Source organism: Paenibacillus sp. FSL K6-0108, assembly GCF_045040695.1.
Classification (GTDB): Bacteria; Bacillota; Bacilli; order Paenibacillales; family Paenibacillaceae; genus Paenibacillus; species Paenibacillus pabuli_B.
This window is the reverse complement of record NZ_CP150288.1, coordinates 519042-576712: the sequence shown is the minus strand read 5'-3', so window position 1 is coordinate 576712 and position 57671 is coordinate 519042. Positions and strand designations below refer to the sequence as shown.

The window sequence follows — 57671 nt, the reverse complement described above, 5'->3', positions numbered from 1 at the left end:
TTGTACCCGAGACACATGTTCCGCTTCTATGGGCACTGATCGCGCTGTTGGTGGGCTGGTTTATATTCTCGTATCCCCTCATTCGCAGTACTCGCTTTGAACGAGTTAACGAGGAAATTTTCGCCACGCGTTCACGGAGCTTCGCGTTCATTCTGCTTGGATTGCTGGCAATACGCCTAATCCTGCATGAAGTCATTCAGCGTTATGTGAGCATTCCTCAAACGGGTGGCTTGTTCTTCCTGCTGGCCTTTGGCATGATCGTACGCTGGCGGGTATATATGTACAAACACTACAAGGAAGTTGTCGCCGCCGAAGCCTAGCAACATGGCCACATGCTAACAACCAAAAAGACACGTTCTGTGCACTTCATCGTGCGGAACGTGTCTTTTCCTGTTCTGGCATATGTTCTAGCGATTTGTATTTATTCAGGGTCCGCAACCTTTACGAGCTGTTTGCCCAGGTTATCTCCAGAGAAGAGGCCCATAAATGCTTCCGGTGTCCGGTCAAAACCTTCCACAATGTTCTCTTCATACTGAATATGGCCTTCCTTGATCCATTTCGCCAGTTTAGCTCGGCCTTCCTTGAAGGATTTGGCATAGTCACCCACCAGGAAGCCTTTCATCAACGCCGTATTGGTCAACAGTAACGTCTGCGGACGCATGCCGATATCCGGTTTCTCCAGATTATAGGACGAAATCTGTCCACAGAGCGGAATACGTGCATTTCGATTAATATGGCGCAGTACTGCATCAGAGATTTCACCACCAACGTTATCGAAATAAACGTCTACCCCGGAAGGACAGGCCCGTTCAATGGCAGAAGACATATCCTCTTCATGCTTATAGTTCAATACCACGTCGAATCCTAGTTTTTCTTTCAGATAAGCGCATTTATCGTCAGAACCTGCAATCCCAATTACACGCGCACCTACAATCTTGGCGATCTGCCCCGCAATCATGCCTACCGCTCCGGCTGCTCCCGATACAACCACCGTTTCGCCATCCTTCGGTTTGCCGATATCCTCCATGCCAAAATAAGCAGTCAGACCCGTCATGCCAAGTGCACCCAGGTATGCCGTAATTGGAGCCTCTTCTGTATCAATCAGGGAAATGTCTCCCGTATTTACGGCTGCATACTGCTGCCAACCCCACGTTCCGGATACCAGATCGCCTTTGCGCAGATTGGGTTCCGAGGATTCCACCACCTGCCCAATCGTTCCGCCCTTGATCACTTCATTCAATGCATAGGGGGGAGCATAGGATTTCGTATCTTTCATGCGACCCCGCATGTACGGGTCTACAGACAGATATAGCGTACGTACCAGAACTTGTCCTGCATCCGGTTCAGGAATCGGTGCATCAATGAATTTAAAGTCTTCTCTGGATGGGGCACCTTCTGGACGTGACGCAAGTACGATCTGTTTATTTTCAGACACCAAAATGACCTCCTTCTTGCCAGTGGACCAGAGTTAAACCTCTGTCAGCTGATATCATTCACCACCGGCTCTATGTGTATCGTCTCTAAATAGTTTAAACCGAAACAGGCGGATCACAAACGTGGGCCGCCTTGAAATATGCAAATATCATCCCGTTTGGAGACATTGGGAGTCATTATTGAGCAGTCAGAATGACCGGACCATCGGCTGTAATGGCAATCGTATGCTCATATTGAGCAGACAGGCTTCCATCCTGAGTACGTGCCGTCCAGCCATCCGAATCCAGCTTGCTGCGGTACGTACCAATGTTCAGCATCGGTTCAATCGTAATAACCATGCCTTCCTTGAGACGTGGACCACGGTGCGGCGGGCCATAGTGAGGCACCTGGGGTTCCTCATGCATCTTCTCGCCGATTCCGTGACCGATAAATTCACGAACAACCGATAGACCTTCACCTTCTGCATACGTCTGAATTGCATGGGAGATATCACCGATCCGGTTGCCGATGACAGCCAGTTCAATTCCTTTATAGAGAGATGTTTTAGTGACGTCCAATAGATGCTGTGCTTCTGGAGTCACCTGACCCACCGCATACGACCACGCGGAGTCGGCCAGCCAGCCATTCAGGTTCACAACCATATCAATCGTAACGATGTCACCATCCTGCAGTACATATTTTCCCGGAAATCCATGACAGATCACATCATTAACCGACGCACATGTCGCATATTGGTACCCGTTGTATCCCTTTTGTTCCGGTGTAGCGCCATTTTTCTTCATAAAAGCTTCTGCAAACTGATCTATTTCCTGTGTCGTGATTCCTGGACGAATCATTCCTGCGATTTCTCTATGGCATGCGGCAAGAATTTCTCCAGCCTTTTTCATATTTTCTATTTGTTCTTTGGTCTTCAACGTAATCATTACAACTACTCCTGTCCGTTAAAATCTCATCCTGTCTTCTATTGTAACGCGAAATGCTCAAAATAAAAAATTCCGCAATTTCCTCAACATCCTATTATACGCCTAGCTCCTGTCCAATGAATACACTTCCTCTCAAAAAATCCGAAACCCGCTTCAACAGAGCCCCGTATATGCTTAAAACGGCTTGAAGTCGAAAGGAGGGAAACCTCATGCTCAGGAAAATGTTAGGCAAACTTTTGGATTCCAAATCCTCTTCGCACCGCAAACGATATAGCAGCTCTTCAGGCAAACGCAGCTACCGACGATATTCATCCTCGGATGCAAAACACCGGGATAGCCGCCACGGCTCCGGTTATTATAAAAGCAGAAAATACAGCTCCAGCTAAGCCAAGCTGCTAATTCACAAACAGAAATGTTATTATCGGCTAGACTGCGTTAAATCAGATATATGTATTGAAAGGGGTGTTCTGCCGGCCGTCTTCACGGTCAGCAAAACACCCCTTATTTTTTCTTTATTATGTATCAATTTGTTGATGTTGATGCCTTAATGCCTTAATGCCTCAATGTAACACGTTCTCTTGTCCAAAGAAAATGAGTAATACACTTTAAATTTATCAACCAAAATCCGGTAAGTCCCTTGCCATGATGGTTCTTGAGCCGGCATGGATTCAGCCATGACAGCCACTTTCATCTCAATTTTACGAACCAGTTCAATCTTATAAAGCTTAGTCTCTTCCTGTGTAAAATGAATACTTCCAATTTGAGCGAGCCCTTGTCTTGCTGAAGGAGTCCACTGGATTAACATCTATAGTGTTCCTTTTTCAATTGCATCAATTATATCATCTGTAGAGCAGACCCTACCTACAGAAATATCCTTTTTGGCTTGTAAAATTAAAGATTTGAGCTCCATGTCGCTTTCTATTTCTTCCTGTACCACGTTTTCCAGTGGCTTGATTAAATAATGCTTCCCTTCGATATCTACAATGGTATCTTTCTTGCTATGAAACCATGTTTTGAATAATTCCGCATTATCGCCTTCCAGTTTTTTTAACATAAGAGGAATCGCCTCCTTTAACGTATAATTCATATCCATTATATCATTCAACCCTCTGTTTTGATACGTTATGCACTTCTTATAATAAAGGAAAAAGACCCCTGTAGATATATACCAAGAGGTCATGGATATCAAATATATGTCACCTATAGAGCCTTATTTCATCCCAAATTCATCAGCACACGCTCAATATCCGCCTGTAATTCCAGCGCCCCGCCTGCATAACCTGGACGAAGTCCAAGCAGTCGTTCCAGCATATCGCGAACTTCTGGCGTGAGCTTGAGCTCCTCCTGCCAACTGGCCGGTTTGCGGCCCTTCTCCGGCTCGTAAGCGGAATACAGCATGAACAAAAGAAAATGACCAAGATCCTGCAAATCCTGGTCAGGTGCAGCCAGTTCATCTTCAGGCTCGGGCCATTCACGCATCCGGCGTTTTAGCTCAGGCAACAACGGCTCCCCCATGCGCCGTGCCAGGCCAAAATCAATCAAATGCACCTGCCCGTTACGTAAAATGACGTTCGGAATACGCACATCCCCATGAATATATCCCTGCTCATGGACATGTATTATAGGAGCCAGCAATTGCCTTACCAACTCCAGACATTCTTGTTCCGTATATTTGCTGTCTTGCTCGAATATGCACTGTTCCAGTGTCTCCCCAAGGATATACTCGGTGACAATGTAACTACGCCCCCGGTATGTGAACACATCCAGCAGCTCAGGGATGGCCGGGTGATCCATCCGATTCATCACATCCGCCTCCCTGTCCAGCAACCGTACAGCGAGTTTGCCCTTGCTGGGTTTGGATTCTTTTAACGCGACATCCTTACCAGTCTGTTCATCGGTACACAGGTATGTCAGTCCATAGCTTCCCATACCAAGCAAATCATATATCGTATAACGCCCGGCGATCTTTGTACCTTTCCGCCGGGGACGATCCGTCCATAGGCCGAGCAGTCTTTGCCAGCTCCGTCGCAGCTCCACAGGTCCTCCCACGCCAGCGATCTGATCTCTCCCTGTTCCCCATTTATGCAGAGCAGATCAGCAGCCAGTCTTGTTGTTGTATGGGCTCATTATATCAAGCTGCCTGTGTAAAATCACGACGAGCCTGGATCAGGGCCTTAGGCTTCTTTGTGCTTTTTGGGCAGCAGCCCAAACAGCATTCGGAGCGATGTTCCTTTCGATTTGCGTTTTCTGCCCTGAAAGCTGCGCAGATTGGTGACCAGTTCACGATCCCGCTCCTCTTCCAGCTTCTCATTCATCCACAGGCGCTGCTTCTCCATCTGTTCCTGGAGAGCAAGATGGGTATCCGCCAGATGCTGCAGTGTTAACTCCAATTCGTCCACCCGATGCTGCAGCAGTTGAACCTGATCATCCTGCTGTCCAACAGCACCGTATGTCACTTCACTCACCAGTTGTCCCAAACCCTCATAAGATCTTAGGGCTCCAGTCGGTTCAGGGCCCTCCGGAAATATAACGGGCATCACTGTTGCTGCACATTCGGTCTCCGAAGCATCCTCCATTACCATCGCAGGCACATCTGGAGCCAGTACGGTCACCACAGCATCTGCAAGCGGCAGGTTATGTTCCCTAAGTTCTGTCATCAGACGTTCGATGCACTCAACATCGTCCGACTTGAACAATCTGGATTTGTTGGCGGCACGCTCGAATCGATATCCCTGTTCCTCAAGTGCTGCCGCATATTTACGAAGAGTACTGGCACCAATGCCCAGGCTCTTGGCCGTTTCCGTCGTTGCTCCTGCTTCTTCAATCATTATTATTCCCTCCCGGAATGAAGTCTTTTTGATACAAGGTAGTGGCTTCAGCGTTCCCTTCTGGAACTGTCATCGGATCGGGTCAACCTGTCTCATGGATCAAGTACGCATGTTTCATTTGCTTGTCCGTATGTATTCGTCAGTCTCTTTGCAGATCCCTTTGGCGCTTTTCTTCTGTTTCTGCGGATTCATAAGAACTTTTGTCAGTTGCCTCATTCGTAAAAATAACCCTTCATCCGACAATGAGTGTGAATGCTGTCATGTCGAAATTCGTTGATGCAAACGCCGTCACTTTTTATGAAGATGAATTACTGATGTCAATTTTGTTAACTCCATCACTCCAATACGCTCCCGCGACAGAGGGATTCATTGCTGCGCAGCTTTTCCATGTGTTATCTTATGTAACGTGGAAGCAGTTGTTGGCATAAAATAAAGGACTATACTTAACATAAGTCTCGTTATGAACGGATAAATCAAATGTAAATGGGGGCTGAACGGCAGTGTTAGGCAAATCAGGTAAAGTAGCGGTGATCGGGGCGGGGCTGGTCGGTTCAAGTTGTGCGTATTCCATGATTAATCAATCGATATGCAGAGAAATTATGATGGTTGACCGGACGTATGACCGTGCGGTTGCGCAGGCACTGGATTTTTCCCATTGCATGGACTTCACACATAATCGCACGAAGGTGTACGCTGGTACTTATGCAGATTGCGGCAGCATGGACGTCATTGTCCTGACAGCCGGAGCGAATCCAAAGCCAGGGCAGACACGCCTGGATATTCTGGAGGAAGCAGAGTCCATTGCCAAAGATATCGTTGTTCCTATCATGAATAGCGGATTTCGGGGGATTTTTGTCATCGCGGCCAATCCGGTTGACATAGTAACTTATATGGTATGGAAGCTGTCTGGTCTTCCTCGTGCACGAGTCATCGGTACAGGTACCTCTATTGATTCCTCCCGGCTCAAAACACTGTTGTCTGAGGTCTTCTCCATCGATCCACGCAGCGTGCACGGATATGCTCTCGGGGAGCACGGAGAATCCCAGTTTGTGGCATGGTCGCATGTTACCATCGGAGGCAAACCGATTATGCACATTATGGAGCAGCACAAAGAACGTTTCAAACATCTGGACCTGGAAGATATTGCTCGTAAAACGAAAGATGCCGGTTGGGAAATTTTCACTCGTAAAGGTTCCACCCAATTCGGAATCGGTAACGCACTCGCACATATTACCCGTTCCATTCTCAACGATGAACACAAGATTATTGCCGTGTCCGCGGTCCTTGATGGAGAGTATGGACAGAGCAACGTCTGTGCTGGCGTCCCGGCCATTATTGGCGGAAACGGTATTCAGGAGATTATTGAATTGAATCTGGATGCATCTGAACGCGAGAAATTCGAGCGCTCCTGTGAAGTTTTGTCAGGCAGCATTAATCGTCTCACCCTCGTTTGACGATCGGTTTATTCGAAGAGTTCGTGACCGAGTATCATGCAACACAAATACACTCATGACCTCCTCTTAAGGATCGTCATGAGTGTATTTGAGTTTGTCGTTTATGAGACCAGACAACCGCTTAGCTTGGTGCAAGCTGCTGTTCATCCGCTGGCCCCCATTGCTGCAATACCCGCTTTAATTCACTCAGCATGACTGGTTTGCTGATGAAGTCACGCATGCCAATCTCCAAACAAGCTTCCTTGTCTTCACGTTTGGCATTTCCGGTTACCGCTATGATCGCCGGAATGCGTTCCTGCGGAATTAAGCGGTGTACAAGGTCTGTCGCTTTGAGTCCATCCATAACAGGCATCTGCAGATCCATCAGGACAATATCATAGGCATTTTGTGAAATAGCCTCAATCGCTTCTACCCCATTGGTGCATACATCCGCTTGGTAACCAAGCTTTTCCAGATATTCTGTCAAAATCTTTCGGTTTACCGGATGGTCCTCAGCCACCAAGATTCGCATTGCTACTTTATCACCTTGGCGTGTCCGATCATGGCTGAATTGACGGGCAGATTGCTCTGCCTCTGCAGTCGCATATACACTTGTGGCAGGCACTGCGAAGCGGAAGATTGATCCCTTTCCATCTTCACTTTCCACACTGATACTGCCACCCATAATCTCCACAAGTCGCTTCGAAATGACCAATCCAAGACCTGTCCCGCCATATTTGCGGTTAATCACAGGATGCAGTTGAGAGAACGACTGGAACAGCTGATCCAGCTTATCTTCAGGAATACCAATCCCTGTATCCTTCACCGCAAAGTCCAGCACACTTGCTTCCGGTCTACTGCCGCGAATAATATCCACCGTAACATCAATACTGCCCTGATCCGTAAACTTCAAGGCATTGCTCACCAGATTGACGAGAATTTGCCGAATACGCATCGCATCACCCACCATAAACTCAGGAATGTCGGGATTGAGTCGATATCGGATTTTCAACTGCTTCTCTTCCGCTTTAGAAGAGAATAGCTCCGCAACCTGTTCCAACATGATGCGCAGCGAGAACGGCTCATAGGCCAAAGCCATTTTCCCGGATTCCAATTTACTGAAATCAAGAATGTCATTGAGGATATTCAACAGGGCATCGCCGCTCTCACGAATGATCTCGGCGTATTCTCGCTGTTCCTCCGATAAATCCGTGCCAATCAGCAATTCAGTCATGCCTACAATGCCATTCATCGGTGTGCGAATTTCATGACTGACCATGGACAAGAATTCCGACTTGGCCTGTGCCGCGAGTTCAGCTGTTTCCTTGGCGCGTACGATTTCGCGATCACCAGTCACATCATTGAATACGATAACGGCGCCGCGAATCTGACCCTCATCAATAATCGGTGTAACCTGGTATTCCACCAGAAAGCTGGTTCCGTCCTTGCGCCAGAACACATCCTCCTTCACAGTACGACGCTGGCCGTCCATAATCGTCATATGAATAGGACATTCATTTTTCGGAAAATAGCTGCCGTCTGCACGCGAATGATGAATGATCGGATGCGAGCTTTTGCCAACAAACTCTTCCGCTTCGTAGCCAAACATGGAAGCAGCAGCCGGATTCATAAATCGGGTGATGCCATCTGCATCCAATCCATAGATGCCCTCTGTAACCGTGTTAAGAATCAGGGCATGCTGTTTGCTAAGCTCCTGAATCTGCTCCGTATAGTCCTTACGCTCTGTAATATCAGACAGAATTCCATACACACCCACAAGTTCCTGATCCACAATGATGGGAACGTTAATAATAGCCACATCGACCTTCCTGCCGCTGGAATTCACGATCCGTGATTCATAGTGTTGAGGTTTACCTTGTTTCACCAACTCAAAATATGCCTGCCCGCCATGCACTTCACTTTTATCCAGATGCAAAAGAAAAGACTGCCCGATCAACTTGCTTCGAGGCACATCCAGCATTTTGACCAGATTGCGGTTCACTGCCGTATATTTGCCTTCGAGATTCAGCGAGTATACTGCTGCCGGATTATGTTCAAACAGAGATTTGTATCGTTGACGACTTTCCCTAAGACGTCTTTCTGCATTTTTATGCTGGGTAATATCCCGGCTGATGCTTACAATCTGAGTATTCTTGCCCTCTTCTCCGGCCACAGGCTTTGCCAGTGTTTCCATCCAAATGTAGTGCCCCTTCTTATGAAGCACCCGCATCTTACAGCCATTCCCACTCGATGACATTTCCAGAAGTTCAGGGTAATCCCCAGGGTAACAATAATCCTTCAGGAACTTTCCTGTCACCTCTTCCGGATGATATCCAAGCAGCGAATAGACGGAAGGGGAAACGTACAACAGCTTGCCGTCCATCGAACTCGTTGTGATTAGATCCTGAGCATGGTCAGCCAGCATCTGATATTTCTCCTGCGTTTCATGCAATTTACGTTCCACTTCTACGATCTCGGTTACATCCCGAGCAATACCGTATATCCCCACAATCTCTTCTTTTTCCGTTATGGGGACATAGGTAATCTCGGCCTGTTTCAGAGAACCGTCTCTATGATAAAACGTGATTGAATTACTGACGGAATGTCCAGCCAGCACCTCACGAATATATTCTTTACGCGATTCCTCGCTCTCGGGAGGGCAAATCCTATTTCGATCCAATTGACGCAGTTCTTCAAATGTATACCCTGAAATCCTCTCAATTGAGGGATTGGCATCAATATAATTTCCATGGATGTCCATCACATATATGGCATCCGGGTGATTAAAAAACAATGATTGGTAAGAACTTCCCTCAGAAATAATGCGCTTCAGGGTTTCCGTTTTATTAATATCCAAGGCTTACCCCTCTTTTCTTAGCCTATATCTTCATCTAACATCCAAAAAATATAACCCTCGGCGAAATGGGCCTACCCTCGAATAACCATGTAAGCCTTCCTAGAAACAGCTTTTTTTATTTTACCAGATTCCAGTTCAAATTTGCTTACCAATCTCTTCACCAAAACCATATATAAACGACAAAAAAATCCCCTTTAAGCGACATAGACCGTCAATAACTGAGGTCTATGTTTGCTCAAAAGGAATTCATCACATAATTAATTGTAATATTTTGTGATTAGATTTCTTTTTTTCTAAAATATAAAACTCCGATTAAAATGAAAAGAATTGCACTACCCCCGACTACTGCCAGCATGGTCCCAAGTGGAACATTGTACGCTCCGAAACCCCCACCTTCGATCGGTGTCATTAGAATCATGGGCTGCGCCCAAGGATAATATGGACCATAGGTGGCCGAATTCACGATCAGAATGTTCGGTACGGTCAACGCAAAGTTCAATGCAAGCGGTGCGGCAAAGCTGCTCCATACCAAGGAAACGAACATTTGGAGAGCCGCGAGCGGCAAACAAGCGAATAGCCCCAGCAACAGCTTACCCGTAAGGAATCCCCAAGGGATGGGATCCGTCATGCCCTGGATCGTACCTGCCAGCAGGATGGACCCCAGCAGCAGCAATTGTGTGCCTGCCAAAAGTAAAATCACGATGGTCAGTTTGCCTGCATATACGCCCGTACGGGTAAGCGGAAGCACCAGCATTTGCTTCCAGCCTCCCCCCGCATGCTCGAAACGACAGACGAAAGACGTAAATACGCCGGTCAGGATGGGCAGCAATAACAAACCGTGTAGAAAGACCATCGTGCCCATAAGCACATTCCATTGACCTGATGGTGTGGATAGCAGCCCGATAAGCAGTGCGATCAACGGACTAAGCAGAATCAGAAGCCATACAGGTGATTTGCCCATTTTGAGTCGCTCAGAGGATAGGATTCGGAGATAAGTCGTTGCAAAACTCATCTTAGGCCACATCCTTCCGGCTAAAGTGCACCATCCCCAGCAGCATGATCAGGAGACCCGAACCTACGCCCAAACCGACAAACACGAATGGTGTTGGGCTGGCCCAAGCCATCTGTGCCCATGCAAGCGGAAAGTACGGTGAGATACTTAGTGCAAACATGCCCATTACTGCGAGGACAATGCCAAGCGTGACGGGAAGAGCCTGATTTTTGTTTACCATTGTAAGCCATAGCTCCAGCGATAACACCGGAAGTGCGCCAGCCAGCGGCAGTAAACCCAGTTTAATTGCATGTATCCAGGGAATCTCACCTGCGTTGAATCCAAGCACCAGTCCCAGACCAATAATTCCCGCTGTTAATAACAAACAGGAGACGATGAGCAGCATACAAGCGAGCAGGAATTTGGCCAGGTACACCGCAGGTCTTGGGATTGGCATCGCCAGCAATTGCTTCCAAGATCCCTGTTCATGTTCAACATTTGCGATCATCGAACTGAGAATCGTCGCCCCCAGCATCAAGGCAAGCGGTACAAAAACAACCACATTATCCAGCAAACTCTCCCACAGATGACCCCCATACTGTTCTTTCAGATAGTCCAAACGAAGCCCGAAATTCAAAGCTTGCATGGCCGTCAGTCCAATGGGGGCCAAGAAAACGAGGAACCAAATACCTTTCCCACGAATTTTGAGCCAGTCGGACGATAACGCACGGCCCGTCATAGCGTTGCCCCCTCACCGATGGCTCGCATGAACAAGTCTTCCAGGGATTGACGGTGCTCTTCCACACGATAGACCGCGTGATCCTGCTCAACCAATCGGCGAACCAGCAATGCAATCGCGCTATTATCCATATACGGGAACGTGAGCGCGGCTCCTTCACGTTGACCGAATTGCCCCTGCTCCCTTGCCAGCTTCATTGCTTCTTCCGGTTCGGATACCGTCAGTCGAATGGAACTGCCCGTCTGGCTATGCAGATTGGCGATTGTATCTTGAAGGACCATCTTCCCCTCACGGATAATGCCAACTCGGCTCGCCATCTGTTCCACTTCACTCAGCAAGTGACTCGACACCAGTACGGTGATGCCATGTTCCAGCGGCATGCGTTTAATGAGCTCCCGAATCTCCTGAATGCCCGCCGGATCAAGTCCGTTTGTCGGTTCGTCCAAAATCAGCAGCTCCGGCTGGCCCAACAGGGCACTTGCAATCCCCAGCCGCTGTTTCATACCAAGCGAGTAACCTTTTACGGAACGCTTGGCATCCCGGGTTAAATCCACGATGGAGAGCACTTCGGCAATCCTCGATTTGGGGACATCCAGTATCCGGCGCAAGGTTTCCAGATTCTCCACCGCGTTCAGATGTCCATAATAAGACGGATATTCCACCAGCGAACCTACACGTCGCAGAATGTCCATGCGATCCTTGCGGATATCTTTGTCGAAAATACGGATGACACCTTTAGTCGGCTTAATTAAGCCAAGGAGCATACGAATGGTTGTTGTTTTACCAGCGCCGTTGGGACCAAGGAAGCCGTAGATATCTCCCTTTTTAATATGCAGATCAAGTTCACGGACCGCCGCACGGTCCCGGTATGTTTTCCATAAGTTAGCGGTTTGAATAATGTTATTACTCACTGTTTAATCACCTCGGATATCATCGTAACCTTCCAAGGTTAAAGCTGAAGTCGGCTGAAGTTTAAGTTTAGTTTAAAAAAGGTTAGGGCCTTGGTTTTCCAACTTCCCCACCACTGTAAAGACACACCTGCAATCCATCACCTGAGCTGTGTACCATCTTCCGCAGTCCCATTTCACGAATCAGCAGATCCACGATGGATAACCCCAGACCTGTTCCCTTGGTATCCGAATCTTCCTGTAGTCCAGGACCCTTATCCCGAATAACAAGAGCCCTCTCCCCTTGGATTTGCTCTGTCGATATACCAATATATTTCCCACTCACGGCATGACGGATGACATTCTGAAACAGGTTATCGAGAACACGACGAAATCCCTGCTCATCGACCTGCCAGAACAACGGCTCTTCCGGGAGATCGATATCAATCTCAAACTGTTCTTTCTCCCATACGGGATACCAGGCCGCTGCCGTTTCCCTGACGATTCGCAGGACGTCCTTCTGTTCCAGCTTCAATGTATATTTTCCGCTGGTGAGCAGATTGTACGATAACATGTTATCAATCAGTCCGCTCAAGTCATCCATCTTGGCTTCCATCCGACGCAATGAAGTATCCGCATCTCTGCTTAGTGGTTCTTTGTGAAGAGAATGCATATGTCCACGAATGACAGTCAGCGGTGTACGCAGATCATGTGACAGTCCCGCAACAAGACGTTTGCGAAGCTGCTCTTCTTCTCGTTCCCGGTGACGGCTGTCTGTCAACTGATGCACCATTTCGTTGAACGATTCCTCCAGCTGCCCAATCTCGTCCGATCTGCGAATGTCCACAGGAAGCGGAATACCTTCCTTGCCCGGAGTAACCATCGCCGTCTGAAGCCGGATGAGCCGCTTGCGAATTCGCGCAAAGAACAGGATCGACATGATGATAAATAACAGGAAGATGATCATCATCAGTCCACCCAAATACAAAAGTTCCATAGGCCAGTTGTTCTGCGGCTTTTGCAAAAGATACCTTGGGACCTCAATCACCATAAAGCCTTGTCCCTTGTCTTCGCGATCTCCCCCTACAAAAGAAACCACCGTTAGCGGATCACGATAGGACGCTTCCTTCATAAATTCCAAGGTAGTGTTGGCATTCCATATCGCAGGAATCTGGGTCTCTGTTCTCTGATGATTCAGCGTCCACTTCAATGTTGTCATCCTTGTTCCATCCACGGTGGATTCCGATACATCAACGTCCTCTCCACCGAGAATAAATGCCGTTTCACCGTTTTGATCCACACGGTACATCGAAGATTTGGGATATTTGCGGTGCAGCTGTTCCATACGCTGATTGATTTTTTCAGAAGTCGCCCCATCCAGCTTCTCCGATTCCCGGGTCCAAAGGTTGGTGATTTTAGTGCTATCTCCGTAAGGTGCAATATTCTCTGTATTTGTATTGTTCACCACCACAACATAGATGATGGATGTAATCGGAAGAACAACCGGGACAAACAAAACCGCTGCCAATATCAAGAGAATATACCGGGACATCAGGGTCCTTCCAAAACGCATTTTCCGTTTGCGTGGAAAGCTACGTTTCACTCCCCTACTCCTATCGGATGGATCACGCATCATCTTTTTTTTGCTCATGGCTTCTTCACACGATACCCGACACCGCGAACGGTTTGTATGATGGTCGGGTTCGCCGGATCACGCTCCAGCTTCTCGCGCAGATGCCGAATATGTACCATTAATGTCTTGTCTCCGTCGAGGTAAGATTCGTTCCAAACGGCTTCGTAGATCTGTTCCTTGGTTCGTATCATACCCATATGCCTAAGCAAGTAGGCAAAGATATGAAATTGTTTGCCCGATAAAATAATTTCTTCCCCCGTCTCCTCATTCACGATCCGGTGGTCCTTCTCGTAGATGGACAAGTGATCCACTTTTACCACGTGATCAGGCGAGATCGCAGTTCCTGCCTTCCGAAGCTGGACTTCAATCCGTGCGGCAAGTTCATCGGGATGGAAAGGCTTGGTTACATAATCGTCGGCAAAATCAAGCCCATGCAGCTTGTCGTCAATGGACGTTCTGGCCGAAAGCATGACAATGGGTACTTCAGGATGTTCCTTTTTGAGTCGCTGTCCTACCGTAAAGCCATCCAGTCCCGGCAGCATGACATCCAGAATAACCAACGAGCAGCTTCCCACAGATTCAGTCGCACCCTCACCACTTCCGAGCCACAGCACCTCATATCCACGCTCCTCCAAGTCGGCCCTGACCCATGTGGCAATTTCGGTATCGTCTTCAATGTATAACAGTTTCGTTTTCATGCGTGTATTCGTTTCCTTTCTGTACCCTTTGGGTTAATTATATATTTGAAACATAATGAAATATCTGGTTTGTATAAAATGGACGAATGATGATCACACAATCATTGATGTCTTTTTATTTTAAATTATACCTTAATCATCCGCTGCGCATAATTCTGCATCGAATGGTGCGACTTGCTCACATCATACATGTGTATACGACGGGAGGAAATTCAACATGCTGCTGGAAGCCATCTATCATCAACCCAAACGGAATTGGGCCTACGCCTACGATAAGGATACCATTCGTCTGCGTCTGCGTGCCAAAAAGAATGATCTCACCGAGGTACACGCCCTGACTGGGGATAAATACGCCTGGAATCGCACCAAAGAGCTGGTTCCTTTAACCAAATATACATCCGATTCCATGTTCGATTATTATGAGGGACAAGTAAAACCTCCGTATCATCGTCTGAAGTACTCCTTCCTGCTGAAAAGTGACACAGAACAGATCTGGATGACCGAAACGGATTTCCAGGCCCATGAACCCAACGATCCTGGTTACATGTTCCAATTTCCATATATCCATCCCGGAGCTGTATTTACACCGCCTGCGTGGGTGAAGGATGCGATTTTCTATCAGATCTTCCCTGAACGATTCGCCAATGGCAACCCGGACCTCGATCCAGAACATGTGGAACCGTGGGGTGGTGAGCCGACCCCGTTTAACTTCTTCGGCGGTGATCTCCAGGGTGTCATCGACCATCTGGATTACCTTGAAGAGTTGGGCATTAACGCCATTTATTTCACACCGATCTTCGAGGCAACGACCAATCATAAATACGATACCGAAGATTATCTGCGAGTAGATCGGCACTTTGGTGATGCAGATACAGTCAAACAGCTTGTCGAACTGTGCCATGCACGCGGAATCCGGGTGCTGCTGGATGCGGTATTCAATCATTCCGGGAAGACGTTTGCACCATTTGTCGATGTACAAAAGAACGGCGAGAAGTCCAAATACAAGGACTGGTTCCATGTGCATGAATTCCCGCTGGATGTGAAGGACGGCATTCCTACGTATGAAACATTCGGGTTCGAAGCCCACATGCCAAAGCTGAACACGGAAAACCCTGAAGTAAAGGCATATCTGCTGGAGGTTGCCGAGTACTGGATTAAAGAAGTAGGGACGGATGGCTGGCGGCTGGATGTTGCGGATGAAGTGGATAATGCATTCTGGCAAGATTTCCGCAGGGTGGTCAAAGCTGCGAACCCGGATGCCTATATCTTGGGTGAGGTATGGAATGAGTCCTCCTCCTGGCTGCAAGGCGATCAGTTCGACGCCTCGATGAATTATCCATTTACGGAAGCCGTGAATAACTTTTTTGTAAAAGATGTCATGCACGCCGAGCAATTCGCGAACTCCATCGGTCGACAGCTGTCCCGCTATCCGCTGCAAGCCAGCGAAGTGGCGTTCAATCTGCTGGACAGCCACGATACACCACGGCTGCTCACCTTATGTGAGGGTGATCAGCGGAAGATGAAACTGGCCGCACTGTTCCAATTCAGTTATATGGGTGCCCCGTGCATCTATTACGGGGACGAGATTGGGCTGGACGGGGATCATGATCCCGGTTGTCGGAAATGTATGGAGTGGGATGAGACGAAGCAGGATCGCGAGCTGTTCTCCTTTTATCAAAAGCTGATTGCACTTCGACATGCCCATCCAGCCCTGCGTGCAGAAGGCAGTATTCGATTCCTGCAGGCCCGTGAAGGCGGAAGCCAGCTTGTGATGGAACGGCAGGATGATGAGGAGCGCATTCTGATCCTGTTCAATCGTTCGGAAGAAACAGCGATCGTCGAGCTGGAGGCGGGTGCCGGGGAATGGACGGAGTTATTTGGCGAGAATTATCGTACAGCCAAGGAAGAGGGAATCCTGGCCGTTGAGCTGCCCGCATACGGGTATGTTGTACTCAGCACAGACGTATAATGATCCCGGATCGTTCGGGACCCACTTCCGAAGACCATACGAGCGTCACAGGGCTGTCTTAATAGCACTTACAAAAGCAAACGATGAGGAGCAATCATATTGATCCACGCAAAAGAGACGAGGTAGAGGTTGAACTGGAGCATATCCGTTCATCCCGCTTTGTCTCTTTTGCGTTTTTCCGTCATTGCTGCCTATTTAGGCAGATTGCAAGCAAGAGATCGAGCGGGTTAACGGATCTAGGGAACCCGAGGTTCCTTGGAAACAAATTAACGAGAAAAAAGGCTGCCCCCGTCATTTTCATGACTTATGGGACACCCCTCCGTTTCCTTGCTATAAAATCCGGTTCATCGTTACCGATTTCGGCGCTACTCTGACTGAGGTTCCGTGTCCGTTGACCCGGATTGCTCCTCCCGCTCCAGCTCAGGCTCTGCACGCTTTGCCTTCGGTTTAGCAAGCTTCTCCATCATTTTCCGTCCTGTCGGTGTTTGGGCAAGTCCGCCTTGGGCCGTTTCACGGTGCCTGCTCGGCATCGCACTACCCACTTCCAGCATGACGTCAATGACTTCGTCAGACGGAATGGCACTTCGTACCCCGGCCAGCGCCATATCCGCCGCAGCGAGCGCGGTAACGGCACCCAGTCCGTTACGGACGATGCACGGAATTTCCACGAGGCCTGCTACAGGATCGCAGATAAGGCCCAGTGTATTTTTTAACGCGAGGCCAACTGCATGGACTACTTGCTCCGGCGTCCCTCCACGCAGCTCCACCATGGCCCCAGCTGCCATACCGATGGCAGAACCCACTTCAGCCTGGCAGCCACCCTCGGCACCAGAGATAAATGAATTGTTGGCAATAACATAACCAATCGCACCCGCACAGAACAGACCGTTCACCAGATGCTCGTCACTCCAGCCGAAACGCTCCTGGGAGCTGATAAACACACCTGGAATGATGCCGCAAGAACCGGCTGTCGGTGTCGCAACGATCCGGCCCATGGAGGCATTCACTTCCGATACACAAAGGGCATACGCCATGGCTAGTGCAGAGGCATCTCCAGAACAAGTCTCGCCTTTGCGAATGTACTCAGCCATTTTTTTGCCGTCCCCGCCAGTCAAGCCGCTGCGTGATGTCGTATCTTCTGTCAACCCTTTGTGTACAGCTTCTTTCATCACCTGATAGTAGTCCGACATCTGACGCACAACATCCGCTTCCGGGGTATTCGTCTCCTGAACCTGCTCTTCGATCATCAGCTCGGCAATGGTTTTGGACTCTGCTGTACAGATGGTATTCAGTTCATGTAGATGTTTAAACCGCATCCGGCTCGACCCCTCTCTTCAAATCAATCACACGAATGTCCAGCATATGATCCAGCGACCGCAGACGTTTCAACGTCTCTGGATTCGGCACACCATCCATCTCCATCGCTGTCAGCGCTTCACCATCTCGGGCTTTCCGATCCACTTGCATGTACCCGATGTTCACCCCGGACGAACTGATTGTGGAGGTTACGGAAGCGAGCACCCCTGCTTTGTCCGAATGTCGCAGTACAAGTGTGGGGAACTCTCCGCTGATCTGTACACGGAAATCATTCAATGCATGCACAGATACACTACCACCACCAATGGAAGCACCAATTAGTGAACATTGACGGCCTCCGTGCCACAGCTCAATCTTCACCGTGTTGGGATGAGGGGCAGGCAAGCCGCTTGTGAAAAACTCTACCTCCATACCCGCTTCCTCTGCATATTGTTCTGCATCCGGTATACGTGGATCATCAGTCACATAATCAAGCAAGCCACCGATCAACGCAAGATCCGTACCATGCCCCTGATACGTATCAGCAAACGAGCCGTACAGCGTTAAACGGGCGCGTTCAGGCGTACATCCCAGCCACTGACGGGCAATTCGCCCCAATCTTGCCGCTCCAGCCGTATGTGAACTTGATGGACCTGTCATGGACGGACCAATAATTGAAAAAACGTCTTTAAAACGCATCGTAAACCCTCCATTTATAATCGTCATTTTCATCCAGACGTACACCCATAATGTTCCTTTATTACTGAATGATGACATAAGAAAAGGACAGAAGAAGGCCCTAGGCCCTCTCTCTGTCCTCGATACCTGAGAGTTTCATGATCAGAAGCGCGGCGAATCGATGCATTCCTGTATTCACAGGTGATGTCACCCTGCACACCGTGCGGCTTGACCATATACCCCTTGGGTGGCGCAGTTCGCGCACTCTCCAGAGTTGCGTCCAACGATGGTACTTTTACCTGAGAGATTAACCGCTGCGCCGGGTGCGCAGCAGCTTGCTCCTTCGGTGCCCGACAGCTGCCATTGTACTCGACATGCCCAGGTCTCTCCCGCTCGCTATCATTCGCTGTATGGAACCATCCTGATCTTGTACCAGAACGATAATTGAAGTTTTGAATACTTTCTCATTAAGATTAATCGACCGGAAGATCAGTGTCAACAAACTTAACGATTTCGTTGTGAATATTTGCCTAATTCCATTTAATCACAAGGAAAATAAATAAATTGTAAACTTTTATCACATGAAAGTGTTAATGTGTTCCATTAAGAAAGCGCATACATTTTTTTTGTTTTTCTATTAGCTATCTCTGCCTTTTATATGCGCTTAATATGATCTATGTCATTTTCCACCGAATCGTTCGGGTATTTTGGCAACCATTATACTGGAAAGTACCTCATCTCCGCCTGTCACCCACAATCCCAACGCCGCAAACACCATAACGCCAGATACAACCGTATATACCATGCGAAGCGACAACTGCTCTGCCACTACCCCTGCAATCAAAATCGAAATCACTAATTATAACTCATAGAAGATACTCTCATTCTGTAGATATGGTTTGCAAAATTTGCTGCATATAAGAGGCATTCGCTCTCTCATCCATTCGTACCTGGATTCATTCTCCATCTGAAATGCGAAATAGCCAAACGTAAAGATTAGCATGAATCCTTCCATTAACCGAATATCACGCTTCGTCAGTGGTCCTGTATGCTCCGTATAACCCGATAGGAAGACATCCCGTTCCTCCCGATTGAAAATAAGAGCTGCACCTCCGGCATCAAACAGATAGTAGCCATAACCGTATAAACAAAAATCAATCATGGATATGCCCTGATCCGTCACTAGCAGATTGCCGCGGGTAATATCTCCGTGTATTACCCCCCATGTCTCGGCAGTGCGAGGGTACGTTTCCAGTTGCCCGTTAATGTTCTTAAACGTTTCACGGATCAGATCGAAATCTTCAGGAGTAAAGATGCCACGTCGAACGCCTTCCTCCAATTGCTCCAGCATGACAAGATTCTCTTTGATCGAGCCGTAGGCTGGTCGTACTCCTTCTTGTGCCTGCGGTTTGGGGGGTCCCTCAGGTCGTCGTCCATATTGGTGCAATATCTGTAACTGCACGCCCGAATCATGAATCTCTGCTGTTGTCAGACGTTCTCCTTGCTTGATATCTCTGCCCTCAATCCACTCCAGAACGGTACAACAAATCTCTTCCCCGGTCTCGTCCAACAAGACGGAGACCCACTCTTCCGATGTATTGCGTACTGGTGTCTGCACCCGCAATGGACTGGTAGCTCGTAATTCATGAAGTAAATTCATCTCTGCTTCAAGTGCAGGTCGTGTATGCTGGATGCCAGTCATGCTTGCAAAAGCAGCTTTATGTATACGCAACAGGTACTTCTGTCCGGTTGATTCATCAACCACCTGATACGTTAGGTTTTCATTATGTCGGATAAAGGAAACCGAAGGCTTTACTATGGAATAATGCGAGATAATTTCAGTTGCCATAGTGTCATGCGATATCTTATGCGTAGTTATGATCCACATCTCCTTCTCTTGTCCAATGAAAGATGGCAGTGTTTAAGAATATCGTAGCATGATTATTTAAATTATGGCAAACTATCCCACCGTTGGTGATATAAAAAAGCATAACCCCCGAACAACCTCGCCCGGATGTTATGCTTCCTTCTAACTCTTTAAAATTAACCGAAACGTCCCATAATATATTCCTGAGTCAGACGGTTGTCCGGGTTGGTGAAAATATGCTCCGTATCCCCATGCTCAACCATGCTTCCCAGATAAAAATAAGCCGTATAATCCGAGATGCGTGCCGCTTGCTGCATATTATGAGTAACAATCACGATCCGCAGCTCCTTTTTGAGCTCCGAGATCAACTCCTCCACCTTACCCGTTGATACCGGGTCAAGCGCAGATGCCGGCTCATCGAGCAGCAGAATCTGCGGATCAACCGACAGGGCGCGGGCGATACATAGCCGCTGCTGTTGTCCACCCGAAAGAGCCAGGGCAGACTCATTAAGTCTGTCCTTCACTTCGTCCCAGAGCGCAGCGCGACGCAAGCTTTTTTCCACAATTTCATCCAGTGCCTTCTTGCTCTTGATACCGCGGTAGCGGGGGCCAAACGCGATATTATTGTAAATCGACTTGTGGAAAGGATTTGGCTTCTGCCATACCATGCCAATCTTCTGGCGAAGCTTGATTACGTCTGTGCCCGGCTCATTCAGGTCATTGCCGTCCATCCAGATATGTCCCTCCGTGCGGGAACCGGCAATCTCGTCGTTCATCCGGTTAAGCGACCGCAGGAACGTGGATTTACCACAGCCGGATGGTCCAATGAGTGCCGTTACACTGGCTTCGGGAAACGTCAGGCTGATCTGTTTAACGGCCTGAAAATGCCCATAATATATGCTTAACTGTTCCGTACCAAAAGGTATGGCCATGTTGGTTCCTCCTTATTTCGAAGCTGTCATGCGGCGGTAAACCACCCGACCGATCCAGCGTGCACTCAGATTGAACGCCAGTACGAGAATTACAAGCACGGCTGAAGCACCAGCTGCTACTTCTTTGGAATCCGGGCCAATGCCTTCGCTGTTTACTTTCCAGATGTGCACGGCCAGGGTCTCTGCCGGACGCAATGGATTGATCGGCGATCTTGGACTCGTTGGATTCCAGTCCGTGAAGTCCAGCGGTGGACTACTCATACCCGCCGTGAACATCAGGGCTGCTGCTTCACCGAAGATCCGGCCCGATGCCAGGATCGTACCCGTGATTAAGCTTGGCAATGCCACAGGCAGCAGAATGGAGGTGATAATTTTCCATTTGGACAATCCCAGTGCAAGACCTGCTTCCTTCTGCTCTTTCGGAACGGCCCGGAACGCTTGCTCCGTTGTCCGCACCATCAGCGGAAGATTGAATATGGCTAAGGCCATCGCACCCGATAACAGGGAGAACCCGAGGCCAAATGTATTAACAATTAACAAAAGTCCGAACAAACCAATAACGATAGACGGGAACGAGGATAACACCTCAACAACCAGTCGAATAAAACTTGTAATTCGGCCTGGCTTGGCGTACTCGGCCATATAAATACCGCCGCCCCATCCAAGCGGAATAGTAATGATCAAGGTCAGAACAAGCAGGAAGATCGAGTTGAATAATTGCGGGCCAATCCCGCCTCCACCTTTGAGCAGCTGTGGTGCACTGGTCAGGAAGTGCCAGTTAATCTGGCCAATCCCGCGTACCAGAATGAAGCCAAGCAAACCGAGCAAGAGAACAACAATGAACAGGGCGAGAACAACGATAATGGATGTGGCAACTTTATCTACCGTTTTAGCCTTCATTTTCATGCCCGGTTCCTCCTTTCAAGCAGGCGAACCAGAATGACGAAGACAAAGGTCATCACCAGCAGGACAAGCGCCATACTCCACAGTGCATTATTATGAACAGATCCCATGGTAGTGTTACCCATACTCAGGGTGATTACACTCGTTAATGTTGAAGCCGATTCGAGCAGGGATGTCGGTACATGCGGTGCATTACCGATAACCATCTGTACGGCAAGAGCTTCACCAAATGCACGAGCCATACCAAGTACAATCCCTGTCAGCAAAGCTGGAAGAACCGTCGGGATAATGACACGATAGATCGTTTGCCAGCGAGTTGCCCCCAATGCGTAGGACGATTCACGCAGACCTTTGGGCAGCGCAGACAGTGCATCTGCCATAATACTTGTTACGGTAGGCAAAATCATAACAGACAGAACCAAACATCCGGCTGCAATCCCGACGCCGGCTCCGCCAAACATGCTGCGCAATAAAGGAACGATCACACTGAGACCGATAAACCCGTATACAACGGAAGGAATACCGGACAGCAGCTCAATCGCAGGTTGCAATATCTTTTTACCTTTACCTGGTACAATCTCGGTCATGAAGAGTGCTGCACACAAGCTAAGCGGACTTGCAATCAGAGCTGCAAGCAATGTTGTTATGAATGAACCAGTAATGAACGGCAACGCTCCGTAGGCAGCGGGTTCCCCCGTTGGGTTCCACGTTTTTCCGGATAAAAATTCGCGTAAACTTACGCCATTCTGGAAAAAGGTCGACAATCCTTTGGACGCTACAAAATAAACGATGGAAAACATGACAACGATCAGGAAAACGACACAAATCGACGTATAGATCCGTCCCGTCCACTCTTCCCAATAATGCTTCTCTCTTAAGGGCCGGCGCGGTTTCAACTTGTTGTTCATTACCGTTCCCCCTTCGGTCTGTTCCATAACAACCATCCTTCTATAGTAGAATTCATGCAAAATATGGGATTAATCCAGAGCAAACCGCGCAAAGAGGCAGGACCTGGGTCCGCCTCTCTCGCTGTATGCGCAAGTTCAAAGATTATTGAGTCACAGTGCCTGCTGCGTCACGTTTTACTTTCATGCCGGATACCGGGATGTAACCAAGCTCCGTCACGTCGTTTTGTTGAATTTCGTCACTTAGGATGTAGTCGAGGAATGCTTTTGTTGCTGCATCCGGGTCACCTTTGGTGTACATGTGCTCGTAAGCCCATACCGGATAAGTTCCTGCTTCCACGTTCTCAACCGTTGCTTCTACACCTTCGTATTTCAAAACTTGCAGGCTGTCATCCAGGTAGGACAGAGCCAGGTAACCAATTGCGCCCGGCGTTTCAGCTACGAGTTTCTTAACTGTACCGGAGGAATCTTCCTGAATCGAACCTTGAATATCTTCTACTTTTGTTCCCAGTGCAAAGTTCTCAAATGTTGCACGAGTACCGGAGCTGCTAGGACGGTTTACGATAACGATCGCTTGATCCGCTCCGCCAACATCTTTCCAGTTTGTGATTTTACCAGAGAAGATATCGATCAGTTGCTGCTTCGTCAAATCTTGTACACCTGCATCTTTGTTGCTTACTGGTGCGATGGCTACAACTGCTACTTGGTGATCTTTCAGTTCGCTTACTTTTGCTGCGTCATCGATTTTCTCTTCTGCGAATACGTCAGAGTTACCGATTGTAGCTTGTCCGTCAGATACTTGTGTCAAACCAGTACCACTACCGCCGCCTTGCACTTGTACCGTTACGTTCTTATATTCATCAACTGCCATAAATTTTTGTCCAGCTTGCTCTACCAGAGGTTGCAGTGCTGTTGATCCAACAGCCAGAATGTTTCCGCTAAGTTCAGTAGCAGTTTCTCCTGATCCATTGCTTGTGGCACCCTCTGTACCAGCGTCATTTTTCGATCCACATGCTGCGAGTACCAGTACGAACGTTAAGGTCATCAAAATGAACGGCAACTTTTTAAACATGTTTTGTTTTCCTCCCCCAATTTAGTGACGGTGATTTGCTTTTATTTTTGTTCACCATCAACTCTTTATTTATTGTAGTTTCGTTATGTCATCTCAAAATCAATGTTTTGTAAACGCAATGTTAAAAATGTGGGCTGGGGATAAAAAATGGGGAAGCTACTTTTGTGCGCTGGTTGGCCGCTTCGGGAACGGACGTTGTTTCAATCGCTGTTATCCCCGGATATATTTGATTCTATGTTTTAAGAGGAACATATCCGGGGATAAAGGCGAACGCTTCGCTTCTCCACAATCGTTCCGTTCCCTCCGCTAGATTCAGCGCTAAGAGATTCGTTCCCAAAAATGAATCCCCAGCCGGGGAGGGGGCAGGAAAAGGCTACTCCGTGCAAGGCATTCCGGTTACGGATCGTTCTTCTGATCGCTGTTGTCTCCAAATTTCTTATGAATTTATTTTCTAAATGTTAAAATCCGGAGACAAAGGCGACCGCTTCGCTTCTACAGAATCGATTCCGCCCCCTTCCCTCCTTTACTGCGCTGTGTCAGCGCTAAGAGGTTCCCAAGCATTTCAGTCCTCAGCCTGGAAGAAAGCAAAAAAGAGGATGTCCCATAAGTCATGAATATGACGGGGGCATCCTCTTTTAGTGTTATTTTGTTTTAATGAACCTGACACACGCTATTCGCTCCCATTTGCCCAGATCTGAGATCTAACGAATTACAGAGACGTTATTTCGTCGATTCACTTGATTTTTTAGGTTTTGAAGCCCTTTTATGACGAAAAAGCGTTACTGAGGTTCGTTAAATCTTGCAACCGTTGATGATCTGCCTTTTAAGGTGCGGTAGGTTCGTTAGCGCTTGGAGCGAGGCGGAATTCCTTTTGAGACAGCCCCTTGTGCAAATACTTAATGTAGATATTGAATCAATCTGATATATAGAACAAACAAAAAACTGCCTCACAGCCAGTGCATGGCACCAGCTGGTTAGAGAAGTTATGCAGATTTCATAGTGGTTACGGCTTTCTTTTCTGAGGGCTCGCTTGTATTACTCTGTGGTTGATATATAGGTTTCTTTAACAATCCAATCATACAAGCTGTAACGATGGAACCTACTAAAATACAGACAATATACAGTAATGGATTACTTGCCGCAATTGGAATAACAAAGATCCCACCGTGAGGAGCCTGTAACGAAATACCTAGAGCCATGCACATTCCTCCACCAATCGCTGCACCTACAATATTGGATGGAATAACTCGCAATGGATCATTTGCGGCAAACGGAATCGCGGCTTCTGTAATAAATGATGCACCCATAACATAAGCTGCTTTGCCTGCATTACGTTCTTCGATTGAAAATTTATTTTTGAATAATGTTGTGGCTAATGCAATCCCCAGTGGTGGAACCATACCTCCAACCATCAGAGCAGCAGAAGGTTCAAAGATTTGATTGGCGAACATCGCCAGTCCAAATGCAGACGCTGTTTTGTTAATCGGCCCTCCCATATCAGATGCCATCATTCCTGCCAGAAGAGCTCCTAATAAAATAGCATTCGAGCCTGTTAAGCCATTTAACCAACCTTGTAACGACTCATTGATCCAAGCCATCGGACTGTTGATGACAAAGTACATAATCAAGGCGGTTATAAATGAACCTACTAATGGCAAGATCAGCACAGGTGACAGGCTTTGCAGTGAGTCGGGTATGCCTTTGACTAATTTTTTCAGAGCTAGGATCGTATAACCGGCGATAAATCCAGCTAGCATACCTCCCAAAAATCCTGAACCTCCAATAGTTGCCAGCATCCCACCAATCATACCAGGAGCCAAACCTGGACGGTCAGCAATACTATACGCAATATACCCTGCTAATACAGGAACCATCAATGCAAAAGCAGCACTACCCCCTGCTGTACTTAAAAAAGCGGCGAAAGCATTATAGTCTGGGCTAGTTGGATCAGCCGCATGAATACCAAACATAAACGAAAGCGCAATCAATATACCGCCTGCGACAACAAAGGGAATCATAAATGATACACCATTCATAATATGGCTGTATATTTTAGGCTGCTTTAAGCGTGTTTTTTCTTTTGCTTCTTTAAGATTACTATTGCCTTGATTCAAAACGACACCTTTTCCAGCAATCGCATCTTCAATTAACTCTTGTGCATGATGAACTCCATTTTTGACAGATGTTTTGATCACTGGACGATCGCCAAAAACATCCATATCGACTTTGACATCTGCCGCTACAATAATCCCATCAGCTTCAGCAATATCTTCAGGAGTCAATTGATTTCCAACACCTGTTGATCCATTGGTTTGCACTTTAATGTGTACACCGAGTTCCTCGGCCGCATTTTTTAATGCTTCCGCTGCCATAAACGTATGAGCGATTCCTGTAGGACAGCCTGTTACTCCAACCACTTTTTTGCCAGCATACTTTTTGGGACGATGAAGCGCCTGCGCATCTTGCTCTTCTGCCTGTTCAAATAAGCGGACAATCTCTTCTTGATCTCGAGCAAGAATAAGCTTCGCTCTAAATAGTTCATCCATCAAAAAGGTCGAAATTTTGGATAATGTCCGCAAATGCTCTGATGAAGAGTCTTGATCCACTGCAATCATAAAAAATAAATTACATGATTCGATACTATATTCTATACCGCTTAATGATCTGCCCATAATAATGGCAGGTGACTGTACTCCAGTAGACTTGGCATGCGGAATGGCTATTCCGAACCCCACTTCTGTAGGAACCTGTTCTTCACGTGCCCAGATATCCTTTTTAAATTGCTCGATATCGCTTAAATATCCGTTATCGTTTAACTTTTGCGACAATTCATCTATTAATTCGGCTTTGGTTGTAGCGGTGACATCTAATATGATATTTTCTGGTTTTAAGACATTAGAAATCTTCATGATGGATCTCTCCTCTTAAATTTCTCCCAGTTTATAAAGGGATGCTTTACCTGTAGAACCGAACAAATCCATTTTTTTCTTCACCAGTTCTGTTGCCGCTTTGGTCGCTTCGGGCATCAATTGATCTGGTTCATATGCATTCGGATTCGCATCGAGTGTCGCTCTTAATTGGTTGTAGAATGCTCGCTTCATATCGGTTGATAAATTGATCTTCGCTATCCCATGCTTCACTGCTTCTCTAATCTCTTCATCTGGATTATCTGATCCACCATGTAGCACTAACGGAATTTTTACCTTTTCATGAATTTGTTTCAAACGGTCGATCTTGATCGAATGATCTTTGGATTGAGGATAAATACCATGTGAAGTACCTACAGCGACAGCAAGTGTATCGATACCTGTTTGTTCTACAAAAATCGCGGCTTCTTCTGGATTCGTATACAAAATCTCGTCGGCTCCACCTTCTGAACTACCTTCATTACTCCCGATCGTACCAAGTTCCCCTTCTACAGATACATTGACCAGATGAGCCAGTTCAACCGCTTCTTTGGTAGCCGCAATATTTTCCTCAAAAGGTAAGTGCGATGCATCCATCATGACCGAGGTATAGCCGTTACGAATCGAGCGCGTAATATCTTTGATACTGGCTCCATGATCCAGATGAATGACAAAAGGAACTTTAGACTTGGATGCCGCTTCGCGTACATAAGCTACAAATCCGTCAGTAACTAGATCGATTTCATTCGGGTGAATTTGCATAATCGCTGGAGAATTTTGCTCTTCTGCTGCATTGATCACTACTTTCACAAATTCACTATTTGCCACATTAAATGATCCGACTGCAAATTTATTCTCATACGCTACTTTAAGTAAATCTTTCATATTGATTAACATTTTGATTCCTCCTAAATTTTACTTGGAAGACCATACTTCCAAAAATTCATCGTAATTTGTTATATTGAGCAATTTTTCTGTCATATTGGTTTGCTTGAACACATCGTAAATTTCTTCGAAGAATTTGGTGTTATTCACCTTTTGATTTTTCGGCGGAATAAACAGGAAAATAATCTGGGCCATCTGATTGCCCCACAGTATTTTTTGCTTATTGATTGCGACCAGTACTCGTAATTTTTTGTTATCTCCACAATCAAATGGATGGGGCATAGCAACTAAATTACCGATATTTGTACTGGACATTTTTTCTCGTTCCAGAATACTGGTATATAAATGTTGAATATCGCCAAGTTCTGTAAGGGTTTTTAACAAATCGATTGGATTGTCCTCGTCTAAGAAAAAAACATCATCTGGTGATAAATAATATTTGAGTAGTCCACGATTTAACTGAATCGAAATATTCTTCATATCATCGCTGGTAATCATTTCGCTTACCAGAATGATATTTTGTACATTGAACTGTTGTAGCTCCGCAATATCGCTCGTTGCAATAATCGTTTCGATTCCTTCGGGAAGAAGATGTATTTCATGATTAGCTAGTAGACTATCGATTTTAATATTCGGAAAATAAAGATTAATCTTACGCTCCAACAGCTTGCCGACTAATAGATTTTTGCCATAAATAATTGCAATACGTTTTCTATTATCTTGGGAGTTCTCAATAATGCCCATAATGTGTAGCGTCAAGTAACCGATTTCATTTTCAGGTATTTTGATATTTAGGCAAAATTGCAATTCTTTTGCCAACACAACCGCGACATTATAAGCATTGGTGTATTCTGATTTTATTTGAGCAATAAAAGGATTTTCGACAGGGAAATAATACTTTAATGGGTATAATAATTTGGTAATATGCGCTAATAATCGATCAAATAACTCTTCGTTTTTGTGGCTGATAAATCCGTATTGCTCTCCAACTTTTTGGATCACTAATTTGATTTTCTGCTCAATTTCATTACCGTGTTCATGTCCAATTTCTTCATTTTTCTTAGGTAAGATCTGCAATGCGATAAGCAGGTAGCCTAAATACTGATACTCATATTCATCAAAAGGAACATCCATTTCTTGAGCCAGACGGATCAGAATAGATTGGGCTATCTTTAATTCTTCAAAACTTGTATGATCCAGCCTCATATCTTGTTCAGTTATTTTTTGTGCAAGACTTACTCTTTTAAGACTGATTAACACATTCACACAGATCGAGAATAATTCTTGAAAACTTAGCAGTAAATTATACTTGGCAACCTCTTCTTCAATACAAGCGTAGATAAAATGAATAGAAGGTCCATTGAACCAATCGCCAAAATAGTATTGCAGCGCCTCGTCCATCGGCATGTGTTTGAGACAATCGGTAGTGACTAGTTTTTTGAGCAAAATCCGTTTCTCGACTTCGCTTCCTTTAAGCCGGATGCCTTGGAAAATAATCGCTTCAATCTCGATGTTCTGCTTTTCTGCTTGAATCGTTTGTAATAATTTTTGCACGTCTTTACGGATTGTTTGAGTCGAAAAATAAAGCGTTCTAGCAAGGTCTTCATACGTAATAAAATCAGTCTGCGATAACAGTGCTTTGATAATATGAAATGCTCTTTCTTCGTCATCATCTTCATTTTTATGCAGGCTGGATAAATCCCCGACTAACTTGTATCCTTTGCGAGTATTGCCAATGATCATTGCTTTATCTAAATAATTTTCATTCATTTCTTTGATGTCATTGCGAATCGTTCTAGTCGTTACATCAAATAGATTAGCTAATTCGCTTCCACTCACAAAATCATGCTCAGATTGTTTTAAATGCTCTAATAGCTTAATGTAACGTTTTCTCATTTGGCTTCCTCCTTACACTCATAGTAATGCAAGCGCTTTATATCCACCAAGCCTATACTCTTTCCTAATAGTTAGGAAGTGATCGTGTATTTGTTTATGATACCCTCTTTGTAAATTTCTAAATTAGCATTCTATTAAGGAATCTTTTGGGAAGGAAAACAGAACACAAAAAAACCAACCTTCTAAAAAGGTTGGTTTTTTAAAAACAATTTTACTAACCCAGAATCCATAGCCATAACGCTAATCCGGCCAAGGTAATTAAGAGTGTGGGAATGGTTAAGATGATGCCTGCCTTGAAATAATATCCCCATGTAATCTTCACACCTTTACGGGACAGCACATGCAGCCACAGTAATGTGGCAAGTGAGCCGATTGGCGTCATTTTGGGACCCAGATCTGAACCAATAACATTGGCATAGATCAGCGCCTCACGCACAATGCCTTCGGTGTGTGCACCCTGAATGGCTAGTGCGTTAATTAACACGGTGGGCAAATTGTTCATTACAGATGATAGAACCGCTGCGATCATGCCCATCCCGACGGACGCAGCCAACAGACCGTGATCTGCGATGGCATCAAGCCAGCGGCTTAAGTAATCGGTTAAGCCGGCATTACGCAGTCCATACACAACGATGTACATGCCCACCGAGAACACGACAATGGACCATGGGGCTTCCTTGATCACGCGTTTCAGGTCCACAGCTTCGCTCTTTCTTGCCAATATAGCGAACAAAAAAGCTACGGCACCAACGATAACCGATACTGGAATCGGCAGAAACTCACTCGAAGCATAGGCTACGAGCAGCAGCACCAGCATGAACCAGGCGATGCGAAACATCCGCGGATCACGAATGGCTTCCTTTGGATCACGCGCTGCTGAGATATCATAGCGAAGTGGGATACTTTTGCGATAAAACAAGAACAACATCGCTGTACTCGCTACAATAGAGAAGAGATTCGGCACAACCATCCGCACCGCATACTCCACAAATGTAACACCAAAATAATCCGCAGATACGATATTCACCAGATTGCTGACGACCAGCGGCAACGATGTTGTATCCGCGATAAATCCACTAGCCATAACAAAAGCAAGCACCATGCGCTCATCGAACTTCAAAGCACGTACCATTGCGAGCACAATCGGGGTAAGAATGAGCGCTGCACCATCATTGGCGAAGAGCGCCGACACCGCCGCCCCGAGCAAAATGGAATAGATAAACAGCCTGCGTCCATTTCCTCCTGCCAACCTTGCCATATGAAGAGCGGCCCATTCGAAGAAACCTGTCTCATCAAGTATTAATGAAATCATAATAATGCCGACAAAAGCGAGCGTTGCATTCCATACGATGGACGCTACATCAGAGGCATCGCTCAGACTGACGACACCACACATCAACGCCAGCAAAGCTCCGCCCATGGCGGACCAACCAATACCTAATCCACGTGGTTGCCAGATAACCAATGTGATGGTCAGTACAAAAATCAGAATTGCTACATATGTCATAAAGCCTCCTGCGCCGATATATTCATCATGTTTTGGAGCATGATATGAAAATGGCCTGCCAGATATGATTACACCGCAATGGTTGCCGATAAACCAGACGATATAGTTATACATGGCAGCAGGAGAAATGTCTATCTTTATTTGGGCCTAATACTTAGGACTTGTTCCCAGCCTTCGGTGTATCCTCTCCCATCTTGAACATACCCAGCAATCCCTGCAATTGCTCCGCCATACTGTTTAGATGTGCTGAGGACGAAGCGATTTCCTCCACAGATGCCAGCTGCTCCTGAGAAGATGCCGAGACGGATTCCGTATTTGCTGCAGATTCTTGGGTTACGATGGAAATATCGTTCATGACACTGGCAACGTGTGAAGCACCACTCTCCAGCTGTTTCGTCGTTTCGGACAATTCATCCAGCGTATGAGCAGCATCCTCTACAGCCTCCCGAATCTGTGCAAAGGATTGTCCGGACGTATTCACAGCCTGAATCCCTTCTCCAACCCGAGTCTGAGCCGCATTCATAGCGTTCAGGGCAGCATCCATCTCCTGACGGATATTATGAACGAGTTCACCAATCTGCGCTGCCGAGCTTCCCGATTCCTCCGCAAGCTTCCGCACCTCTCCTGCTACGACTGCGAAGCCACGGCCAGCGTCACCCGCTCTCGCTGCTTCAATGGACGCATTCAAGGCGAGCAGATTGGTCTGTTTCGAGATTGTAGCAATCACATCTACCATGCTGCCAATTTCAATGGACCGTGTATTCAATGACTGAACCACCGTCGCCAGCTGTTCCACCGTTTCCTGAATGCTATTCATCTGCTCTACTGCCTGACCTGCAGCCTCATTACCTGAATAGGCCGCTCCGGATGTATGGCGCATGTTCGTTGTAATGGATTGCACACGTTCAGACATCATGCGCACATCTTCCGCCATTTGGCTCATTTGTCCTGATCCATCCGTTACACTCTTCACTTGCTGCTCAGCACCCTCGGCAAGTTCCTGAATTGACATGGTTGAATGCTCAATAGCTTTGGTTGTTTGATCCGCACTGGCGGACAATTCCTGTGAGGAGGCTGACACCTGCTCTGCCGTCTCCTGCACACCCAGAATCATCATGCGCAGATTGTCGACCATTCGTTCGAAGTACTTCGCCAAGTCGCCTACCTCATCTTTACGCCCTGTTTCCAATTTCACGGTTAGATCACCTTTGCTCACTGCTCTGGCGGATTCCTGCAGACGTTTGATCGGACGAAGCATCGAACGTGTAAACCAAATGATGAAGATCAAGGTAAGTAACGTGGCAGCCAGAATGACGATAAGCGTAGCCATCCGAATGTCTTTACTTGCATTGGATACTTCACTTTGGAACATCGTACCGCCAATCTTCCACCCGGTTTCCTCATTAGTAGAGAAAACCATCGTTTTTGGAACATCATTATAGATATAGCTGAACTCACCTTCCTCGCTTCCATACATTGGGCCCAGCACGTTTGTCGGTTCTTGTGTACCGGCTTCCATGACTGGAGATACGATATAATTTTTGTCCGCATCCATGATGATGATATACCCTTCCTTGCCAACCTTAATGGATGCCTGTTCCTGCAGCTCTGTCAGATCCATGGACAAACCAACGACACCCGATTGATCATCAAGCGTTTTGGAGACAAAAACAACAGCAATTCCGTCCGTATTCTTGGACACAGGTGAAACTACCGGAGTACCTGGCTTCTCCATTGCGAGCTTGTACCATTCTCGTTCCCGGGGATCATAAGCGGACCCTTGCGAGCTCCCCGCAGATTCCTTGCCGCGGACCATGACCCCCTCTTTGGTTCCCACAAAAATATTTAAAGCATCCGGATGCAGTCCAAGATACTGTTTCAATTTCGTCTCAAGCTCAGGGCTATCATTTTGTCCTTTAATCATGTCGTTCACAATCAAACTGGCAAAATAATTGACATCATGGATCTTCGCATCCACATGTGTCCCAATGATTGAATTCGTTGTGTCTACACTTTGTGTGGCACTGTCCATCAACTGATCTTCCACCGTATGATCAGCGATAAGCAGCGTAACAATCCCAATCGTAAGACTCGGCAAGAGCAGAACCGCCAGGAAAGAGACCAATAATTTGTTCCTTATGCTCCAGACAAAGCCCTTTTTCTTTTTGTTTTTCTTTTTTGGCTTATGATCTTTTGGCTTTGGTGGCTTGGTTGCTTCCTTTTCTTGCTCATTCCCCCGAATGTTCCCCATCTTGCTTCTCCCCCTCCAAATATAAATCTGACCTTTTTTCTTTTTATGTAGGACCTGTCTAATCGGATTAAATAAGGTATCGCCCTGGACACCGATCTAATCTATAGGCCTATCTTATATATCGGCTGGATGAGCGTATTTATTTGATTGGAAAGTTTTTTCATGGCATGTCAAACAAGCCACTCCGATCATGCGAAGTGACTTGTGGTACGACTATATTATATTGCATTCACGCAGAGGTTCTTCCGTAGGGACCTTGTGGCGGATATGCGGTTGGCTTACCAAAATAATACCCTTGTGCCAACTCAATACCCACCGATCGACAAAATTCAAATTCCTCAATTCGTTCAATACCCTCGGCAAGTACCCGCCCGCCGAAGCGACGCGACATCTCAACAATATCAATAATTTGCTGCTGTTTGTTCAAATCATGATCACAATGATCAATGAGACTCCGATCTATTTTGACAAAATCCGGCTCCAGCCGATTCATCACTTCAATTGTCGAGAATCCAGCCCCAACATCATCCAAGGCAACCGACATTCCATGAGAACGATACACTTTAAAAATATGCTGCAAGATGGACATATGCTGAATCTGTTCCGTTTCCACCACTTCAAACACAAAATCTTTAGGGTCTAGCGAAAGGCGCTCAATCGTCTCAAACGTGTGCGTAAGGCAATATTCGGGGTTATAGATAGAGGAAGGCAGGAAATTCACGAAACGTTTGACACCCTGGGGCAAAAGAACAGCGCTTGTCTCGATGGCAGCAATACGTGCTGTCCGATCCAGAAAAGAATGCAATCCCGTGTCACGTGCAACTTCAAATAATTCATATACACTGAAGGGTCTACCCTGTTCAGCAGGACGAAGTAAAAATTCAAACCCGATAATCTGCTGTGATGCATCTACGATCGGCTGCATATAACTGCTGAATTGATGTTCTAGGATAATGGAAACCAGATCAGCATGTTTGAGGCGAGCTTCCTGCATGGAGAGACTGATCCAACCATTTGCATCTGCCTGGCCATACAATGGAGTGACCTGAACCGTTAACTTATCCGGCAGTGTTGATTCAATCCTGAGAATATCCTCAATACAACGCTGTACAGATTCAAGATTCAAAAAATGCATCCAGATGAGTTCATCCGAATGTTCAACATGTCTTCCCTGCCTTTGCAGTGCTTCCAGCAAATCGGGGGAAATGGGACGCATATACAGGGTACCTTGATCCTCTATAGGATGAATTGGACTGCAGCCGCTGCAATTCATGTAGAACCCCCTTGCCAGTTTATGATTCTATCTAATTAATGTTTAATGTTATATACCCAAAGTTTGTAAATATTATAGCATGGGTCTTCAAATTAATCTCTACTGTTTTGATGACTTCAACCACGACGGTTACTGATGCATTTCGTAGCACTTAGCATGAAAAAAACCGACAGTCTGATGACTGTCGGTCTTCATTTTCCGCTTATTTATCTTAAGAAGCGGGAATTACGATTTTCTGTCCAACTTTAAGATTGTGCACATTTGTAATTTTGTTTGCGGAAACCAGTTTGCGCCAGTCCACACCGTATTTCAAGCCAATGCGGTAGAGATTATCTCCCTTTTTCACCACATATACCACTTTGCCAGTTGTCGGCTTCTCAGGCTGTGGCTTGGTCGTAGGTTTAGTTGGAGTCGGGTCTGGCTTCGTAGGCGTCGGAGCAGGCTCCGTACCTGTTTCTGGAGTCGTCGCTGCTTCTCCTGTCAATTTCAAGCCATACTCAGCAAAACCGTCTTTGTTAGTCCCAATGAAGGACATCGCCGGGTTCGCTTCAACCAATGCTTTGGCATCCGGGGAAGATGCGAACACCACTTCAAGATCGTTGAGTGCAGCTGCCGTTACACCTGCAGAAGGCTTAATTGGTGCAAGTGACCAGTTGCCGTCTGCTGTCGGGTTAATCGTTTTGTTCTCACGGATGTAATCAATGATCACTTGACGGTTCTCATCCGGTGCAGCCAAGACGATACGTTTACCGTCCGGGTTAGCCAGTTTGGACGAGGAAGCACGGTAGTTATTCGTTGCCACGATGAATTTTTGTGCCGGATCAACCGGTTTACCATTGAAGCTCAGGTTTTTAATCCGGTTAGCGGATGCATTTACAATCGTTGCTTTGCCATCGTATTTCGCTGGTTGAGTTACATCAATTTGGTACGTTACACCATCGATAACATCAAAGTTATACGTTGGGAAGTCCATATTAACCAACTGTTGCTGCCCGCCCTTAGCCGGGTCAATCTGGTTGAATTGTCCTGCAGACCACTCCAGCCATTCTTTCAGCTCAGCGCCATTAACCAACACGGCATGTACCGTATTTGGATACACGTACAAGTCAGCTACGTTTTTGATCGCAATGGTGCCTTTAGGGATATTCGTGTAATATGAAGCACCTGAACGTCCGCCTGCTTTGAACGGAGCCCCTGCAGACAATACAGGAATATCTTCATATTCTGTTCCTTGCATATGTTTTTCAACATACCATTTCTGTGCATTCGTTACGATCTGAATGGATGGATCATCCTGAACCAGTGCAAAGAAGCTGTTGATTGGGGCTGTCGTTTCGCCAACTGGGCCACGCACATATTCAAGTGTACCTTCATGTTCGTCATGAACTGCATCAACGATCTCTTGATCAGCATCTACCAGAGCTTTTTTGTTGGCTGTGTCATAGATAGGGCGTGCCTCCACTTTGGAGTCTGCCACTTTCCATTTGCCGTCTACCAGTTCAAGGTCCAGATCGATAATACCGAGGTGGTCACCCCAGAAACCTGGTTCAACGGAAGGAACACCATTAATTGTACCTTTTTCAAGATCTACACCTTTTTTACCGGCAAAATCAGCGCTCGGGAATACTTTGTGGGCATGTCCGAACAGAATGGCATTAATGCCTTCAACCTGGCTCAGATACAATACCGAGTTTTCCATCAGATCCGTTTGCGGGATATCTTCAAAACCGGAGTGAGGAATAGCCACAATAATGTCGGCACCTTCAGCCTTCATTTTAGGAATGAATTTTTTCGCAGTAGCGATAATGTCTTTGGCAATGACTTTGCCTTCCAGATTAGCGCTGTCCCACTGCATCACTTGTGGTGGTACAAATCCGATGACACCCACCTTGATGGTGTGCTCTTTGCCACTCTCGTCGGTCACTTTTTTGTCTAGAATTTTATACGGGGTAAAGTAGTTCTTGTCATTCGTCTCATCGTCGTCACCGTCATCTACATATACGTTGGCATTGATGTAAGGGAAGTTCGCACCTTCCAGCGTCATGTCAAGGAAATCCAAACCATAGTTAAACTCATGGTTACCGATGTTTCCTGCATCGTAATCGAGCAGGTTCATCGCTTTATATACAGGGTGAGTCTCACCCTTTTTGAGTGGATCAATTTTCGCTACATAATCCCCAAGCGGGTTCCCCTGAATCAGGTCACCGTTGTCGAACAGCAGGCTGTTTTTGGCTTCGTCACGGGCTTTTTTGATCAGCGTAGCCGTCTTCGCCAGACCATACTGATCTGTCTCTTTGTCGGAATAGTAGTCATAGTTAATCAGGTTGTCGTGAATGTCCGTTGTTTCCATGATCCGCAATTTAACCTTGGTAGCGTCCGCAGCCGATACAGGTACCGGAAATACCGCAAGCACGTTTAATGCAACGAAAGCGGCAGTCAGGCTTGATAATACTTTTTTACTCTTTCTCAAAATAACCCCTCCCGGTTATGTACATTGAATCATGCATTAATGAGCAAACGAATAAGCGCAGAAATGTGAGAGATCCCATGGGTTGTGCGTACTGATTTTCTGAGCGTATGGTTCAGAATTCCAGGTTAGTTTATCTCACATGAACATCTATTCATATCTGTGCGTATCGTTTACATTCCAAATCATAACGCAATGTTCAACCATTGAAAAGCATTATTTTTTACGTTATCCGCACATATCAGACCCAGTTTACAATATCATGCGTGAATTCGACATTTTTTGCATGTTTTTGGATGAAAACAGTTTACATAGGCTGTTAAAAACGTATATTACATACGGCTTACATCTATATCCATATTAGCTGATTCGTTCATATCAAAAAACCGTGAAGCCTTCTGGCGTTCACGGTTGGCTAAGTCTTTTCGGAATGGTAGGGGCGATGCCTTCCACTCTGAAAAGGTAATTTTCAATCTCTGAAACTACTGTTCCCACACCTGATGCTCATGATCTTTGCCAGTGTATTCAATTCGATGTGGGGTAATGTCCAGAATGACGTAATTGGGATCGTTCGGGCCGTCAAACCAGGCTTTTAGCTCATCATTCCATACCTGTTCGCGCAAACCTTCATTTTTCGTCACTTCGCACGTTCCTTCAATCTCGACCACTTCCTTGGAGCCACCCGCTTCATAACCTAGCAAAAGGCTAACGTTTGGATTATTCTCCAGCTCATCTACCTTGTGCGTGCGACGGTTTGTTGCCAGATGAATGTTCATTCCATCGTTAAAAAGCGCCATATAGCGGGATTTTGGTTTACCGTTCTCCACCGTGGAGAAACTGCAAAAAGGGTTGTTTTCCAATGCTTTTACAATGTTTTGTTCCAATTCAGTCTGGTTCATGGGAGGTACTCCTTTCGATTTGGGGGTATATAAGCTGAACTAACTATCATTACACAGAAGCACTCCACTGACAGACAACCTGCGTGGGCAGCCGTTACGGGTACGGATCGTTCTTTCGATCGCTGTTATCCCCAGATTTTTTTTGAAATCCTATTTCATAGGATAAAATCCGGGGATAAAGGCGAACGCTACCGCTTCTTCAGAATCGATTCCGTCCCCTCCACTACTTCCACAGTTTTTCCAATTAATGCTAGGCCAAAGTTTAGATAGAATGCTTCGCTTAATTAGGCTTCTGTCCACTTCGTTCCCGTGTAACTCTCGGTTCCGCTTATATTAAGGTTTTATATATAAGCCTGTACTTATAGTGTACCCACCTCATCTATGGTGAATCCATGAACCCCTTCGTAAACGTGATAGTTTTAATTCAAATCCCCAAGGTAAATGCGTGACGAATTCTTTTTCTGCAACAACTCACCAATTGTTTTCGGATATAAACGAACCTGGGACAGCTCTTCGAGAGGAATCCATTCTACAGCTACCTGATGATCGTCTGGGCTGGTGCCTTCAAAGATTGTAGCTTTCGGATCAATTAATCTGCATTCAAAATAAAATTCAACCTGGTGCACATCGGCATCCCACTCGGCAAATTCGTGATTTTTTCCGATATACTCCCGGATATTCAGCAATTCTCCTACAGTCACCGCCTGTCCAATCTCCTCCAGACATTCACGGGCAACGGCATCCTTGAGTTCTTCGCCTTTCTCCTGTCCTCCGCCAGGGAAAACATAAGCATCACCATATTGATCTTGCAGTCGGATCACCAGCAGACGTCCATCCTGTACGATAACGGCCTTTGCCGAATTACGTATCGGTTTCATGTTATAGTTTCACTCCTTACAAGTTCGTTAGTTCGACCTCTGGCCCTCTGTTACTATAGCAATCATCTAGCAATTCCAGGTGCAGACAGGGTAATTCCCTCAGATTCAAGCAATGCTCGGATCTCTTGGGCAAAAGCAAGTGCATGCGCTCCGTCGCCATGGATGCAGAGCGTTTCTGCCTTAATGGGTATGAGCGTCCCTTCCGTTGATACAACGTTTCCCTCTTTAACCATGCGCATCACTTGAACAAGAGCTTGTTCCGTCTGCTGAATGACAGCCCCGGGCTGGCTGCGCGGTGTTAGTGTCCCGTCAGGTCCATAGGTCCGATCCGCAAAAACTTCACTTACGCTGCGCAGCCCAATGCGATCCGCTGCCTGTATCAACGCACTTCCGGCCAGGCCATAGAGGTACAGTTCCGGTTGTACTTTATAAATGGCCTCTACAATGCCCTCGGCGAGTCGATCATCTTCAGCAGCCATGTTATACAAGGCTCCATGAGGCTTCACATGATGCATACTTCCCCCGTATGAACGGACAAAAGCATCCAGCGCCCCCATTTGATACACAACCATGTCATAGGCTTCCCGTGGTGTAATGTCCAACCGTCTTCTGCCAAACCCCTGCAAATCTGGCAGACCGGGATGGGCACCTATCGCGACTTGGTGCTCCAATGCTTGCTGCACCGTTTGCCGCATCGTTGCCGGATCACCCGCATGAAATCCACAAGCGATGTTGGCTGAAGTAATCAACGGCAGAATGGCCTCATCCGACGCCATCTGATACACCCCGTAACTTTCACCCAAGTCACAATTGATATCCACCGTGTTCATTAACGGTCCCCCATTCGTGTCAATCTCCTGCGAATCAACTGATCAGTTAGCCGCCACCCCAACTCCTGTTCCAGGAAAAGTTGCTGTGCTTCTTGATATGTAATCCGTTCAAAAGCAACCCGACCCCCCGGCCGCGCCTGTGCCAGTACAGGCAAATCCACTCGGGCCACCTGTGCAATCACAGGATAGCCCCCTATGGTCTGATGATCAGCCATCAATATGATGGGCTGACCATCCGCCGGCACCTGAACCGTGCCATAGGTAACCGCTTCAGACAATCGATCCATCGGCTGACGAAGTTCCAGCTTTGCACCCTCCAATCGATACCCCATCCGATCCGATTGAGGAGAGATGACATATCTTTCTTTGTGGAATCGCTCCAGGCTATCTTCATCAAACACAGCACTGTCTTTGCCCGGCATGATACGAATAACAGGATCAGCCTGGTAGGCAAGCCATTTCCTGCTGGACAAATACCAGGCAGGGGCACCCATCCGCCGGTTGTTCTTCTCAGCTTTTACGCTCAACGCATGCAATGCCGCTTGCGCTTCCCAAGAAGCTTCTCCTGCAGACAACCTGTCTCCCACCTTCAGGGCACGTCCTTCAAACCCTCCAAAACCTGTCTTGAGATCTGTGCTGCAGCTGCCCATAATCTCAGGTACTGCGATTCCACCGGCAATCGCCATATAGGCACGCAAGCCGGAACAGCATCGGCCAAATCTCAGTACACTTCCTGCAAGCACAACAACGGGACGCCACAGCGGAACAGGAAGGGCATCCACCGTTGCCGTTAGATCTGCACCACATAGAGAGATCAGCCGACTTTCATGGAAATGCAGCTCCGGTCCCGTCAACGTCATCTCCAGCACAGCCGCGTCACGAGAGTTTCCAACCAGTACATTGGCTGCTCTGGCTGCAAAGGTATCCATAACCCCGCCCGGATGAATTCCATACCGGCGAAATCCCATCCTTCCTTCGTCCTGAACGGTGGATAACAGGCCTGGGCGAATGACTCCAATACTCATCGTCCGCCCTCCTTCTGTTCCAGATACTCCTGCAGCGATATCGATGCAAAACGAACCCGATCACCCGCTGTGAGCAGACTTGGCGGGTCTTCCATTGGACGAAACAACGCCAGCGGCGTACGACCGATACATTGCCATCCGCCGGGAGTCATCACCGGGTAAACTCCCGTTTGTTGGCCACCAATGCCTACCGTTCCCGCTTCAACCCGAAGCCGCGGTGTGGATCGTCTGGGGGTAGCGATCTTGTCCGACAATCCACCCAGATAAGGAAAACCCGGCGCGAATCCGATCATGTGAACCAGGTAATCCCCCGAAGTGTGAATGGCTATGACCTCATCTGGCGTAAGCCCATGCTCAGCAGCGACGTATTCCAGGTCAGGGCCGAATTCACCACCATAACATACGGGAATAATGATCGTTCTGGGTTGACCCAGCGTTACCTCTTCCATCTTGTTCAACTCATGAAGCAGCATTTCACATACCTCGAGATACGGGGAGATTAACGGATCATAGAATAGGGTGACCGATGCAAATGAAGGTAACCACTCCATGATACCCGGTAGTTGGCTCTTTTCCAGCAAAGCACATACCGACATTACCCTCCGGTGCACCAATTCGGATATGGTGTCTCCACACCGGATCATAACTCCTGTCTCACCCAGAGGAGACAGCACATCCTCAGTCCATGAATACGGCAGCTCAGTCATGCCATCTCCCTCCTCGTGCACAAGTTTATAATTCCTTTATCTTTTCTTCTCCAAAGCCTGCAAAATAAGTGAACGCACAGCGAGGAAGGGCTCTGCGTCTTCCGTCTATCACAGCTCCTTGGAGGAGTCCAAATGTATACTGCAATTGTATAGCTCACACTGCCAAGACTCCGCTTCCCAAGAAATCCGAGTGATCGACGTGTTGGACAGTTTGGCGCTCACATCAAGCTCAGGCACCAGACCTCGCAGTGTATTGCGGAGAATGGCGCCATGGCTGACAACGATCACTCTTCCATGGGGATGATGGCGCACAATATCTTCTATCGCAGCACTGCCTCGAATCGTACCTGCCTCCGCAAGCTCACGGCCTAAATCGAGACCACTCCAATCTGCTCCCCATTTGGCTACACGTTCCGCTTCAGTCGTGCCCTCCACCTGCCCACCGCCCATTTCACGCAACCTCGGGTCCAAATGAATCTCCTGTATTCCCAAACGGTCGCCAATGATGCGAGCCGTCTCACTTGCACGCTCCAGATCACTTGCGTAGATGGCATCCCACGTTTCCTCGCTCAGTCTTTTAGCAAGCAATAACGCCTGTTCTCTCCCTTCCTGATCGAGCGGATTATCCGTCTGTCCCTGCGAACGTTTTTCTTTATTCCACGCCGTGCTTCCATGGCGAATCAATGCGATCTGTGTCATTGCTGTTCATCACCTTTACCTTCTTCTATGCGTAATTCATCATCTGTAAAATGTTTTCGGGCCTTTGGCTTGGCAAATTTGCCACCATTATATTGAGCAGAACCGTTTCTCGGAATGGAAAGACTCTCTCATGAGGTTTCTTTGAGTATTTTGGCTGCATAGATAATCTGTCCCACATGATAAGGATAATGCGCCAACTGCCGAATGATGGCCTCCATGACGGTATGTCCCTCATTGCGAATGTATATGATATGAGACAACTGCTCCGGTGTAAAAGAACGAATAGCCCCAAGCAAACAGTTCCAGCCTTCCTCCCATTTGGCAACCAGCTCTTCGCGGGTAGAAATATCATTCACAAATTCCGCATCGCGTTCACGCCATGGCTTTTCTCCATCGCTTGTCAGCACATCCGTCCAACGGGACAGCATGTTGCCCCATAGATGCTTCACAATAACCGCGATGCTGTTTGCATCTTCATTCCAGGATTGAAACAGCTGCTCCGATTCCAGTTGCTCCATGGCCTTCTCCCCAAGCTGCTTGTAATACAAAAATTGCTTCTCGGCTGTATCCAGAAATACCTGATTCATATCCACGCGTTCACAACCCTTCGCAAAGTGTCTTTATTCAGGAAAAGAAAACGTCCCGTCCTCGTTCGATTCAAAGGGAATGACCTTTCGTACAGCATCCAGATTAAGCTCACCATAAATATGTGGAAATAGTTCATTCAACTCATAGAGGTCCTCATACACCAACTCGGGCTTCAATGCCTTTTCATCAATTTCGATTAATACCAGATCCGTACGCCCTTGATAAAATTGAGCCGCTACCCATGGAATCTGTTCTTTGGTGGAACAATGAATGAAACCATCCGTCTCCAGGCTATCCGGTGCATACACGCTCTGCTTGGATACCTGCTCCCATACGGCTCGGGAAATAATACTGTAGATCATCGCTGCGCCTCCTTCAATTTCTTCTATGTATCCTGAACGTCATTGGAAGTATTATAGATCATCCCGGATACGGGAGTACAATTTTTGATCCGTAAATACACCTTTGATCTTCAACTGTTTGCGCAGCAAACCTTCATAAGTCAGGCCCAGCTTCTCCATCACACGTGCAGAGCCGATATTGCCTGCATTGCATTTCCCCTCCAGCCGATTGCAGTCCAGTTCATGAAAACAGTATGCAACAATTGGCTGCATCGCTTCAGCTGCGAGGCCTTTGCCCCAACAACTGCTGGCAATCGCATACCCCAGTTCAGCACTTTGCATGGATTCATTCAGATGAAAAATGCCACCTCGCCCGATCAGCTTCCCCGTTTCCTTCAGAATAAAGGCCCATATATAGACCGTTTTCTTATCATAATTGTCCAAAGCTCTTTGAATATATTGAACGGAGTCATCCAGCGTTTCATGGCAGTTCCACAAACTTTGCCGACTCACTTTCGGATCGGAGGCAAACATAAAGTAATCGTCAACATCCTCCAGAGTAAGTCGTCTCAGTATTAACCGCTCTGTTTCAAACTCGGGTGATTCCGTAAAAAGTTTCTCAATATTCACCTAAACCACTCCCCATCATCTAGCCTTCTTATTTCTCAGGAAATAACGATCCATCCCATACACAAACAGAATGCCAGCAACATACCTCAGCAGATCCATTACCAGGAATCCACGTCCCAAAATAAGTGCCCCCAACACCGTTGAACGCACTTCGTTCAGCCACGGGGTCTGAATCAGTTGCGAACATTCGACGGCCCAGCTGAAAATCAGGCTCACCATCATCGCCCACTCTCTGCTGCGATGAATGCAAATCATGCGTACCCCGAAATAAATCATCGCTGCCCACAAGGCATCACCGAAATGTTCATGCACAAAATCCGGTAAAAGTTCACCGAAGTGTCTGGACGCCAACCCTGCCGCCATGGTTAAGATAACTGCGAAGAAATAAATCAGTCTCTCTTTGCGAAATACAGTCATCAATGAATTAAATGTCTTCATCAAGCACTTCTAAAATAAAATTCGTTTTGGCAGCGGTATACGCTTCTCTGTCGTCCTTATTTGCATCAGCAAGCTTGGCTTTCAAGGTCGCATATGCCTCTACCAGATCCGGGCGTTGTCTCAACACATCCCGAAACTGGATTTGTCGATCCCAACGTTCCTCGCCTGGGCGCATCAGATGAAGATGTACAGTCCTCTTGCCCTCTTTCACCTTGACCCAGAAACGTCTGTATTCCCGACCATCCAGTTCAGGCGGAACGTAGTTCCAGCCTACCGGATTCAGCCGATCAGCAATCAAGTCCATGTCATCCCATGACTTCACTTCTCCCATTAGATCAATTATGGGTTTGGCGGCCAATCCCGGAATGGACGTGCTTCCGATATGTTCGAATCTATGAATATTGAGCTGCTGTAAACGTTCTCCAAGCTGTCGAATTTCTTCCTGAGCCTGTGAGTCCCACATAGGATTGGCCTTTACAATCTCTACTGCTTCTGTCGCCCACGCAGGCCAATTTTCCGGTTGCAGATGATCTGTCATTCAGATACGACCTCCTCTACATGATTGCTTTTTGGAATTTTATATACTTAAAAGGGGCGTATGTCTACGCCCCATCTGTTTCAATTCACGATGATGATATCGCTTCGTTGGATATGCTTCACTTCAATTGTTGAAACTTTATTTTACGGTTACCGGTATAGTGACTTTTTTGTTGCCCCATTTGGCGGTAATGGAGGTTTTACCTTTACCTACGGCTACAATCTTGCCGCCCGTTACTGTGGCCACACTTGGTTTGGTGCTGCTCCACACGGCACTGCTCGTTACAACCGTGGTTTTGCCCGTATCGTACTGCGCCATCACACTCAGTGTTGTACTTGCCTGCGGTGATAACACCAGTTTTTTCTGGCCTGCAATCAGCTTCTTGAGCAAAGGAACAACGGTAACCTCTGCCTTTATTGTCTGATTTTGATAAGTCCCTGTCAAGGTGGCTTGCCCTTCCGTCAGTGTTTTGACTGTACCATTTTTGACGATGGCTACATTATTGTTGGAAGAGGTCCACGTCACCTGTTTCGAAAGATTAATTGTTTTCCCATTGGCATATGTACCGATGACCTTCAAGGCTTTCGATTTCTTAATATTCAGCTGCATGACAGCAGGAGTCACTTCGATTTTGGTAATCTCGTCTGTAATGGCTACGGGAACTTTTACGGTCTCTGAACCATACTTGCCTTGTAACAGCACTCTGCCAGGCGTAATTCCTTTAATTTTCCCATTGTCCAGCACAGCTGAAGCACTCGATACTGTCCAGACGATCTCGGACGTGACGTCTTCTTCCTTGCCGTTTGCACGCACAATGCTTACTTTGGGCAGCGTACTTTCACTACCTTTGACAAAATTATAGGAACTAGGCGAAGCTTTGATGCTTTTAATTTTATCCTGAACCTTAACCAGCAATTGCGCTTTGGCGCCATCTACCTGTGCATATACTGTCGCTTCTCCTGCTGCCACAGCCTTCACTTTGCCTTTTACGATGGTGACTACTGCATCGTTGCTTGTGGACCATGTGACGCCTCCCGTAACATCCTGCTTATTATCAAACCCTTCAATAACCGCCATCACTTGAAGCGTAGTTGTCTGGGATACACTCATCTGCTGCGGACTGCTGTTGGTAATCTCAATGGATGTCACGTCACCCGTAGCAGCCTGAACCAGTGAAGGGGCCATCACCGTGCAAATAATGAGCAACGCGAGCACTCCCCGAAATGCTTTTTTTATTCGATTCATTTTAATGCCCATCTCCTATAATCCATTATTTTACTTCTATTATATTATATCGGAAATCCATTACATAAAAGTGAATAATGTCGGAGAAAAATTTTAGATATAAGGAACATTCGACATCTTAATAGATGGAGATGGAGATGAATATATTATGTTGTGGAAGGACTTGCAACACATGATTCAGAAACAAATTTAAGATGATCAAAACAAGAATACCAATGGGTCACACTCCATAGGTTTAAACAACAGGAACCCCAATAAAGGAGTTCCTGTTTGCTTTCCTATTTTATCTGACAACCTTTTACTTCTCTTCATCCTGCTGCGGCAAACTCAAAAATTCAGCACCGCCCATATAGGGCTGAAGCGCGGCTGGAATGCGAATGCTTCCATCCGCCTGCTGATGATTCTCCAGCAATGGAATCAGAATACGCGGCGAAGCCACAGCCGTATTATTCAACGTATGGCAGTATGCCAGCTTACCTTGCGCATCGCGACAACGAATATTCGAACGCCGAGCCTGGAAATCATGCAGATTCGACGACGAATGGGTCTCCCCGTAAGCATTCCGGCTTGGCATCCAGGTTTCAATATCGTACTGTTTGTACGTTTTCTGCGACATATCTCCTGTACACACTGCCACCACGCGATAAGGCAGTTCCAGCAATTGCAGCAATTCCTCGGCGTGTCCCGTAATTTCCTGCAGCATTCGCTCCGATTCTTTCGCATCCGGTGCACAGATAATGACCTGTTCCACTTTGGCAAATTGATGCACCCGATACAATCCGCGCACATCCCGCCCGCCTGAGCCGACCTCACTGCGGAAACAGGTCGATGCGGCAGCTAGCTTGATCGGCTCCTGCACATCCACAATCTCATCCGCATAGTACGAAACCAGCGGCACTTCCGATGTTCCCACCAGCCATTTGTTCTCGCCTTGCAATTCATAGACCTGATCCCGACCTGTGGGGAAGAACCCCGTGTTCAAGAGTGTATTCTCCCTCACCATCAAAGGAACTTCCATTGGCGTAAATCCATGCTTCAGCAGCAGATCAAGCGCAAGCTGCTGTACAGCCCGGTGCAGGAGCAGCCCTGCTCCTTTGAGCACATAGCTCCGTGTTCCACCAATTTTCACCCCACGCGGGAGATCAATTAGATCATGCCGTTCACCGAGTTCTACGTGATCTTTGGCATCATAATCGAATACCGGCAGCTCACCCACACGTCTCAGCTCCACATTATCCTCATCCGAAACGCCCATCGGCGTATCCGGCGATACAACATTGGGGACCAACCATTGCAGCCTTGTCACTTCCTCTTGCACAACGGCAAGCTTGGCTTCAACATTCGCCAACTGATCATTCAGCTGTTTCACCTGTTCCCTTAAACCTTCGGCCTGTTCACGTTCACCAGCTTGCATAAGCTTGCCGATATCCGCAGATAACGAATTACGTACTCTACGTCCTTCTTCCGTTTCCAGCAAAAGTGCTCTGCGCTCTTCGTCCCGTACCAGCAATTCACGAATACTGATATTGATTCTCTTCCCGTCTGCCGCAGCTTGCACCTCTTCTGCATGCTCCCGAATCCACTTCATTTCCAACATGGTCACCGTCTCCTTTGGCTGTAAAAATACAAAGAGCGCCCTCATCCCTTGGGACGAGGAGCGCTCTGCTCGCGGTGCCACCCAACTTGCCGAATCAGAATATTCTGATTCAGCCTCTTGGTCCGCGATAACGGGCGGTTCCGGTTAACTTGGGGATTGGTTCGCTCCCCTGGCGAAAACGCCTCCGAGTTGGATGCTCTTCAACGGCATGGTCCGATCTGTAATTGTTGTGTTTCAGTATATACGAACTTTAGCCTCCATTGCAAGTTATCCGTGCACCCCCTTACATGTCCTGTTATGATAGAGATTGTTTGTTTTTGGGAAATGCTCCTGAATGGCGGACTCACTACATATACATCATATATTTAGAAGGAGTTTTTCTTCATGAAAAAATTGCTTTGGATTGGATGCTTATCCTATTTCCTTATTGGGCTTGCCCACGTGGTTCTCGGCTCCATTCTGCCCGTTGCCCTTGAACATTATGGAAAGGATTACAGTCAGGGAGGCACACTGATATTTGCCCAATTTGCCGGGTTCTTGGGTGGTGTACTGTTATCTCCGTGGTTGAATAATCGCTTTGGCAAACGAGGTGGTCTATTAATTGCCGCGGCTCTGCTCTGCATTGCAGAGTTATCCTATATGCTGCTTCCTCCTTGGGGCTGGATGTTCGTCATTGCACCTGCAGCCGGATTCGGATTCGGCATGATTGAGGCTGTCATCGGTACAATCATCATTGCTGCAATTAAAGATAATACGGCGGTTGCCATGAGCCGACTTGAAGTGTTATTTGGTATCGGCGCCATGGTCATGCCGCTCATTGCCAGCGGTCTGATTTCTGCCGGATACTGGCGCATGTCGTTCCTCGTGGTTGCCGTCTGTGCAGCGATGACTTTTATCTTCTGGGCCAAAAGTTCATTTGGTGAGCTGGACAGCGAGCTGAGTCGTCGCAGTTCAGGCCAGACTCCTGTACACACTCACGCTGCTGAATCGCCACATGGATCGAATCTTGAAGACATTAAACCAACTCGTTCAACCTATCACGGCCGCAATTTGGCTCTTCTGTCTTTATTTGTTCTATTTTTCTTTCTCTATGTCGGCACTGAAATGAGCCTTGCCAACTTCATGCCAGCCATTCTGATTGAGAAAATGAACATGAAGGAAGCAGGTGCCGCTCTTAGTGTTACCTGCTTCTGGATCGCCATGTCTGTTGGACGACTGTTTGCCGGATATATTGCGGAGAAATTCCAATACCGCGTATACGTTCTGTACAGCTGCCTTGCAGCAGTTGTACTGCTGATGATCTTTCCTTTGACCAACCAGATTTGGTCGGCATTTCTGATCATTTTATTGCTCGGACTTGCACTATCTGGCGTGTTCTCTATTGCCCTCGTCTTCGCCAGCAAAATGATGCCTGGAACCGAAGAATCGACACCGAGTATCCTGATTGCATCAGGTGGTGTTGGCGGTGCCATTCTGCCTTTGGTTACAGGCTGGAGTCTGGACCATCTGGAGGTTAACCAGTCCGCATGGATGCTTGCCATTTTTGCAGTTGGTCTGCTGATGATCAGCGTGATCGCCTATCAATGGCAGAACAAACATGTGGTCGATACAGTGACTTAACAGTTATGTGTCGAGGCAGACCTGAGAATTAGAATCAGAAATAGAATACCTATTATAGAGATTGAGATGTCCACCGCCATGAATTGGTGGTGGACATTTTGTTGTAGCGTTATTCTGTTCTAACGAACCTGCTACACGCTATTCATCTCCATTTCTGCATGTTTGAAATCTAACGAATCCTAGAGACGTTATTCTAGATAATTAGCTCCAAATCAAGGTCTCGTTGCAGTTTCTTAGCATAATAACGCCGCTGAGATTCGTTAGATTTTTCATTCCTTATAAACCGGCCTAATAAGATGTTCTCGATTCGTTAGCGCTGTAATCATGGTAGAAAGTGTCCTACCTTTGCCTCAGATCACCTTTCATTGAAGGTGATCATACGATCTATTTATTTGCACAAGATTGCCCAGGAAATACTTTCAGGTGCTCTGAATCGGGACTCCCGTTATTTAGGCTGTAGGGACCACACGCCCTTTATCCTTAATGAATTTACCGAATACATATCGAACGAGTGGTCCCAGAATAATAATTTGGTAAGGAAGCGCCAGGCTGAAATTACGAGCAATCGTATGAAGATACGTACTTAGTACCGATGCTCCATTTAACTGATTCGCAAGATAAGCGGAAATCATTCCGTACAAGGACATGATCAGAACCATCCCAATGACCATGAAAAATGACATAGCAAGCACGCCCAAGATTTTGTTGGACTTGTCAAAAGGTAAGGAAAATACAATTTTTCTCGCTACAGGTCCAACAATGAAGGACTCCACCAGGAACGCAATGATAAAGCACAATATGAACTGCAGCAGTATTTCAAGTGCGGGCATCTTGTTCAATAACCCATTGTGCCATAAATTGAAGGTCATCATGACGATAACCATCCCTGTGCACATCATCATTCCAAAAACAATCTGTTCTTTTTTCGTTGTTGGCAATTCTCTCATCCTCTCTGTTTACCTTCGTAATTATAGAGATGACGAACCCCTCCACATAAGTGAACATTATGTGAACAATTATAATTTTTCCAAATCAAAATCCTGTTTGACAACCCCGTAGTACAGCCCTATGATATCCCTAAAATAATAGAAAGATTCACTACATATAAGGAGGATTTTGATTATGAGTTTTCAAAAGCGCATTGACCACGTCGGCATTGCGGTTCGTGATCTGGAGACCACGCTGCGTTTCTACACAGAGATTGTTGGTCTTGAATTAAAAGACCGGGTAACCCATACCAACGGCGTCATTCAGCTCGCCTTTCTCGGCTTCAACGGAAGCGATGAGACCGAGATTGAGTTGATTCAGGGATACAGCGACAAGCTGCCTTCCGAAGGAACGGTGCACCATTTTGCCATCCATGTCGATGACCTTGAATCCGAGTATGAGCGCATTAAGGCAACCGAAGCCGAATTTATTGATGGAGAGATGATTACACTGCCTAACGGTTACCGTTATTTCTTCATCTATGGACCCGAGAAGGAATGGATTGAGTTCTTCCAGCGTTAAGCCATTTCCTGACTGGACATGCATCCGCCTCTATCCTATAATTACACCTAGTAATGCCCGTAACTTCATAGTTTCCCAGGGGAGTCGGAATTGGCCGGCTGAGAGTGTATCCCACCAAGATACTGACCCTTAAACCTGATCTGGATCATGCCAGCGTAGGAATCGGAGTATATCGAATTGGCCCAGCCCAGCCTCTTTGCTGAGTGCCACATCTCTAACGCCTGCACGCGTCCCGGATTAACGGGGCGCTTTTTTAATGTTCTTTTAGATAGCCAGAGAGCTAAAAAAGTGACGTCATCCGGATCATAGCTGGTATAAATCTGTCGATTTATGCAAGAAGCTTGGATATGAAGCCAAGGAGTACCCCGTGCCACCGGCCGGACAACATGAAGGAGAGAAAAGAAGATGAGATGGCGTAAAATGATGGGCCTACTGCTCTTGTGCGTACTACTAGTGGCTGTTACCGCATGTGGCAGCAAAGAAGCTGCACCTTCAGGAGAGAACAGCAGCAGCAACACCAAAAACAGCAGTGAAGGTGACAACGCAGCCCTCAAGGACATTAAAGTGGTGCTGGACTGGACACCAAATACGAATCATACCGGCTTGTATGCGGCCGTGGATCAAGGTTTTTATAAAGCCGAAGGCTTAAATGTAGAGATTGTACAGCCAGGTGCCGGAGGCGCCGATACGATGGTGGCTTCGAACGAAGTGCCTTTTGGCGTAAGTTATCAGGAGAGTGTAACCCAGGCCCGCACACAGGGCGTACCGCTCGTGTCCATCGCTGCAGTCATTCAGCATAATACGTCCGGATTTGCCGCTCCGGTGGATCGGAACATCAAGTCTCCCAAAGATTTTGAAGGTAAAACTTATGGTGGATGGGGCTCCCCGGTAGAAGAAGCTGTGATGCAGTCCATTATGGAAGGCGAAGGCGCCAATGTATCCAAAGTAAAAAATATCAGCATGGGCGATGCAGACTTTTTCACCGCTGTGAAACGTGATATCGACTTTGCGTGGATTTTCTACGCGTGGACGGGTATTGAAGCCGAACTGCGCGGCGAACCGATCGACATGCTGTATGTGAAGGATTATTCCGAGGCACTGGACTACTACACACCTGTACTCGTTACCAATGAAAAGACGATTCAGAATGATCCCGAGCTGGTTAAAGCGTTCCTGAAAGCGACTTCCGAAGGATATCAATATGCAATTGAACATCCCGAAGACGCTGCCAACATTTTGATCAAGGCCGTACCGGATCTGGACAAGGATCTTGTACTTGCAAGCCAAAAGTGGCTGAGTCCAAAATATCAGGATGACGCGCCGCGCTGGGGTGAGCAAAAGCAGGAAGTATGGCAGAATTACACGGATTGGATGTTTAGCAAAAAACTGCTCGATGAGCAGGTCGATGTGTCCAAAGCGTATACAAATGAATTTCTACCCCAATAAAATTTTTTTAAGTTTAACTTTTTTTACACCAGAACGAAGAGTGCAGAACCCATCTGAAGAAACGAAGTGGTCGCCTTTATCCCCGGATTTTCCCCTTGCGGAAAATGAAATCAAAAAAATTCGGGGATAACAGCGATCGGAAGAGGGTACTGCAATCGGAGTGGTCAAGTGTAAAGCTGGTTTAACTCATGCAATTTAACCCGAAAGGAAAAGTGATCTTTCATGGCAAGTACACTACTCAGCATTCAAGTCATTCCCAAAACACCAAATGGCGAAAATTCCTATCCTTATGTTGATCGTGCCATTGAAGTTATTCAGCAGTCCGGCTTGAAATATCAGGTTAACCCACTGGATACCACGATGGAGGGAGAACTGGACGAGCTGCTGGAGGTTGTCCGCAAAATGCATGAAGTTCTTGTGGAAGCCGGCAGCCCAAGCATTATCTCACAGATCAAGATCGCCCATAGCCCAAGCGGCTTCAGCATGGACACCCTGACGGAGAAATATCGCTAATGCCTGCCTATTGGAAAAGCGTATGGCCGCCCTTTGTGGCGGTTATTCTCTTTATAGCGGTATGGCAGGGAGCCGTCTCCCTGTTCCATATTGAGAAATGGATGCTACCTGCGCCTTCGGACATCGCCCATGAAGCAGCGTCTCAGGCCGAGCGGCTTGGCATGCATGCATGGGCAACCATCCAGCTGACCTTGATCGGATTTGCAGCAGGTACACTTGTGGGATTACTGATTGCGATGGTGCTGCATTTGATTCCATTTTTGAAATCTGCACTCTATCCATTACTTATCCTTAGTCAAAATATACCGACCATTGCGCTTGCTCCGCTCTTGCTGATCTGGTTCGGATTTGGGCTGCTGCCCAAATTGATTACCATCATCCTGGTCTGCTTCTTCCCGGTGGCTGTAGCTGCCATGGACGGGTTGACCCGCACCGATGCAGCGATGATGAACTATATGCGCATGGCTGGTGCAAAACGCGGCCACATTTTCTGGAAACTGGAATTGCCGCATGCGTTGCCTTCCGTGTTCTCGGGGATCAAGATTGCCGCCACGTACAGCGTTATGGGTGCCATCATTGCTGAATGGATTGGTGCAGACAAAGGCATCGGCTATTATATGATGCTGCAAAAATCAGCCTATCGGACGGATCGTCTTTTTGTGGCAATCATGATTATTGTGGCACTAAGTCTGCTGCTCTTCCTGCTCATTGCACTACTGGAGAAGCTGCTCGTACGCTGGCGGCCACAAAAGCGATAACTTTGAAATATGCACCATATACAGGTTAGGAAGTGATGACGAGATGACACTCGAATATAACGAGCGGACAGCTGCTGCGCCGGATGAGGATGCAACCACTCTAACGGGTAGCAGAGTTCCTGAACATGGAGCCTTGACCTTAAATGCACATCATTCATCACCAGCGTTAGAAGTGCTGAACGTGAATGCTTCGTTCCGAGAACGACGCAGCACACTGCCCGTTCTGGACGGCCTGTCCCTGACCGTGGAACAAGGAGAATTCGTAGCCATCGTCGGTCCATCCGGCTGTGGCAAAAGCACCCTGTTTCACATCATCGGCGGTCTGCTGAAACCATCGGAGGGTCAGATCCTGATGAACGGTCAGGATGTTACCGGACAGCGCGGCAAGATCAGTTATATGCCACAGCAGCCTGCCCTCTTCCCATGGCGTACCATTGAAGACAATGTGCTGCTTGCTGGCGAAGTGTCTGCGGACACACCGCCACGGCCCGAAGCGCTTGCCAATGCCCGGAAGTGGTTGGGCAGTGTCGGACTGGCCGGCTTCGAACGTGCCTATCCGCATATGTTATCGGGCGGCATGCAGCAGCGGGTTGCCTTTCTGCGCGCCCTGCTCAGTCCACAGGAGTTGATGCTGCTGGATGAGCCTTTCAGTGCGCTGGATGCATTGACCCGCAGCGACATGCAGCGCTGGCTGCTCGATATCTGGGAACAGAACCGCCGCTCGGTGCTGTTTATTACGCATAATATCGAGGAAGCATTGCTGCTTGCTGACCGAATCTATGTTTTATCGAATCGGCCTGCAGCTGTACTGCACGAGGTGGATGTTCCCTTTGATCGTCCACGTCGCGAAGCGATTACGGAGGAACCTGCTTTTCTTGAACGGAAACGGCAGATTTCCCAGTGGATGAGAGAAGAACAGCAGAAAACCCGCCTATCTAAATAGTGCGGGTTTTTAAGTTATTATTTTCCTAAACTGGGTGATCCAAGACAAACTGCTCTTCGTATCATTGGTAAAAGACAAAAAGGAGGGGTCCACATCCATGCAATCAACCGCTTTTGCACCCTTGATCGATGCCCATCTTCACCTGGACAAATATACACCTGAAGAACAACGGGAGATGCTGCATTCCTTCCCATCGCAGCAGGTTGAGGCCGTCATCGCCGTTTCCATGAATCTAGCTTCTGCCCAGACCAACTTGGAACTAGCTTCACAATACCCTCGTACCGTATATCCGGCCTTTGGGTTCCATCCTGAGCAGCCCCTGCCGTCCCTGGCAGAGCAGGATCTATTTTTCAAATGGATCGAAAAGCATGTGGGACAAGCCACAGCGATTGGGGAAGTTGGATTGCCTTATTACAACCGACAGGAAGCCGAACAGGCAGGACAGTACTTTGATCAGAGCGGCTATATTGATCTGTTGGAGCGATTCATCCAGCTGGCGAAACGGCATGGTAAACCGATTGTACTGCACGCTGTCTACGAGGATGCCGATATCGCCTGTGATCTGCTGGAGCAATATCATCATCGACGCGCTCATTTTCACTGGTTCAAAGGCTCCAAGCGGACCGTCCAGCGAATGGCTGATAACGGATACTTCGTCTCGTTCACACCTGACATCATATACGAAGAAGAAATTCGTGAACTAGCTCGCCAGTATCCTTCCGAGCAGGTTATGGCAGAGACAGATGGGCCTTGGCCTTTCGAGGGACCTTTTCAGGGAAGAATGACTCACCCTGCCATGACCCGACAGGTCATTCAGGCTTGGAGTGAAGTGACCGGTATGGGAACCGAGCGGGCTGCGCGTCTCTTTTATCAGAATACGAAACGCTTCTATGGTCTTCCTTAGAGGCGAATTGACACCCAGCCTTGTGCTGGTTCCTCAACTAAATAGGCAGCATGAAAAAAAGAAGTCAGTTGGCATCTGCCAAACTGACTTCTTTGATATTTACGCTTAACGTTTCAAGAATCCTTTGCCTTCGAGAAACGGCTTCATCTGTAAACGTACCGGCTCGGTAAGACGCTTCGCCATCAATTCGGACCATGGTGTAGAACGTTCCCCTTGAGTGCGCTCCTTCATGTAAGCAGCGGTCGTTTCATCATAACTCTCGACGCCTTTGAGGGTCTGCTCGGCGTTATAGCGGCCATGGTGCAAGACGGCATCGAGCGGTAGACGCGGACGAAGACCTGTCTCCTGATCAGCAACACCAATGCACATGCCATAGACTGGATAGACACCGTCTGGCAAGCCTAATACTTCGCTAACTTCCTCAATGCGGTTACGCAGCCCGCCAATATATACAATCCCGAAACCCAGTGACTCTGCTGCAAGCGCAGCATTCTGGGATGCGAGTGCAACATCGATTGTTGCCACCATAAAGTTTTCTGTGGAGTCCTCATAGGATTCCTTTTCAGGCAAATGACGCTTGGCAGCATCACTCAGCCGATAAAGGTCCGCACACCATACGAGAAACACAGGGCATTCGTTGACATAAGATTGATTGCCTGCCAATTCAGCCAATTTGGCCTTCTGCTCCTGTTCGGTAACAGCAATTACAGTATAGGCCTGAACACTACTTGAAGAGGAAGCCATCTGCCCGGCCGCCACGATTGCTGCCAGCTGCTCCTCACTTACAGGGTCAGGCTTGAATTTACGCACAGAGCGGTGCTTCATCATCAATTCAATGGTTTCGTTCATTGCTATTCACTCCCAATCCTCGTAGTACGAATTCAATGGTCTGCTCGGCTAGTTCATCTGTGTTCATATCCTGATAGTCAAAGCTAAACCGTGAATTCTTGGCCCGTTTGTGCGCCAAAGCCACACCCATGACGTGAAGCATCGCATAAGATACGGACTCGATCTGAAACACGCCCTGCTCCTTGCCTTCTTGGAGTAGTTCCCTTACTTTGCTCCAGGCGGGATCCAGAAAACGAAACACGGTAGCTGTGCGGTGGGTACGCAGCGTAATTTCAAGCTGCACAATATCGCTCATCTCCCGGTCCGTCATTGTGAACTTTACAACTTCACCTATAATTCGTCGGATACCCTCCACGGGGGAGGACATGGACTCTTCAGCCAACTTGTTCATCATATGACCAGGAAAAAAGTGCTCAAATAAGGCTTCGAACACCTTTTCTTTTCCGCCAAAATGATACGAGACCAGTGATACATTCGCACCCGCCTCATCACAGATTTGACGAACACTTGTCCCGTCATACCCCTGCTGTGCAAAAAGCTTCTTGGCTGCAAGCAAAATCCTCGTTTTTATATCCAATTCCGGTTCCGTCATTCCGTCCGCTCCTCTTGTCCGTTCTATTCATTTGCTCCAGCTCACCGGGCTGCAGCGAGACTTCTCTATCGTTTCATTATGAAAGTTTGTGCATCAAAGCGCAAGGTGTGCTGCCCTGATCCTCCAAAGCCGGCCAACCTCAACCTACCATTAAACCAAGCCCCCCGGCGAAAAATCACCGGGGGGGGGCTTGGTCATTTCCTATGAAGACCCGTACATCTGCTGCAAATTAGCTGTTCAGTGGAGCTGGACTTGGAGCCCCAGCTGGCATATGTTGTTTTTTCAACAACGTCACCATCAAAGAAAGAGCTACAGCAACGAGCAATACAATGGCAACCGAGCCAGCAGCGGATTGAACTCCAGGTCCGCCCAGTTGAACGCTCAGAATACCTTGAACGGCATATGTGGCTGGCAGATACTGACCAATACCACTGTAGAAACTGTTCAGCAATTCTCGTGGCACCATTGCACCGGAAGATACCAGTTGCAGCGACAGTGAAATGATGTTGAACAGGCTTCCTGCCGGTCCAAAACAAATCAGGAAGAACTGGGAGAAGAACATGAACGTGCAGAGGAACAATGCCTGGAACAACCAGAATGAGATAAAGCCTTGCTCGATCTGTCCACCCAGTGCAACGATCAACGAAGAACCGAGCAGAGATACGATCAGGGCAGACCCAATGTTAATGATCATTCTTGCACCAAACAGAGTTAAACGGGAGTAAGTAGCGGACAGCATGCCCATCGCTGTCTGCAGGTTCATACCCATGATCATGGCTCCCACATAAGAGGCCAGTACCATCATCATCGGAACCATCTGGTTATTCATGCCGTTAACCGGATTCATGGAAGTGGTTGTACCTTCCACACGGGTAGTCAGGTTGGCAGCAGC

56 protein-coding genes and 2 riboswitches (2 of these 58 cut by a window edge) are annotated in these 57671 nt (G+C 47.2%); of the genes, 12 read left to right on the top strand and 44 right to left on the bottom strand.

The genetic code is table 11. From position 1 onward, the window contains the following. On the top strand, window positions 1–320 hold the 3' portion of the coding sequence (locus tag MHB49_RS02860; RefSeq protein ID WP_247900484.1) for a CcdC family protein. 166 nt of this gene lie to the left of the window's left edge; only the last 320 of its 486 coding nucleotides appear in the window; the start codon falls outside the window, past its left edge; the stop codon is at window positions 318–320. Between the two features lie 101 nt (window positions 321–421). Here MHB49_RS02860 and MHB49_RS02855 read toward each other — a convergent pair whose 3' ends face one another. Beyond that, window positions 422–1435, bottom strand: coding sequence for an NADP-dependent oxidoreductase (locus tag MHB49_RS02855; RefSeq protein ID WP_405154948.1), 1014 nt, complete (start codon window positions 1433–1435; stop codon window positions 422–424). 175 nt (window positions 1436–1610) lie between these two features. After that, window positions 1611–2357 carry a type I methionyl aminopeptidase gene (gene map, locus MHB49_RS02850; protein WP_247900482.1) on the bottom strand — a complete coding sequence of 249 codons (747 nt, stop codon included), beginning with the start codon at window positions 2355–2357 and terminating at the stop codon, window positions 1611–1613. Between the two features lie 209 nt (window positions 2358–2566). Here map and MHB49_RS02845 point away from each other — a divergent pair, with 209 nt between their 5' ends. Continuing rightward, window positions 2567–2743 (top strand): hypothetical protein, encoded by a 177-nt coding sequence (locus MHB49_RS02845; protein WP_247900481.1) that lies wholly within the window; start codon window positions 2567–2569, stop codon window positions 2741–2743. Between the two features lie 158 nt (window positions 2744–2901). Here MHB49_RS02845 and MHB49_RS02840 read toward each other — a convergent pair whose 3' ends face one another. The 4 genes from MHB49_RS02840 to MHB49_RS02825 form a co-directional block, all read right to left on the bottom strand. Further along, a complete protein-coding gene (locus MHB49_RS02840) occupies window positions 2902–3162 on the bottom strand; it encodes a hypothetical protein (RefSeq protein WP_405154947.1) in 261 nt (86 codons plus the stop codon). Beyond that, on the bottom strand, window positions 3163–3411 hold the full coding sequence (locus MHB49_RS02835) for a hypothetical protein (protein WP_247900479.1): 249 nt from the start codon (window positions 3409–3411) through the stop codon (window positions 3163–3165). A 161-nt stretch (window positions 3412–3572) separates the two neighbouring features. Continuing rightward, window positions 3573–4394: a serine/threonine protein kinase gene (locus MHB49_RS02830; RefSeq protein WP_405154946.1), complete on the bottom strand. Its 822-nt coding sequence runs from the start codon at window positions 4392–4394 to the stop codon at window positions 3573–3575. A 137-nt stretch (window positions 4395–4531) separates the two neighbouring features. Further along, window positions 4532–5185: a hypothetical protein gene (locus tag MHB49_RS02825; protein ID WP_405154945.1), complete on the bottom strand. Its 654-nt coding sequence runs from the start codon at window positions 5183–5185 to the stop codon at window positions 4532–4534. 260 nt (window positions 5186–5445) lie between these two features. Here MHB49_RS02825 and MHB49_RS02820 point away from each other — a divergent pair, with 260 nt between their 5' ends. Both MHB49_RS02820 and MHB49_RS02815 read left to right on the top strand, forming a co-directional pair. Then, on the top strand, window positions 5446–5613 hold the full coding sequence (locus MHB49_RS02820; protein WP_405154944.1) for a hypothetical protein: 168 nt from the start codon (window positions 5446–5448) through the stop codon (window positions 5611–5613). A 72-nt stretch (window positions 5614–5685) separates the two neighbouring features. Continuing rightward, window positions 5686–6639 (top strand): L-lactate dehydrogenase, encoded by a 954-nt coding sequence (locus MHB49_RS02815; RefSeq protein WP_405154943.1) that lies wholly within the window; start codon window positions 5686–5688, stop codon window positions 6637–6639. 121 nt (window positions 6640–6760) lie between these two features. Here MHB49_RS02815 and MHB49_RS02810 read toward each other — a convergent pair whose 3' ends face one another. The 6 genes from MHB49_RS02810 to MHB49_RS02785 form a co-directional block, all read right to left on the bottom strand. Then, complete coding sequence (locus MHB49_RS02810; RefSeq protein ID WP_405154942.1) at window positions 6761–9475, bottom strand: PAS domain S-box protein; 2715 nt, start codon at window positions 9473–9475, stop codon at window positions 6761–6763. 277 nt (window positions 9476–9752) lie between these two features. Continuing rightward, entirely contained in the window at window positions 9753–10487 is a 735-nt protein-coding gene (locus tag MHB49_RS02805) for an ABC transporter permease (protein WP_405154941.1), read from the bottom strand. A 1-nt stretch (window position 10488) separates the two neighbouring features. Next, window positions 10489–11205, bottom strand: a complete 717-nt coding sequence (locus MHB49_RS02800; protein ID WP_405154940.1) for an ABC transporter permease — start codon at window positions 11203–11205, stop codon at window positions 10489–10491. Further along, complete coding sequence (locus tag MHB49_RS02795; RefSeq protein ID WP_405154939.1) at window positions 11202–12116, bottom strand: ABC transporter ATP-binding protein; 915 nt, start codon at window positions 12114–12116, stop codon at window positions 11202–11204. Before MHB49_RS02795 ends, MHB49_RS02800 begins: the two co-directional genes overlap by 4 nt. An 82-nt stretch (window positions 12117–12198) precedes the next feature. Next, complete coding sequence (locus tag MHB49_RS02790; protein ID WP_405154938.1) at window positions 12199–13644, bottom strand: histidine kinase dimerization/phospho-acceptor domain-containing protein; 1446 nt, start codon at window positions 13642–13644, stop codon at window positions 12199–12201. 95 nt (window positions 13645–13739) lie between these two features. Continuing rightward, window positions 13740–14423: a response regulator transcription factor gene (locus tag MHB49_RS02785; RefSeq protein ID WP_405154937.1), complete on the bottom strand. Its 684-nt coding sequence runs from the start codon at window positions 14421–14423 to the stop codon at window positions 13740–13742. Between the two features lie 217 nt (window positions 14424–14640). Between MHB49_RS02785 and MHB49_RS02780 the strand changes: the two genes are divergently transcribed. After that, window positions 14641–16392 (top strand): alpha-glycosidase, encoded by a 1752-nt coding sequence (locus tag MHB49_RS02780; protein ID WP_405154936.1) that lies wholly within the window; start codon window positions 14641–14643, stop codon window positions 16390–16392. Window positions 16393–16757: 365 nt separating this feature from the next. Here the strand turns inward: MHB49_RS02780 and sdaAA are convergent, their stop codons facing one another. The 28 genes from sdaAA to serS form a co-directional block, all read right to left on the bottom strand. Beyond that, on the bottom strand, window positions 16758–17708 hold the full coding sequence (sdaAA, locus tag MHB49_RS02775; protein WP_405154935.1) for an L-serine ammonia-lyase, iron-sulfur-dependent, subunit alpha: 951 nt from the start codon (window positions 17706–17708) through the stop codon (window positions 16758–16760). Further along, window positions 17698–18387 (bottom strand): L-serine ammonia-lyase, iron-sulfur-dependent subunit beta, encoded by a 690-nt coding sequence (gene sdaAB, locus MHB49_RS02770; protein ID WP_405154934.1) that lies wholly within the window; start codon window positions 18385–18387, stop codon window positions 17698–17700. The genes sdaAA and sdaAB overlap by 11 nt, the downstream gene beginning before the upstream one ends. A 257-nt stretch (window positions 18388–18644) precedes the next feature. Continuing rightward, window positions 18645–18768: riboswitch (glycine riboswitch) on the bottom strand. Between the two features lie 277 nt (window positions 18769–19045). Continuing rightward, window positions 19046–19222, bottom strand: coding sequence for a hypothetical protein (locus tag MHB49_RS02765; RefSeq protein WP_247900466.1), 177 nt, complete (start codon window positions 19220–19222; stop codon window positions 19046–19048). Between the two features lie 3 nt (window positions 19223–19225). Beyond that, complete coding sequence (locus MHB49_RS02760) at window positions 19226–20215, bottom strand: phosphotransferase enzyme family protein (RefSeq protein WP_405154933.1); 990 nt, start codon at window positions 20213–20215, stop codon at window positions 19226–19228. A 194-nt stretch (window positions 20216–20409) separates the two neighbouring features. Continuing rightward, on the bottom strand, window positions 20410–21165 hold the full coding sequence (gene pstB, locus MHB49_RS02755; protein ID WP_247900464.1) for a phosphate ABC transporter ATP-binding protein PstB: 756 nt from the start codon (window positions 21163–21165) through the stop codon (window positions 20410–20412). A gap of 12 nt (window positions 21166–21177) precedes the next feature. Continuing rightward, complete coding sequence (pstA, locus tag MHB49_RS02750) at window positions 21178–22065, bottom strand: phosphate ABC transporter permease PstA (RefSeq protein WP_247903000.1); 888 nt, start codon at window positions 22063–22065, stop codon at window positions 21178–21180. A 2-nt stretch (window positions 22066–22067) separates the two neighbouring features. Further along, complete coding sequence (gene pstC, locus MHB49_RS02745) at window positions 22068–22976, bottom strand: phosphate ABC transporter permease subunit PstC (protein WP_405154932.1); 909 nt, start codon at window positions 22974–22976, stop codon at window positions 22068–22070. A gap of 142 nt (window positions 22977–23118) precedes the next feature. Next, a complete protein-coding gene (locus MHB49_RS02740; RefSeq protein ID WP_405154931.1) occupies window positions 23119–24045 on the bottom strand; it encodes a phosphate ABC transporter substrate-binding protein in 927 nt (308 codons plus the stop codon). Window positions 24046–25028: 983 nt separating this feature from the next. After that, window positions 25029–26954 (bottom strand): fructose-specific PTS transporter subunit EIIC, encoded by a 1926-nt coding sequence (locus tag MHB49_RS02735; protein ID WP_405154930.1) that lies wholly within the window; start codon window positions 26952–26954, stop codon window positions 25029–25031. A gap of 15 nt (window positions 26955–26969) precedes the next feature. After that, window positions 26970–27848: a ketose-bisphosphate aldolase gene (locus tag MHB49_RS02730; RefSeq protein ID WP_247900461.1), complete on the bottom strand. Its 879-nt coding sequence runs from the start codon at window positions 27846–27848 to the stop codon at window positions 26970–26972. Window positions 27849–27866: 18 nt separating this feature from the next. Next, entirely contained in the window at window positions 27867–29732 is a 1866-nt protein-coding gene (locus tag MHB49_RS02725) for a BglG family transcription antiterminator (protein WP_405154929.1), read from the bottom strand. A gap of 214 nt (window positions 29733–29946) precedes the next feature. Continuing rightward, window positions 29947–31239: an arsenic transporter gene (locus tag MHB49_RS02720; protein WP_405154928.1), complete on the bottom strand. Its 1293-nt coding sequence runs from the start codon at window positions 31237–31239 to the stop codon at window positions 29947–29949. Between the two features lie 154 nt (window positions 31240–31393). Next, the gene (locus MHB49_RS02715; protein ID WP_405154927.1) at window positions 31394–33490 is read right to left on the bottom strand and encodes a methyl-accepting chemotaxis protein; all 2097 of its coding nucleotides are present in this window, start codon (window positions 33488–33490) and stop codon (window positions 31394–31396) included. Window positions 33491–33719: 229 nt separating this feature from the next. After that, complete coding sequence (locus MHB49_RS02710) at window positions 33720–34763, bottom strand: EAL domain-containing protein (protein WP_405154926.1); 1044 nt, start codon at window positions 34761–34763, stop codon at window positions 33720–33722. Between the two features lie 211 nt (window positions 34764–34974). Then, window positions 34975–37233 carry a bifunctional 2',3'-cyclic-nucleotide 2'-phosphodiesterase/3'-nucleotidase gene (locus tag MHB49_RS02705; RefSeq protein ID WP_405154925.1) on the bottom strand — a complete coding sequence of 753 codons (2259 nt, stop codon included), beginning with the start codon at window positions 37231–37233 and terminating at the stop codon, window positions 34975–34977. Between the two features lie 479 nt (window positions 37234–37712). Then, the gene (locus MHB49_RS02700; RefSeq protein ID WP_405154924.1) at window positions 37713–38129 is read right to left on the bottom strand and encodes a pyridoxamine 5'-phosphate oxidase family protein; all 417 of its coding nucleotides are present in this window, start codon (window positions 38127–38129) and stop codon (window positions 37713–37715) included. Between the two features lie 419 nt (window positions 38130–38548). Continuing rightward, window positions 38549–39007, bottom strand: coding sequence for an NUDIX domain-containing protein (locus MHB49_RS02695; RefSeq protein WP_405154923.1), 459 nt, complete (start codon window positions 39005–39007; stop codon window positions 38549–38551). A gap of 62 nt (window positions 39008–39069) precedes the next feature. Next, window positions 39070–39837, bottom strand: coding sequence for a LamB/YcsF family protein (locus tag MHB49_RS02690; protein ID WP_405154922.1), 768 nt, complete (start codon window positions 39835–39837; stop codon window positions 39070–39072). Then, complete coding sequence (locus MHB49_RS02685; protein WP_405154921.1) at window positions 39837–40862, bottom strand: biotin-dependent carboxyltransferase family protein; 1026 nt, start codon at window positions 40860–40862, stop codon at window positions 39837–39839. The genes MHB49_RS02690 and MHB49_RS02685 overlap by 1 nt, the downstream gene beginning before the upstream one ends. Next, window positions 40859–41569 (bottom strand): 5-oxoprolinase subunit PxpB, encoded by a 711-nt coding sequence (gene pxpB, locus MHB49_RS02680; protein WP_405154920.1) that lies wholly within the window; start codon window positions 41567–41569, stop codon window positions 40859–40861. Before pxpB ends, MHB49_RS02685 begins: the two co-directional genes overlap by 4 nt. A 108-nt stretch (window positions 41570–41677) precedes the next feature. Then, complete coding sequence (locus MHB49_RS02675) at window positions 41678–42268, bottom strand: histidine phosphatase family protein (protein ID WP_405154919.1); 591 nt, start codon at window positions 42266–42268, stop codon at window positions 41678–41680. 128 nt (window positions 42269–42396) lie between these two features. Further along, a complete protein-coding gene (locus MHB49_RS02670; protein WP_405154918.1) occupies window positions 42397–42855 on the bottom strand; it encodes a DUF1572 family protein in 459 nt (152 codons plus the stop codon). Window positions 42856–42888: 33 nt separating this feature from the next. Then, complete coding sequence (locus MHB49_RS02665; protein WP_405154917.1) at window positions 42889–43218, bottom strand: DUF952 domain-containing protein; 330 nt, start codon at window positions 43216–43218, stop codon at window positions 42889–42891. 51 nt (window positions 43219–43269) lie between these two features. After that, a complete protein-coding gene (locus tag MHB49_RS02660) occupies window positions 43270–43827 on the bottom strand; it encodes a GNAT family N-acetyltransferase (protein WP_405154916.1) in 558 nt (185 codons plus the stop codon). Window positions 43828–43842: 15 nt separating this feature from the next. Continuing rightward, window positions 43843–44265, bottom strand: coding sequence for a DUF2809 domain-containing protein (locus MHB49_RS02655; RefSeq protein WP_405154915.1), 423 nt, complete (start codon window positions 44263–44265; stop codon window positions 43843–43845). Continuing rightward, entirely contained in the window at window positions 44252–44803 is a 552-nt protein-coding gene (locus MHB49_RS02650; protein WP_405154914.1) for a GrpB family protein, read from the bottom strand. Before MHB49_RS02650 ends, MHB49_RS02655 begins: the two co-directional genes overlap by 14 nt. Before the next feature lie 138 nt (window positions 44804–44941). Beyond that, window positions 44942–46048 carry an Ig-like domain-containing protein gene (locus MHB49_RS02645; protein ID WP_405154913.1) on the bottom strand — a complete coding sequence of 369 codons (1107 nt, stop codon included), beginning with the start codon at window positions 46046–46048 and terminating at the stop codon, window positions 44942–44944. 298 nt (window positions 46049–46346) lie between these two features. Then, on the bottom strand, window positions 46347–47645 hold the full coding sequence (gene serS, locus MHB49_RS02640) for a serine--tRNA ligase (RefSeq protein ID WP_405154912.1): 1299 nt from the start codon (window positions 47643–47645) through the stop codon (window positions 46347–46349). A 384-nt stretch (window positions 47646–48029) separates the two neighbouring features. On the opposite strand from serS, the gene MHB49_RS02635 reads away from it, so the two are divergent. Next, entirely contained in the window at window positions 48030–49265 is a 1236-nt protein-coding gene (locus tag MHB49_RS02635) for an MFS transporter (protein WP_405154911.1), read from the top strand. A 449-nt stretch (window positions 49266–49714) separates the two neighbouring features. Here the strand turns inward: MHB49_RS02635 and MHB49_RS02630 are convergent, their stop codons facing one another. Continuing rightward, the gene (locus MHB49_RS02630) at window positions 49715–50203 is read right to left on the bottom strand and encodes a hypothetical protein (protein ID WP_405154910.1); all 489 of its coding nucleotides are present in this window, start codon (window positions 50201–50203) and stop codon (window positions 49715–49717) included. A 184-nt stretch (window positions 50204–50387) separates the two neighbouring features. On the opposite strand from MHB49_RS02630, the gene MHB49_RS02625 reads away from it, so the two are divergent. The 6 genes from MHB49_RS02625 to MHB49_RS02600 all read left to right on the top strand — a co-directional run bounded on the left by MHB49_RS02625 (window position 50388) and on the right by MHB49_RS02600 (window position 55338). Beyond that, the gene (locus MHB49_RS02625; protein ID WP_405154909.1) at window positions 50388–50774 is read left to right on the top strand and encodes a VOC family protein; all 387 of its coding nucleotides are present in this window, start codon (window positions 50388–50390) and stop codon (window positions 50772–50774) included. Window positions 50775–50841: 67 nt separating this feature from the next. Beyond that, window positions 50842–50954: riboswitch (TPP riboswitch) on the top strand. 225 nt (window positions 50955–51179) lie between these two features. Then, complete coding sequence (locus MHB49_RS02620) at window positions 51180–52220, top strand: ABC transporter substrate-binding protein (RefSeq protein WP_405154908.1); 1041 nt, start codon at window positions 51180–51182, stop codon at window positions 52218–52220. 222 nt (window positions 52221–52442) lie between these two features. Beyond that, window positions 52443–52733, top strand: a complete 291-nt coding sequence (locus tag MHB49_RS02615) for an MTH1187 family thiamine-binding protein (protein WP_113055206.1) — start codon at window positions 52443–52445, stop codon at window positions 52731–52733. Next, window positions 52733–53491, top strand: a complete 759-nt coding sequence (locus tag MHB49_RS02610; RefSeq protein WP_405154907.1) for an ABC transporter permease — start codon at window positions 52733–52735, stop codon at window positions 53489–53491. Before MHB49_RS02615 ends, MHB49_RS02610 begins: the two co-directional genes overlap by 1 nt. Window positions 53492–53534: 43 nt before the next feature. Next, window positions 53535–54434, top strand: coding sequence for an ABC transporter ATP-binding protein (locus MHB49_RS02605; RefSeq protein WP_405154906.1), 900 nt, complete (start codon window positions 53535–53537; stop codon window positions 54432–54434). Between the two features lie 97 nt (window positions 54435–54531). Then, on the top strand, window positions 54532–55338 hold the full coding sequence (locus tag MHB49_RS02600; protein ID WP_405154905.1) for a TatD family hydrolase: 807 nt from the start codon (window positions 54532–54534) through the stop codon (window positions 55336–55338). 105 nt (window positions 55339–55443) lie between these two features. Here the strand turns inward: MHB49_RS02600 and nfsA are convergent, their stop codons facing one another. From nfsA to MHB49_RS02585, 3 genes are all read right to left on the bottom strand, one after another. Next, window positions 55444–56187 carry an oxygen-insensitive NADPH nitroreductase gene (gene nfsA / locus MHB49_RS02595; protein ID WP_405154904.1) on the bottom strand — a complete coding sequence of 248 codons (744 nt, stop codon included), beginning with the start codon at window positions 56185–56187 and terminating at the stop codon, window positions 55444–55446. Further along, on the bottom strand, window positions 56171–56779 hold the full coding sequence (locus MHB49_RS02590; protein ID WP_405154903.1) for a TetR family transcriptional regulator: 609 nt from the start codon (window positions 56777–56779) through the stop codon (window positions 56171–56173). The genes nfsA and MHB49_RS02590 overlap by 17 nt, the downstream gene beginning before the upstream one ends. A 229-nt stretch (window positions 56780–57008) precedes the next feature. Further along, window positions 57009–57671: the 3' portion of a YhgE/Pip domain-containing protein gene (locus tag MHB49_RS02585; RefSeq protein ID WP_405154902.1), read on the bottom strand. The gene runs 498 nt beyond the window's last position; 663 of the gene's 1161 nt are visible here — the last part of the coding sequence; its start codon lies beyond the right edge, outside the window — the gene reads right to left on this strand; the stop codon is at window positions 57009–57011.

Bases quoted from the DNA above. Each gene is read 5' to 3' on its own strand.
- MHB49_RS02600 (WP_405154905.1), top strand. From the start codon at position 54,532: ATGCAATCAACCGCTTTTGCACCCTTGATCGATGCCCATCTTCACCTG.
- pstB (WP_247900464.1), bottom strand. From the start codon at position 21,165: ATGGCCATACCTTTTGGTACGGAACAGTTAAGCATATATTATGGGCAT.
- nfsA (WP_405154904.1), bottom strand. From the start codon at position 56,187: ATGAACGAAACCATTGAATTGATGATGAAGCACCGCTCTGTGCGTAAA.
- MHB49_RS02715 (WP_405154927.1), bottom strand. From the start codon at position 33,490: ATGGGGAACATTCGGGGGAATGAGCAAGAAAAGGAAGCAACCAAGCCA.
- MHB49_RS02695 (WP_405154923.1), bottom strand. From the start codon at position 39,007: ATGAAACCGATACGTAATTCGGCAAAGGCCGTTATCGTACAGGATGGA.
- MHB49_RS02760 (WP_405154933.1), bottom strand. From the start codon at position 20,215: ATGGCAACTGAAATTATCTCGCATTATTCCATAGTAAAGCCTTCGGTT.
- MHB49_RS02670 (WP_405154918.1), bottom strand. From the start codon at position 42,855: ATGAATCAGGTATTTCTGGATACAGCCGAGAAGCAATTTTTGTATTAC.
- MHB49_RS02675 (WP_405154919.1), bottom strand. From the start codon at position 42,268: ATGACACAGATCGCATTGATTCGCCATGGAAGCACGGCGTGGAATAAA.
- MHB49_RS02725 (WP_405154929.1), bottom strand. From the start codon at position 29,732: ATGAGAAAACGTTACATTAAGCTATTAGAGCATTTAAAACAATCTGAG.
- MHB49_RS02800 (WP_405154940.1), bottom strand. From the start codon at position 11,205: ATGACGGGCCGTGCGTTATCGTCCGACTGGCTCAAAATTCGTGGGAAA.
- MHB49_RS02685 (WP_405154921.1), bottom strand. From the start codon at position 40,862: ATGAGTATTGGAGTCATTCGCCCAGGCCTGTTATCCACCGTTCAGGAC.
- pstA (WP_247903000.1), bottom strand. From the start codon at position 22,065: ATGAAGGCTAAAACGGTAGATAAAGTTGCCACATCCATTATCGTTGTT.
- MHB49_RS02635 (WP_405154911.1), top strand. From the start codon at position 48,030: ATGAAAAAATTGCTTTGGATTGGATGCTTATCCTATTTCCTTATTGGG.
- MHB49_RS02700 (WP_405154924.1), bottom strand. From the start codon at position 38,129: ATGAACCAGACTGAATTGGAACAAAACATTGTAAAAGCATTGGAAAAC.
- MHB49_RS02825 (WP_405154945.1), bottom strand. From the start codon at position 5,185: ATGATTGAAGAAGCAGGAGCAACGACGGAAACGGCCAAGAGCCTGGGC.
- MHB49_RS02835 (WP_247900479.1), bottom strand. From the start codon at position 3,411: ATGTTAAAAAAACTGGAAGGCGATAATGCGGAATTATTCAAAACATGG.
- serS (WP_405154912.1), bottom strand. From the start codon at position 47,645: ATGTTGGAAATGAAGTGGATTCGGGAGCATGCAGAAGAGGTGCAAGCT.
- sdaAB (WP_405154934.1), bottom strand. From the start codon at position 18,387: ATGCGTTTTAAAGACGTTTTTTCAATTATTGGTCCGTCCATGACAGGT.
- MHB49_RS02730 (WP_247900461.1), bottom strand. From the start codon at position 27,848: ATGTTAATCAATATGAAAGATTTACTTAAAGTAGCGTATGAGAATAAA.
- MHB49_RS02590 (WP_405154903.1), bottom strand. From the start codon at position 56,779: ATGACGGAACCGGAATTGGATATAAAAACGAGGATTTTGCTTGCAGCC.
- MHB49_RS02615 (WP_113055206.1), top strand. From the start codon at position 52,443: ATGGCAAGTACACTACTCAGCATTCAAGTCATTCCCAAAACACCAAAT.
- MHB49_RS02735 (WP_405154930.1), bottom strand. From the start codon at position 26,954: ATGAAGATTTCTAATGTCTTAAAACCAGAAAATATCATATTAGATGTC.
- MHB49_RS02610 (WP_405154907.1), top strand. From the start codon at position 52,733: ATGCCTGCCTATTGGAAAAGCGTATGGCCGCCCTTTGTGGCGGTTATT.
- sdaAA (WP_405154935.1), bottom strand. From the start codon at position 17,708: ATGCGGTTTAAACATCTACATGAACTGAATACCATCTGTACAGCAGAG.
- MHB49_RS02665 (WP_405154917.1), bottom strand. From the start codon at position 43,218: ATGATCTACAGTATTATTTCCCGAGCCGTATGGGAGCAGGTATCCAAG.
- MHB49_RS02780 (WP_405154936.1), top strand. From the start codon at position 14,641: ATGCTGCTGGAAGCCATCTATCATCAACCCAAACGGAATTGGGCCTAC.
- MHB49_RS02740 (WP_405154931.1), bottom strand. From the start codon at position 24,045: ATGTTTAAAAAGTTGCCGTTCATTTTGATGACCTTAACGTTCGTACTG.
- MHB49_RS02720 (WP_405154928.1), bottom strand. From the start codon at position 31,239: ATGACATATGTAGCAATTCTGATTTTTGTACTGACCATCACATTGGTT.
- MHB49_RS02785 (WP_405154937.1), bottom strand. From the start codon at position 14,423: ATGAAAACGAAACTGTTATACATTGAAGACGATACCGAAATTGCCACA.
- MHB49_RS02845 (WP_247900481.1), top strand. From the start codon at position 2,567: ATGCTCAGGAAAATGTTAGGCAAACTTTTGGATTCCAAATCCTCTTCG.
- MHB49_RS02710 (WP_405154926.1), bottom strand. From the start codon at position 34,763: ATGAATTGCAGCGGCTGCAGTCCAATTCATCCTATAGAGGATCAAGGT.
- MHB49_RS02790 (WP_405154938.1), bottom strand. From the start codon at position 13,644: ATGTCCCGGTATATTCTCTTGATATTGGCAGCGGTTTTGTTTGTCCCG.
- MHB49_RS02645 (WP_405154913.1), bottom strand. From the start codon at position 46,048: ATGAATCGAATAAAAAAAGCATTTCGGGGAGTGCTCGCGTTGCTCATT.
- MHB49_RS02690 (WP_405154922.1), bottom strand. From the start codon at position 39,837: ATGAACACGGTGGATATCAATTGTGACTTGGGTGAAAGTTACGGGGTG.
- MHB49_RS02655 (WP_405154915.1), bottom strand. From the start codon at position 44,265: ATGAAGACATTTAATTCATTGATGACTGTATTTCGCAAAGAGAGACTG.
- map (WP_247900482.1), bottom strand. From the start codon at position 2,357: ATGATTACGTTGAAGACCAAAGAACAAATAGAAAATATGAAAAAGGCT.
- MHB49_RS02650 (WP_405154914.1), bottom strand. From the start codon at position 44,803: ATGACAGATCATCTGCAACCGGAAAATTGGCCTGCGTGGGCGACAGAA.
- MHB49_RS02605 (WP_405154906.1), top strand. From the start codon at position 53,535: ATGACACTCGAATATAACGAGCGGACAGCTGCTGCGCCGGATGAGGAT.
- pstC (WP_405154932.1), bottom strand. From the start codon at position 22,976: ATGAACAACAAGTTGAAACCGCGCCGGCCCTTAAGAGAGAAGCATTAT.
- MHB49_RS02625 (WP_405154909.1), top strand. From the start codon at position 50,388: ATGAGTTTTCAAAAGCGCATTGACCACGTCGGCATTGCGGTTCGTGAT.
- MHB49_RS02840 (WP_405154947.1), bottom strand. From the start codon at position 3,162: ATGTTAATCCAGTGGACTCCTTCAGCAAGACAAGGGCTCGCTCAAATT.
- pxpB (WP_405154920.1), bottom strand. From the start codon at position 41,569: ATGACTGAGCTGCCGTATTCATGGACTGAGGATGTGCTGTCTCCTCTG.
- MHB49_RS02620 (WP_405154908.1), top strand. From the start codon at position 51,180: ATGAGATGGCGTAAAATGATGGGCCTACTGCTCTTGTGCGTACTACTA.
- MHB49_RS02820 (WP_405154944.1), top strand. From the start codon at position 5,446: ATGTCGAAATTCGTTGATGCAAACGCCGTCACTTTTTATGAAGATGAA.
- MHB49_RS02805 (WP_405154941.1), bottom strand. From the start codon at position 10,487: ATGAGTTTTGCAACGACTTATCTCCGAATCCTATCCTCTGAGCGACTC.